General features: G+C 66.0%; 57 protein-coding genes and 1 pseudogene (2 of these 58 cut by a window edge). 24 read left to right on the top strand and 34 right to left on the bottom strand.

The features are described 5' to 3' along the window. From HRJ34_RS20205 to HRJ34_RS20185, 5 genes are all read right to left on the bottom strand, one after another. Window positions 1-999 carry the 5' portion of an aminotransferase class V-fold PLP-dependent enzyme gene (locus HRJ34_RS20205; protein WP_226948865.1) on the bottom strand. The gene continues 327 nt to the left of window position 1, outside the view, so only the first 999 of its 1,326 coding nucleotides appear in the window; the start codon lies at window positions 997-999; its stop codon lies beyond the left edge, outside the window. A gap of 117 nt (window positions 1,000-1,116) precedes the next feature. Further along, complete coding sequence (locus HRJ34_RS20200; protein ID WP_029995673.1) at window positions 1,117-1,653, bottom strand: hypothetical protein; 537 nt, start codon at window positions 1,651-1,653, stop codon at window positions 1,117-1,119. A 104-nt stretch (window positions 1,654-1,757) separates the two neighbouring features. Beyond that, a complete protein-coding gene (locus HRJ34_RS20195) occupies window positions 1,758-2,336 on the bottom strand; it encodes an RNA polymerase sigma factor (protein WP_208632223.1) in 579 nt (192 codons plus the stop codon). After that, window positions 2,333-2,767, bottom strand: a complete 435-nt coding sequence (locus HRJ34_RS20190; protein WP_208632222.1) for a Spy/CpxP family protein refolding chaperone — start codon at window positions 2,765-2,767, stop codon at window positions 2,333-2,335. Before HRJ34_RS20190 ends, HRJ34_RS20195 begins: the two co-directional genes overlap by 4 nt. Window position 2,768: 1 nt before the next feature. Then, complete coding sequence (locus tag HRJ34_RS20185) at window positions 2,769-3,050, bottom strand: hypothetical protein (RefSeq protein ID WP_012048826.1); 282 nt, start codon at window positions 3,048-3,050, stop codon at window positions 2,769-2,771. 118 nt (window positions 3,051-3,168) lie between these two features. On the opposite strand from HRJ34_RS20185, the gene copC reads away from it, so the two are divergent. From copC to HRJ34_RS20165, 4 genes are all read left to right on the top strand, one after another. Beyond that, a complete protein-coding gene (copC, locus tag HRJ34_RS20180) occupies window positions 3,169-3,561 on the top strand; it encodes a copper homeostasis periplasmic binding protein CopC (protein ID WP_016745624.1) in 393 nt (130 codons plus the stop codon). A 2-nt stretch (window positions 3,562-3,563) separates the two neighbouring features. Next, window positions 3,564-4,436 carry a copper homeostasis membrane protein CopD gene (gene copD / locus HRJ34_RS20175; protein WP_208632221.1) on the top strand — a complete coding sequence of 291 codons (873 nt, stop codon included), beginning with the start codon at window positions 3,564-3,566 and terminating at the stop codon, window positions 4,434-4,436. An 89-nt stretch (window positions 4,437-4,525) separates the two neighbouring features. Further along, window positions 4,526-5,737: an NAD(P)/FAD-dependent oxidoreductase gene (locus HRJ34_RS20170; protein ID WP_208632220.1), complete on the top strand. Its 1,212-nt coding sequence runs from the start codon at window positions 4,526-4,528 to the stop codon at window positions 5,735-5,737. A gap of 86 nt (window positions 5,738-5,823) precedes the next feature. Beyond that, a complete protein-coding gene (locus HRJ34_RS20165) occupies window positions 5,824-6,717 on the top strand; it encodes a LysR substrate-binding domain-containing protein (RefSeq protein ID WP_012048830.1) in 894 nt (297 codons plus the stop codon). Between the two features lie 5 nt (window positions 6,718-6,722). Here the strand turns inward: HRJ34_RS20165 and HRJ34_RS20160 are convergent, their stop codons facing one another. The 7 genes from HRJ34_RS20160 to HRJ34_RS20130 form a co-directional block, all read right to left on the bottom strand. Further along, window positions 6,723-8,264: an amidase gene (locus HRJ34_RS20160; RefSeq protein ID WP_226948864.1), complete on the bottom strand. Its 1,542-nt coding sequence runs from the start codon at window positions 8,262-8,264 to the stop codon at window positions 6,723-6,725. Window positions 8,265-8,278: 14 nt separating this feature from the next. Next, on the bottom strand, window positions 8,279-10,894 hold the full coding sequence (locus HRJ34_RS20155) for a TonB-dependent receptor plug domain-containing protein (protein WP_016745619.1): 2,616 nt from the start codon (window positions 10,892-10,894) through the stop codon (window positions 8,279-8,281). Window positions 10,895-11,087: 193 nt separating this feature from the next. Next, window positions 11,088-11,789: an amino acid ABC transporter ATP-binding protein gene (locus HRJ34_RS20150; protein WP_208632218.1), complete on the bottom strand. Its 702-nt coding sequence runs from the start codon at window positions 11,787-11,789 to the stop codon at window positions 11,088-11,090. After that, a complete protein-coding gene (locus tag HRJ34_RS29715) occupies window positions 11,684-12,898 on the bottom strand; it encodes an amino acid ABC transporter permease (RefSeq protein ID WP_226948863.1) in 1,215 nt (404 codons plus the stop codon). The genes HRJ34_RS20150 and HRJ34_RS29715 overlap by 106 nt, the downstream gene beginning before the upstream one ends. Further along, the gene (locus HRJ34_RS20140; protein ID WP_208632217.1) at window positions 12,895-14,022 is read right to left on the bottom strand and encodes an ABC transporter permease subunit; all 1,128 of its coding nucleotides are present in this window, start codon (window positions 14,020-14,022) and stop codon (window positions 12,895-12,897) included. Before HRJ34_RS20140 ends, HRJ34_RS29715 begins: the two co-directional genes overlap by 4 nt. Further along, window positions 14,022-15,065, bottom strand: a complete 1,044-nt coding sequence (locus HRJ34_RS20135) for an amino acid ABC transporter substrate-binding protein (protein ID WP_029995413.1) — start codon at window positions 15,063-15,065, stop codon at window positions 14,022-14,024. Before HRJ34_RS20135 ends, HRJ34_RS20140 begins: the two co-directional genes overlap by 1 nt. A 2-nt stretch (window positions 15,066-15,067) precedes the next feature. Next, on the bottom strand, window positions 15,068-16,246 hold the full coding sequence (locus HRJ34_RS20130; RefSeq protein WP_030092097.1) for a trans-sulfuration enzyme family protein: 1,179 nt from the start codon (window positions 16,244-16,246) through the stop codon (window positions 15,068-15,070). Between the two features lie 231 nt (window positions 16,247-16,477). Here HRJ34_RS20130 and HRJ34_RS20125 point away from each other — a divergent pair, with 231 nt between their 5' ends. From HRJ34_RS20125 to HRJ34_RS20110, 4 genes are read left to right on the top strand one after another with little or no spacing between them, the layout of a single operon-like run. Beyond that, window positions 16,478-18,526, top strand: coding sequence for a carbon starvation CstA family protein (locus HRJ34_RS20125; RefSeq protein WP_208632215.1), 2,049 nt, complete (start codon window positions 16,478-16,480; stop codon window positions 18,524-18,526). Then, window positions 18,523-18,708, top strand: a complete 186-nt coding sequence (locus HRJ34_RS20120) for a YbdD/YjiX family protein (RefSeq protein WP_016745612.1) — start codon at window positions 18,523-18,525, stop codon at window positions 18,706-18,708. Before HRJ34_RS20125 ends, HRJ34_RS20120 begins: the two co-directional genes overlap by 4 nt. Window positions 18,709-18,719: 11 nt before the next feature. After that, window positions 18,720-19,973 (top strand): dicarboxylate/amino acid:cation symporter, encoded by a 1,254-nt coding sequence (locus HRJ34_RS20115; protein WP_208632214.1) that lies wholly within the window; start codon window positions 18,720-18,722, stop codon window positions 19,971-19,973. Beyond that, the gene (locus HRJ34_RS20110; protein WP_208632213.1) at window positions 19,973-20,488 is read left to right on the top strand and encodes a RidA family protein; all 516 of its coding nucleotides are present in this window, start codon (window positions 19,973-19,975) and stop codon (window positions 20,486-20,488) included. Before HRJ34_RS20115 ends, HRJ34_RS20110 begins: the two co-directional genes overlap by 1 nt. 19 nt (window positions 20,489-20,507) lie before the next feature. Here HRJ34_RS20110 and HRJ34_RS20105 read toward each other — a convergent pair whose 3' ends face one another. After that, on the bottom strand, window positions 20,508-21,425 hold the full coding sequence (locus HRJ34_RS20105; RefSeq protein WP_208634401.1) for a LysR family transcriptional regulator: 918 nt from the start codon (window positions 21,423-21,425) through the stop codon (window positions 20,508-20,510). Window positions 21,426-21,589: 164 nt separating this feature from the next. Here HRJ34_RS20105 and HRJ34_RS20100 point away from each other — a divergent pair, with 164 nt between their 5' ends. From HRJ34_RS20100 to HRJ34_RS20090, 3 genes are read left to right on the top strand one after another with little or no spacing between them, the layout of a single operon-like run. Beyond that, complete coding sequence (locus HRJ34_RS20100; RefSeq protein ID WP_208632212.1) at window positions 21,590-22,942, top strand: Rieske 2Fe-2S domain-containing protein; 1,353 nt, start codon at window positions 21,590-21,592, stop codon at window positions 22,940-22,942. Continuing rightward, window positions 22,939-23,454 carry a benzoate 1,2-dioxygenase small subunit gene (benB, locus tag HRJ34_RS20095; RefSeq protein ID WP_208632211.1) on the top strand — a complete coding sequence of 172 codons (516 nt, stop codon included), beginning with the start codon at window positions 22,939-22,941 and terminating at the stop codon, window positions 23,452-23,454. The genes HRJ34_RS20100 and benB overlap by 4 nt, the downstream gene beginning before the upstream one ends. Window positions 23,455-23,467: 13 nt before the next feature. Further along, on the top strand, window positions 23,468-24,250 hold the full coding sequence (locus HRJ34_RS20090; protein ID WP_208632210.1) for a 1,6-dihydroxycyclohexa-2,4-diene-1-carboxylate dehydrogenase: 783 nt from the start codon (window positions 23,468-23,470) through the stop codon (window positions 24,248-24,250). 82 nt (window positions 24,251-24,332) lie between these two features. Here HRJ34_RS20090 and HRJ34_RS20085 read toward each other — a convergent pair whose 3' ends face one another. The 19 genes from HRJ34_RS20085 to ggt all read right to left on the bottom strand — a co-directional run bounded on the left by HRJ34_RS20085 (window position 24,333) and on the right by ggt (window position 43,218). Continuing rightward, window positions 24,333-24,776: a hypothetical protein gene (locus HRJ34_RS20085; protein WP_208632209.1), complete on the bottom strand. Its 444-nt coding sequence runs from the start codon at window positions 24,774-24,776 to the stop codon at window positions 24,333-24,335. A 62-nt stretch (window positions 24,777-24,838) separates the two neighbouring features. Beyond that, window positions 24,839-25,684, bottom strand: coding sequence for an AAA family ATPase (locus HRJ34_RS20080; protein WP_012048849.1), 846 nt, complete (start codon window positions 25,682-25,684; stop codon window positions 24,839-24,841). Between the two features lie 71 nt (window positions 25,685-25,755). After that, the gene (locus HRJ34_RS20075) at window positions 25,756-26,433 is read right to left on the bottom strand and encodes a DUF6975 family protein (RefSeq protein ID WP_012048850.1); all 678 of its coding nucleotides are present in this window, start codon (window positions 26,431-26,433) and stop codon (window positions 25,756-25,758) included. Window positions 26,434-26,527: 94 nt separating this feature from the next. Further along, entirely contained in the window at window positions 26,528-27,124 is a 597-nt protein-coding gene (locus HRJ34_RS20070; RefSeq protein WP_208632208.1) for a GNAT family N-acetyltransferase, read from the bottom strand. Continuing rightward, entirely contained in the window at window positions 27,117-27,800 is a 684-nt protein-coding gene (locus tag HRJ34_RS20065; RefSeq protein WP_208632207.1) for a sugar transferase, read from the bottom strand. Before HRJ34_RS20065 ends, HRJ34_RS20070 begins: the two co-directional genes overlap by 8 nt. Window position 27,801: 1 nt before the next feature. Next, window positions 27,802-28,989: a UDP-N-acetylglucosamine 4,6-dehydratase gene (locus tag HRJ34_RS20060; RefSeq protein WP_208632206.1), complete on the bottom strand. Its 1,188-nt coding sequence runs from the start codon at window positions 28,987-28,989 to the stop codon at window positions 27,802-27,804. Next, a complete protein-coding gene (locus tag HRJ34_RS20055; RefSeq protein WP_226948862.1) occupies window positions 28,986-30,170 on the bottom strand; it encodes a LegC family aminotransferase in 1,185 nt (394 codons plus the stop codon). Before HRJ34_RS20055 ends, HRJ34_RS20060 begins: the two co-directional genes overlap by 4 nt. After that, on the bottom strand, window positions 30,167-31,321 hold the full coding sequence (locus HRJ34_RS20050; RefSeq protein WP_208632204.1) for a glycosyltransferase family 4 protein: 1,155 nt from the start codon (window positions 31,319-31,321) through the stop codon (window positions 30,167-30,169). The genes HRJ34_RS20055 and HRJ34_RS20050 overlap by 4 nt, the downstream gene beginning before the upstream one ends. A 59-nt stretch (window positions 31,322-31,380) precedes the next feature. Then, window positions 31,381-32,547, bottom strand: a complete 1,167-nt coding sequence (locus HRJ34_RS20045) for a hypothetical protein (protein WP_208632203.1) — start codon at window positions 32,545-32,547, stop codon at window positions 31,381-31,383. A 22-nt stretch (window positions 32,548-32,569) separates the two neighbouring features. Then, entirely contained in the window at window positions 32,570-33,151 is a 582-nt protein-coding gene (locus HRJ34_RS20040; protein ID WP_208632202.1) for a class I SAM-dependent methyltransferase, read from the bottom strand. After that, window positions 33,136-34,290, bottom strand: coding sequence for a glycosyltransferase (locus HRJ34_RS20035; RefSeq protein ID WP_208632201.1), 1,155 nt, complete (start codon window positions 34,288-34,290; stop codon window positions 33,136-33,138). The genes HRJ34_RS20040 and HRJ34_RS20035 overlap by 16 nt, the downstream gene beginning before the upstream one ends. A gap of 5 nt (window positions 34,291-34,295) precedes the next feature. Next, entirely contained in the window at window positions 34,296-35,312 is a 1,017-nt protein-coding gene (locus HRJ34_RS20030; protein WP_208632200.1) for a polysaccharide deacetylase family protein, read from the bottom strand. Next, a complete protein-coding gene (locus HRJ34_RS20025) occupies window positions 35,309-36,271 on the bottom strand; it encodes a hypothetical protein (RefSeq protein ID WP_208632199.1) in 963 nt (320 codons plus the stop codon). The genes HRJ34_RS20030 and HRJ34_RS20025 overlap by 4 nt, the downstream gene beginning before the upstream one ends. Window positions 36,272-36,288: 17 nt before the next feature. Then, on the bottom strand, window positions 36,289-37,875 hold the full coding sequence (locus HRJ34_RS20020) for an amino acid adenylation domain-containing protein (protein WP_208632198.1): 1,587 nt from the start codon (window positions 37,873-37,875) through the stop codon (window positions 36,289-36,291). A gap of 210 nt (window positions 37,876-38,085) precedes the next feature. Then, the gene (locus HRJ34_RS20015) at window positions 38,086-38,307 is read right to left on the bottom strand and encodes an acyl carrier protein (RefSeq protein WP_016747087.1); all 222 of its coding nucleotides are present in this window, start codon (window positions 38,305-38,307) and stop codon (window positions 38,086-38,088) included. 69 nt (window positions 38,308-38,376) lie between these two features. After that, window positions 38,377-39,186 (bottom strand): class I SAM-dependent methyltransferase, encoded by an 810-nt coding sequence (locus tag HRJ34_RS20010; protein ID WP_208632197.1) that lies wholly within the window; start codon window positions 39,184-39,186, stop codon window positions 38,377-38,379. 19 nt (window positions 39,187-39,205) lie between these two features. Then, window positions 39,206-40,492 (bottom strand): oligosaccharide flippase family protein, encoded by a 1,287-nt coding sequence (locus HRJ34_RS20005; protein ID WP_208632196.1) that lies wholly within the window; start codon window positions 40,490-40,492, stop codon window positions 39,206-39,208. Window positions 40,493-40,631: 139 nt separating this feature from the next. After that, on the bottom strand, window positions 40,632-41,315 hold the full coding sequence (locus HRJ34_RS20000; RefSeq protein ID WP_208632195.1) for a sulfotransferase family 2 domain-containing protein: 684 nt from the start codon (window positions 41,313-41,315) through the stop codon (window positions 40,632-40,634). Window positions 41,316-41,472: 157 nt separating this feature from the next. Continuing rightward, window positions 41,473-43,218: a gamma-glutamyltransferase gene (gene ggt, locus HRJ34_RS19995; RefSeq protein ID WP_208632194.1), complete on the bottom strand. Its 1,746-nt coding sequence runs from the start codon at window positions 43,216-43,218 to the stop codon at window positions 41,473-41,475. A gap of 236 nt (window positions 43,219-43,454) precedes the next feature. Here ggt and ffh point away from each other — a divergent pair. The 13 genes and pseudogenes from ffh (at window position 43,455) to HRJ34_RS19930 (ending at window position 53,998) form a co-directional block, all read left to right on the top strand. Continuing rightward, window positions 43,455-44,928: pseudogene (gene ffh / locus HRJ34_RS19990) on the top strand (signal recognition particle protein). A gap of 38 nt (window positions 44,929-44,966) precedes the next feature. Then, a complete protein-coding gene (gene rpsP, locus HRJ34_RS19985) occupies window positions 44,967-45,431 on the top strand; it encodes a 30S ribosomal protein S16 (RefSeq protein ID WP_012048865.1) in 465 nt (154 codons plus the stop codon). 106 nt (window positions 45,432-45,537) lie between these two features. Continuing rightward, complete coding sequence (gene rimM / locus HRJ34_RS19980) at window positions 45,538-46,011, top strand: ribosome maturation factor RimM (RefSeq protein WP_208632193.1); 474 nt, start codon at window positions 45,538-45,540, stop codon at window positions 46,009-46,011. After that, window positions 46,008-46,286, top strand: a complete 279-nt coding sequence (locus tag HRJ34_RS19975; RefSeq protein WP_029994920.1) for a hypothetical protein — start codon at window positions 46,008-46,010, stop codon at window positions 46,284-46,286. Before rimM ends, HRJ34_RS19975 begins: the two co-directional genes overlap by 4 nt. Window positions 46,287-46,333: 47 nt before the next feature. Then, entirely contained in the window at window positions 46,334-46,609 is a 276-nt protein-coding gene (locus HRJ34_RS19970; RefSeq protein WP_030091968.1) for an AbrB/MazE/SpoVT family DNA-binding domain-containing protein, read from the top strand. Next, a complete protein-coding gene (locus HRJ34_RS19965; protein ID WP_012048869.1) occupies window positions 46,610-46,984 on the top strand; it encodes a type II toxin-antitoxin system VapC family toxin in 375 nt (124 codons plus the stop codon). It abuts the gene before it with no gap. Between the two features lie 10 nt (window positions 46,985-46,994). After that, window positions 46,995-47,735, top strand: coding sequence for a tRNA (guanosine(37)-N1)-methyltransferase TrmD (gene trmD, locus HRJ34_RS19960; protein WP_030091967.1), 741 nt, complete (start codon window positions 46,995-46,997; stop codon window positions 47,733-47,735). Window positions 47,736-47,737: 2 nt separating this feature from the next. After that, a complete protein-coding gene (gene rplS, locus HRJ34_RS19955; protein ID WP_012048871.1) occupies window positions 47,738-48,127 on the top strand; it encodes a 50S ribosomal protein L19 in 390 nt (129 codons plus the stop codon). A 108-nt stretch (window positions 48,128-48,235) separates the two neighbouring features. Then, window positions 48,236-49,261 (top strand): aspartate-semialdehyde dehydrogenase, encoded by a 1,026-nt coding sequence (locus HRJ34_RS19950; protein ID WP_030091966.1) that lies wholly within the window; start codon window positions 48,236-48,238, stop codon window positions 49,259-49,261. Between the two features lie 104 nt (window positions 49,262-49,365). Continuing rightward, window positions 49,366-49,809, top strand: a complete 444-nt coding sequence (locus HRJ34_RS19945) for a GFA family protein (RefSeq protein ID WP_012048873.1) — start codon at window positions 49,366-49,368, stop codon at window positions 49,807-49,809. Beyond that, on the top strand, window positions 49,790-50,563 hold the full coding sequence (locus HRJ34_RS19940; RefSeq protein ID WP_208632192.1) for an alpha/beta fold hydrolase: 774 nt from the start codon (window positions 49,790-49,792) through the stop codon (window positions 50,561-50,563). Before HRJ34_RS19945 ends, HRJ34_RS19940 begins: the two co-directional genes overlap by 20 nt. Window positions 50,564-50,667: 104 nt before the next feature. After that, on the top strand, window positions 50,668-52,530 hold the full coding sequence (locus HRJ34_RS19935; RefSeq protein ID WP_208632191.1) for a M2 family metallopeptidase: 1,863 nt from the start codon (window positions 50,668-50,670) through the stop codon (window positions 52,528-52,530). A 295-nt stretch (window positions 52,531-52,825) separates the two neighbouring features. Further along, window positions 52,826-53,998, top strand: coding sequence for a GGDEF domain-containing protein (locus HRJ34_RS19930; RefSeq protein ID WP_012048876.1), 1,173 nt, complete (start codon window positions 52,826-52,828; stop codon window positions 53,996-53,998). Window positions 53,999-54,130: 132 nt separating this feature from the next. Here the strand turns inward: HRJ34_RS19930 and HRJ34_RS19925 are convergent, their stop codons facing one another. Next, window positions 54,131-55,579, bottom strand: a complete 1,449-nt coding sequence (locus HRJ34_RS19925) for an AMP nucleosidase (protein WP_208632190.1) — start codon at window positions 55,577-55,579, stop codon at window positions 54,131-54,133. A 45-nt stretch (window positions 55,580-55,624) separates the two neighbouring features. Further along, window positions 55,625-55,898 carry the 3' portion of a peroxiredoxin gene (locus HRJ34_RS19920; protein ID WP_012048878.1) on the bottom strand. It continues 209 nt past the right edge of the window, so the window shows 274 of its 483 coding nt (coding positions 210-483); its start codon lies off the right edge, out of view; the stop codon is at window positions 55,625-55,627.

The raw sequence follows: 55,898 nt of genomic DNA, 5'->3' as shown, positions 1-55,898 counted from the left end.
GCCGATCGCGAAGTGGAAGTCGACCGCGAGCGGGATGGTCAGCATCGCCGCGAAGTTGACCGTCCCCGGCGGAATCCGCGCGTTGATGCTGTCGGCCGGAAGATTATGGTTCTCATAGGCGATGTCGATGTCGGCGAGCCGGCTCTTGCGGATGTACATCGCCCCGGTGCCGAGCGGCGCGGAAGTCCATTTGTGAACCGACCAGGCGACGAAGTCGGCGTCGAGGTCGGCGAGCTGGAAGTCGAGCAGCGCGATGCCGTGCGCGGCGTCGACGATCGTGTCGACGCCCCGCGCCCGCGCCATCGCCACGATCTCGCGCACCGGCGTCACCAGCCCGGTGCGGTTGGACACCTGGGTGACGAGCAGCAGCTTGGCGTCGGGGGTGCGCTTCAGCACCTCGTCATAGGCGGCGAGGATGTTGGCGGTGGTCGCCGGCTCGGGCATCGCGAACCTGACGACGCGCGCGCCGCGATGCGTGCCCAGCCACTCCATCGCGCCGATCGTCGCGTCATAGTCGAGGTCGCAATAGATCACCGCGTCGCCGGGCTTGAGGCCGCGATAATTGGCGATCAGCAGTTGCAGCGCGTCCGATCCGCTGCGCGCGACCGCGATCTCCTCGGGCGCGCAGCCGACCTGGCGGGCGATCGCCACCTGCGCCTCGCGGCTGCCATTGGCGAGGCAGGCCTCGCCCGGCAGCACGTTGCGCGCGAAGATCGAGTTCGACCGGTTGACCTCCTCGGTGTGGCGCGCATAGGCCTGCGCGACGACGCGCGGCATGACGCTCCAATAGCCCGCCTCGAGATTGCGGATCGTCGGGTCGACGTCGAAATGGCCCGGCAGCGCCGAGGGCGGGATCGAGTTCGGCGCCAGCACCGCCTTCGCCGCCGGCTTCGCGGGCCGGCCGGCCGCGGGCGCGGCCACGGCCTGCGCGGACAACAGCGCCGGGCCCGCCATCGCGGCGGATTTGAGAAGGTCCCGGCGGCTCGGCGTAACGCTCATCGTCATGGCTCCGTCTGGAGAGATATGGTGGTGATGTGGTCTGGGCCCGCCGACGCGGGCGAAGCCGCGACGTCCGTTCATGGGACGTCGCCGGCCGATGATGCTCCCCGGAGCGTCCTACTTCCCGCTCGGAAAGGCCAGCGCCTGCAGATTGGGATAGAAGCCGTAGAGCAGCGTGCTGCTCCCTTCGATCCGCTGGGCGACCAGCGCGATCTCGTGCCGGCCGGCCGGCAGGCTCAGCGCATAGGAGCCGTCGGCGGACTGGCGATCGGGCTGGTAGGCGTCGCCGATCCGGGTGACCATGGTGCCGAGATTGACCCGCTTGATCACGACCGGATCATGGTCGTCGATCTTGAGCGACACCCGCGCGGAGCAGGGGCAGCCGTCGGGCGTGACGGTCGCGAGCCCGCTGGTGAACTGGACGAGCACGTCGGACGGCGCCTTCAGGTCGACCGTGACCCTGGCGAGCGTCGTCGCCGCGTCGCCCTTGATCTCGAGATGCTCGCGGTTCGGGGTGGAGAAATAGGACAGCACCGGCCCGCTCTTCGAAAAGGCCGGTTCGACGGCATGCCCCGGATGCGCCATGGCAGCGCCCGCCGCCAGAACCGTAGCCAGCGCGAAACCCCCGAGCGACCATTTCCCACCGATCTTCATGCGACGTCATCCTGATAGAGCCGCCCCCATGGCAGGCCCCCGCATAGTCGCGGCCGACACCCATGCTTTCAATTGTCGATTCCTTGTTGGTCCATGCAGAACCATTATGGAGTCGGCGTAGGCCCCAGCATCTCGGACAATTTGAGGCGGGCGCGGTAGAGCCGCGTCTCGACGCTCTTCCCGCTGACGCCGAGCAGGGCCGCCACCTCGGCCTGGCTCATCCCCTCGACGGTGCGCAGCAACAGCACCGAGCGGAGCTTCTCCGGCAGGGCGTCGATCGCCTGCCGCGCCCGCCGCAATTCCTGCCGCCCGCCGATCTCGGCATCGGCGCCCGGCTCGGCCCCGGCGACGTGCAGTCCTTCGTCGAGCGGCCGGGCGCGCGCGAAGAAGCCGCGCACGATCTGGCGGCGGCGATGATCGCGGCACTTGTTGAGCGCGATCCGCATCAGCCAGTGGCGGAACGGCCGGTCGCGATCGTAGCGGTCGAGATGGGCAAAGGCGGCGATGAAGCTTTCCTGGACGATGTCGAGCGCCGCGTCGGCATCGGCGACCTGGGCGCGGACGAAGCAGTGGACCGGAACCCGGTGCCGCGCCATCAGCAGCCGATAGGCGTCCTCATGCCCCGCCAGCGCGCGGGCGGCGAGCGCGCCGTCGTCCGGCTCCTCCCCCTCGCCCGGGTTCACCGTTGCGGCGCTGTCAGCGCCTGAACCATCGCGTCGTCGAAGCGGCGCGCCTGATCCGGTTTGAGGACCGCGCGCATCGCGAACAAATGCTGCAAGGTCGCCTTCTGCAACGCGCCCATGGCGTGGTGCGACCGGTCGACCGCCGTCGCCACCGCCGGGCCATAGCCCTTCTCGGCGAGGATCGCCGTGGCCAGCCCGCGATTGTCGGTCAGCATCTCCTGCTCGTAGCGGCTCCGCTGCGCGGCGAATTCGCGCTCGAGCGCCTCGATCCGCGCGGCCTGCGCGGCGTCCAGCTTCAGCTCGCTGTGGAGGACGGCGTGGAACCGGGTCTCGATCGGCGGCTCGGGGGTGAACAGCATCCGGCCGAGGAACACCCCGGCGAACGCCGCGAGGAAGGCCGACAGGATGATCAGCACCGGATAGCGCGCCATTTCAGCGCACGCCCAGCAGCAGGTTCGACGGCGCGCTCGACGGCGCGGCCATCAGCAGCGGAACCGGCTCGGCCGAAGCGCGCGGCGGCAGGGCGAGGCTGCTCGCCAGCCCGATGCCGAGCGCCGCGACGCCGGACAGCGCCAGGCCGCGCCGCGCCGCCCGCCGCGCCCGGTGCGCGGCGAGCCCGGCGAGCACCGCGCCGTCCATCGCCGCCAGCCGCGCATCGCCGCCGTCGTCGCGCAGCCGCTCCAGAATATCGTCGATCCCGTCGATCCCGCTCATCTCGCCACCTCCGGCCATCGACTATACGCGCGCCGGACGAAAATCACTCATGCCGGCGAGGGGAAAGGTCGCGGGCCGCGTAATCGCCTTGTTCCCACCACGGAATCACAAAGGAACCATGATGCGCCACCTTACCTCGATCGTCGCCCCGGCCCTGGCCGCCGTCGCCCTGCTGTCCAGCGGCGCGGCGCTCGCCCACGCCAAGCTCGTCGCCGCCACGCCCGCGGCGGACGCCAGCGCGTCGAACGTGCGGACCGTCACCCTGACCTTCTCGGAATCGCCGGTCGAGAAGCTCTCGGGCGTCGAGATCGTCATGACCGCGATGCCGGGCATGGCCAAACATGCCCCGATGCCGGTGAAGGGCCTCAAGACCGCGCTCGGCAGCGACGGCAAGACGCTGGTCGTCAACCTGCCCCGCACCCTGCCGGCGGGCAGCTACGGCCTGACCTGGCACGTCGTGACCGGGGATACCCACCGCAGCGAGGGCGGCTACGCCTTCTCGGTGAAGTGACGATGGACGCGCCCGCGATCATCCTGCGGTTCGGCAACTACGCCGCCTTGTCGTTGATCGCGGGCGTGCCGCTGTTCCTGTGGCTCGCCTGCGGCGCGGCGCAGGGGCGGTCCCTGCTGGCGCGGCTTCGCGTCCCGTTCGCCGCGCTGCTGCTGTTGGCGATGCTGCTGGCGGTGCTCGGCTTCCTGGCGATGGTCGCAGGAATGACCGGCGGGCCGCTGTTCCCGGTCGATCGGGAGATCGCGTCGCTCGTGCTGTCGGCGACGGCGGCCGGCAAGGCGATGCTGGCGCGGCTCGTCCTGCTCGCCGTCGCCGTGCCGCTGGCGCTGCGCGCGGCGCTCCGGCCGCTGGCGATCGCCGGGGTGCTGGCGGCGATCACCGTCGCCTGGGTCGGGCATGCCGCCGGCGGCGAGGGCATGGCGGGACGGGTCCACATGCTCGCCGACATGATCCATGTCGTCGCCGCCGCGACCTGGATCGGCGGCATGGCCTGCCTGCTGCTCGCGCTCCGCCGGCCCGAGGCGGACGCCGTCCGCCCGATGCTGCGCGCCTTCGCGCCGATCGGCGGCGCGGCGGTCGGCCTGCTGGTCACGACCGGCCTGGTCAACGGGGCGATGATCGTCGGGGTCGAGCGCTTCCCGCTGCTGCTCGAAACCGCCTATGGCCGGCTGATGGCGCTCAAGCTGGCGGCGTTCGGGGCGATGCTGCTGCTCGCCGCCAACAACCGGTTCCGGCTCACCCCGCTGTTCGAGCAGCGCCCCGGCGACGCCCGGCCCGCGCTGCGCCGGGCGATCCGCGTCGAGCTGACGATCGGCCTCGCCATCCTGCTGCTGGTCGGCTGGCTCGGGATGATCGATCCGACCGCCGGGGTATAACATCCCGTTATCGAATCAGGATTGATCATGCTCTGACTCTGACAGGTTCACGGTGTAGGAATCCGTCGTCAGCCGGGGAGGATCATAGGATGAGATTGCATCGCCGCACGGTACTGGGCGGGATGGCGGCAGCGACCGCGCTGGCCCCGATGGGCGTCCTCGCCGCGGGCCGCCGCCTCAAGGTCGGCGTCGTCGGCGGCGGGATCATCGGCGCCTCGACCGCGCTCCAGCTCGCCAGGGCGGGCGCCGAGGTGATCCTGTTCGAGAAGGAGGCACCGGCGGCGGGCGCGACGAGCAAGTCGGTCGCCTGGATCAACCCCGTCGTCAACGACGCGCATTACATGCGGCTCCGCCTCGAAAGCATGAAGGCCTGGCTCGAGGACGACAGCCAGTGGCGGATGAACGCGATCTGGGGCGGATCGATCAGCTGGGCCTATGGCGAGAAGAAGCGCGACGAGCTGACCGTCAAGGCGAAGCTGCTCGCCGCGACCGACGATCCGCCACGCATCCTGACCAGCGCGGAGATCAGCAGGATCAGCCCCGGCGTGTTCGCTGGCGACGACGTCAGCTTCGCCTTCCAGACGGTGCGCGACGGCCATGTCGATCCGGTGGTCGCGACCCAGCGCTACCTGGCCGCCGCCAGGCGGTTCGGCGCGCGCGTCGTCTATCCGTGCGAGGTCACCGCGATCGAGATGACGGGCGGCAGCCTGACCGGCGTGCAGACCAGCAAGGGGCATTTCCCGCTCGACCGGCTCGTCACCGCCGGCGGCACCGACACGCCCCGCCTGATGGCGATGATCGACAAACCGCTGAAGCTCGCGCACAAGCCCGGCCTGGTCGTCCACACCACGCCGCAGCCGGTCGTCACCCGGATGGTCTATGAGGCGTCGAGCATCATCGAGTTCAAGCAATATGCCGACGGGCGCTTCCTGACCAGCTTCACCGGCGGGCCGCCGAACCTGCCCCAGCATGCCGAGATCCTCGACCACCAGATGCAATATCCGGACGAATATCTGCGCCAGCATCACGGGCAGATGCTGATCGACCGCACCGCCAAGTACATCCCGGCGATCGCCAAGGGCAAGCCAGCCAAGATCCTGCTCGGCTTCCGCCCCTATCCGCTCGACAACCGCCCGATCTGCGGGCCGGTGCCGGGCGCGAAGGGGGTCTATGCGATCGTCACCCACAGCGGCATCACCCTGGCGCCGATCCTCGGCCGCTACGCCGCGCGGGAGATCATGTCGGGCGAGGTGGCGCCGCTGCTGCAACCCTACCGGCCCGATCGCTACATCGCCGCCTGACCGATGCCGGAGCCCGGCACAGACGTTCGATTGACCACGATCCGGCTTCCTATAAGCTGTTTTTATAGGACATCGGGACCGTGCGGATGAATTTCAGGCAGCTCGAAATCTACCGCGCGCTGATGATCGGCGGATCGGCGTCGCGCGCCGCCGACCTGCTCAACATCACCCAGCCGGCGGTCAGCCGCGCGGTGTCGGAGCTCGAGCATCGCGTCGGCTTCTCGCTGTTCGACCGGGTCAAGGGGCGGCTCGTCCCCACCCCCGAGGGCCAGCTCTTCTTCCGCGACGTCGGCAACGCCTTCCAGGGGCTCGACAGCCTGCGCGCGTCGGCGGCGCGCATCCGCGACTTCGGATCGGGCAGCCTCAAGATCGCCAGCCTCGCGGCGCTGGGATCGACGCTGGTGCCGCGCGCCGTCCGCCGCTTCCGCGAGGTCAATCCGCACGTCTCGATCACGCTGCAGATCCTCTCCTCCTCGGCGGTGCGCGACCATGTCGCCACGCAGCAGTTCGACATCGGGCTCGCCGCCGACGAGGTCGACCTGTCGGGGGTCGACCACAGCCTGTTCTACAGCGTCCGGGCGGTGTGCGTGATGCCGGCCGATCATCCACTCGCCGGCAAGGACGTCATCCGCCCCGCCGACCTCGACAAGATGGCGTTCATCGCGCTGTCACCCGAGGACCGCGCGCGGGCGCGGATGACCGAGTCCTTCGAGGCGGAGGGCATCCACCCCCATATCGTCGTCGAGACCCCCGCCTCGCTGACCGTCTGCGCGCTGGCGCTGGAGGGCGTCGGCATCGGCCTGGTCAATCCGGCGGCGGCGGACGGGTTCGAGAAGCGCGGGCTGGTGATCAAGCCCTATGAGCCCGCGGTCTATTTCAAATCCTATATCCTGTTCCGGCCCGACGCGCAGCGCGCCCGACTCGTCCGCGAGTTCACAGCGGCGCTGAACGACGCGGCCCGCGCCGGCCCGCAGCCCTGAGCCGGTCAGTCCGGGTCCGCGAGACAGACCGCCGCTTCACCGTCTGCACAGTCATGCGCGCGGGGCAGGTCGAGCCGGGCCTGCCACGCCCCGACGATCGCCAGCAGCATCGCGTCGCTGCCCGGCCGCCCCATCAGCTCGACCGAGACGGGCCGCACGCCGTCGGCCGTGCGGACGACGCCGATCGGGAAGGCGATAGCGGGCCGGCCCGAATAGGCCGCCAGCCGGTGGGTGCCGCCGGTGTCGGGCCCGCGCTCCGCATCGGCCGCGACGTCGCGCACCGACGGATAGAGCAGCAGGTCGAGGCAATCGCCGCCGGGGGCGCAGGAGAAGGCCCGGGCGATGCGCTCCTCGACGAAGCCGTCGCGGAAGGCGCCGTTGACGGCATGGCGCTCGTCGCCCGCCGCACCGTCGCGATTGGCGATGAACCGGGCCACGTCCGCCACCACCTTCGGATCAGTCCGCCCGTCCCGTAGCGCCGCCAGCAGCGCCCGGGCGTCGGCCGGCACGCCCGTCCGGGACGGCAGGTAGCGATCCATCACATCGGGGAAATCGAAGGCCGACCGGCTGGCGAAGCTTGCCTTGTGCCCCGGCGGCGGCATCGCGCCTGTCAGCACCTGCTCATCGGCGAGCGCGGCGGGCGAGACGATGGCGCCGGCGGCGGACAGGCGCGCGACGGCGCGGTCGACCGCCACGCGCATCCGCCCAGCGGGGAAGAGATGGTCGAGAAGGCCGACCCGCAGCCCTTTCAGCGGCTCGGCGGGCGAGACATCGCGATGGCGGGTCAGGACGCGCAGCGCGGCGCGGCAGTCGTCGATCGCGCGGCACATCGGCCCGACCGCGTCCTGGCTGGGGCTGAGCGGCAGCACACCGTCGCGCGGTACGGTGCCGAAGGTCGGCCGCAGCCCGACCACGCCCGCCAGCGCGGCCGGCACCCGCAGCGATCCCGAGGTGTCGGTGCCGAGCGCGAGCACGCCGAAGCCGGCCGCCAGCGCCGCGCCGTTGCCCGACGACGATCCACCCGCGCTTTCCCTGACCGAGAAGGGGCTGGTCGTCTGGCCGCGGATCGACGAGCGGCCGCGATAGTTGAACGCGAATTCGGACATGTTGGTCTTGGCGACGACCACCGCCCCGGCCCCGCGGAGCGCCGCGACCGCCGCCGCGTCGCGGCGCGCGACATTGCCGGCGAGCGCGACCGAGCCGGCCGTGGTCGGCAACCCCGCGACGTCGATATTGTCCTTCACCAGCAGCGGCGCGCACAGCAGCGGCAGGCGGCGCTTGCGCGCGGCGGGCAGGCGGTCGATCCGCCGCGCCTGGGCGATCGCGGTCGGATCGGTCGCGATGACGCTGTGCAGGAGCTGGTCGCGCGCGGCGATCCGGTCGAGACGGTCGGCGATGACGGCGGCGCAGGAGGCCTGTCCCGCCTCCACCCGCGCCTTGATCGCGGCGACCTCGCCGGCGGACGCGGACGCCGCGCCGCCGACGAGGAACGCCAGACCGATCATCGCCAGCGGGCCGGCGCCGCCTGAAATGATCCGCAGGATCATTTCCAAACCGACTCTCAGAAGCGGACGCTCGCCGAGGCGAAGAAGGACATGCCGTTGAACCCGAAGGGCGAGATGGCATTGTAGGGGAAGGTGCCGCCATTGTCCGACCCGTTGGTCCCCGCCGCGACGCTGGCGACGGTCGAGCGGATGTTCTGCGACGGATAGATGTCGAACAGGTTGTTGACGCCGACCGTCAGCCGCACCTCCTTCGTCATGTCGTAGGAGAGCTGGAGGTCGGTGATCAGCTTGCCCTTGAAGTGCTGGATGACCTGCGAGTTGGGGCTGGTCGCGGAGACCGGCACCAGGGTCACGTCGTAATTCTGGGTCAGCACCGCGATCTGCGCCGGCGTCAGGGTGGTGAACGCGACCGCCGAGACCTTGCCGTAATAGGTGTTGGTCAGGCCGACGGTGAAGTCGCCCGACGACCAGTTGAGGTTAAGCAGCACCTTCGAGCGCGGCTGGCTGTCGGTGATCCGCACCTGCTGGGTGAGGTCGAACAGCGGCGTGGTGATGCCAAGCGCGGCGAGCGGCGCCGGCGTGCCCGCGACACGGTCGAGCTTGGTCTTGTTGTAGTTGCCGGCGAGCAGCACCGCGAGCTTGCCGAAATCGTCGAGGTCGATCGAGCCGCTGACGGTCAGGTCGACGCCGTGGGTGGTCGAGTCGACCGCATTGGTCAGATATTGCGCGCCGCCGATGCCGGGAAAGCCGTTGGCCGCGAGCAGGTTGGTCAGCCGGGCGTCCTGGAAGGTCGACGACTGGACGATGCGGTCCTTCAGCTTGATCCGGTAGCCGTCGAGCGTGATCGTCCAGCTCGACAGCTTGGCGACCGCGCCGATCGAGATGTTCCTCGACTTCTCGGGCTTGAGCGGCGTCGCGCCGATCAGCCGGCCCGCGGCGCTGTCGACCGGGAAGTTGCGGATCAGCACTGGCGCGCCGTTGATGAAGTTGGTGAGCGACGAGTTGAAGAAGCTCTGGGCGAGATGCGGCGCGCGGAAGCCGGTGCTGAACGATCCGCGCAGCGCCAGCGCCTCGACCAGCTTGAGCCGGCTCGACAGCTTGTAGTTGACGGTATCGCCGAAGTCCGAGAAGTCCTCGTAGCGGACCGCGCCGTTGAGCGTCAGGCGATCGAAGAACTCCTTCTCCAGCTCGCCATAGACCGCCTTGCTGTTGCGCTTTCCGGTCGTCGCGTCGGCGGGCGACACGCCCGGATTGGGCTGCGCGCCGACCGGGGCGACCGCGCCGTTGGCGGGTCCGCCGATGATCCCGACGCCGCCGTTGACGTAGCTGGCTGGATCGCCGGCGAGCAGGCGCCACACCTCCTTGCGATATTCGCCGCCGAACGCGAACTTGAGCGGAGTGCTGTCGCCGACGTCGAACTCGCGCGTCAGGTCGAGGTTGGTGGTCCATTGCGAGAAGCGGATGCGGCTGATGCGCATCTCGGTCGGGCTGGCATTGCCCAGCGACGGATTGTTCGAATTGCTGATGTCGGAGTTGATCAGGCTCTTGCCGAAGCCGGTCGACAGGTCCCAGCCGAAGCCGGCGAGGTCGTCGCCGCGCGCGCCGCCGAAGGCGGACAGGTTGCGCAGCCCGAACTCGCCATAGGGCGCATAGCCGTCGGGATGGAGCGAGCGCACCGTCTGGTCCTGCCCGGCGCGGCGGAAGAAATTGGCGGTCTTGCCGTCGAGGTCGCTATAGCCGCCGAAGCCGTAGAGGGTGACGGCATCGCCGACCGGCAGCTCGCTGTTGACGAAGATCGCCTTCATCGTGAACGGCGCCGTCCCCTCATAGGAGGTGTCGCGGTCGACCGTCGCCTCGCGCGGGTCGAGCGTGCCGTTCGACGGGGTCAGCCCGACGCCCGATCCGAAGAAGGACGAGATCGCGGTCGGCGCGCCGGCGGCGTTGGTCCCGAAATATTGCTGGCGCGTATCGGGATCGGCGCGGTTGCTGCCGCGGCGGTTCTGATATTGCACGGTGGTGCGGATGATGCCGCCGTCGCCGATCGCCAGGCCGAAGCCCGCGCCGACGTCGACATACTCGCCGTCGCCCTGCTTGGTGATGCCGGTGGTCACCTTGCCGCTGACGCCTTCGGACTTGTCGAGCGACAGGTTGATCACGCCGGCGATCGCGTCGGACCCATATTGGGCCGAGGCGCCGTCGCGCAGCACCTCGATATGGCCGATCGCGGCCGAGGGGATCGAGTTGAAGTCATAGGCGACGTCGCCGCGGCCGATGCCGTTGCTGGTGCTGAGGTCGCCCGAGGAATGGCGGCGCTTGCCGTTGACGAGGACGAGGAGCTGCCCGGTCGACAGGCCGCGCAGCGTCGGCGGCGTGGTGAAATCGCCGACGCCCGAGGCGTTCGGGCGCGGCGTGCTGAAGCTCGGCACCGCCGTCTTGAGCATCTCCTGGATCTCGACGCGGCCACCGCGATTGAGCTCCTCGGTGCCGATATGGTCGATCGGCGTCGGCGACTCGGCGATCGAGCGGCTGCCGAAACGCGATCCGGTCACGACGATGTCCGCGCCGCCTTCCGGATCGGGCCCGACGCCCTGGGCGGAGCCGGGGGCGACCCCGACGGCGCCGGCGAAGAGGATGGTGGTGGTGAGCGAGAGCGTGCGGATCTGTTTTTTCATGGAACCCCCCTTGTGACGGACGCCGTTGGTCGACGCGTCGTTTCGCGGACATCCCCGGTCGCTTTCCCGCGGGTGGAAGAGCTGCACCTCCCAAGGAGCCGGATCAGCCTTGCGGACACCAGCTTAGGGCGGCGCGGCACGAGAACAATTTGCATTGCCGCACGATTTTATAACCAATCCTTATGGGATGCGTTCAATAGAGCAGCCGGCTGAGGAAGGCGCGGGTGCGCTCGTGGCAGGGCGCGGTGAAGAAGTCGCGGGGGCTGCCGGTCTCGACGATCTGCCCGGCGTCCATGAAGATGATCCGGTCGGCGACCTCGCGGGCGAACCCCATCTCGTGGGTCACGCACAGCATCGTGATCCCCTCGGTGGCGAGCGCCTTCATGATGTCGAGCACCTCCTTGACCATCTCGGCGTCGAGCGCCGAGGTCGGCTCGTCGAACAGGATGATCTCCGGCTGCATCGCCAGCGCGCGCGCGATCGCGGTGCGCTGCTGCTGCCCGCCGGAGAGCTGCGCGGGATATTTGTCGGCCTGGTCGGCGATGCGCACCCGTTCGAGCAGCTCGCGCGCCAGCGCCTCGGCCGCGTCGCGCGCCAGGCCCCGGACCTTCATCGGCGCGAGCGCGCAATTCTCCAGGATCGTCAGGTGCGGGAAGAGGTTGAAGTCCTGGAACACCATGCCGACCCGCGCGCGGATGCGCTGGAGCACCCGGCGATCGGGGCGGACCTCGTCCTCGCCGATCCGGATCACCCCCTCGTCATGCGTCTCCAGCCCGTTGATGCAGCGGATCAGCGTCGACTTGCCCGACCCCGACGGGCCGCAGATGACGATGCGCTCGCCGCGCGCGACGTCCAGCGAGACGTTGCGCAGCGCGCGTGGTAGCCGCCATACCATTTGCCGACCCCCGCCATGTGGATCATGGCCGCCCTCCCGCCCTGCGTCGTCCGTTTGAGGTGCAACGCATAGCGCGCGAAGCCGTAGCAGATGACGAAATAGATCAGCGCGATCACGAGATAGGTTTCGGCATAGGGCGTCGGCCAGGCCGGATCGTTGAGCGACACCCGGCCCGCGCTCAGCAGGTCGAACAGCCCGACGACGAGGACCAGGCTGCTGTTCTTGATGATCACGACGACGGTGCTGGTCAGCGGGGCGAGCGCCTTGCGGATCGCCTGGGGCAGGATGATCGACAGCAGCACGGTCGACCGGCCGAGGCCGAGCGCGCGCGCCGATTCCCGCTGCCCCGGCGGGACGCCCTGCAAGCCGCCGCGCACCACCTCCGCGATATAGGCCGAGGAGCTGAGCACGAACGCCACCAGCGCGCGGGTCAGGTTGTCGGCGGTGACGCCGGCCGGGAGCAGCAGCGGCGCCATCACCGAGGCGACGAACAGCAGCGTCACCAGCGGCATCGCCCGCATCACCTCGATCAGGGCGGTCGCCGTCCAGCGATAGACCGGCATGTCCGACCGCCGCGCCAGCGCCAGCACGATGCCGAACGGGAAGCCCAGCGCCAGCGAGAAGATGGTGAGCAGCATGGTGATCGGCAGGCCGCCCCAGGCCGACGTCGGCACCGGCGACAGGCCGAGGCGCCCGCCCGCCATCAGCAGCAGCGACGCGACGATCGCGAAACCCCAGAAGGCGAGCGTCGCGCAGGTCCAGTGCGCGCGCGGCAGCGACCATAAGGTCGCGGCGCCGAGGATCAGGACGACCAGGATCGGCCGCCACCGCTCGGCCTCCGGATAGATGCCGAACAGGATGAACGGCATCTTCGCGCGCAGGAACGCCCAGCAGGCCCCGGCGTCGCGACAGGCGGCGCCGTCGCCGCTCCACACGCCATGGGTCACCGCCCAGGACAGCAGGTGCGGCACCGTGCGGATCGCGAACAGGACGATGATCGCCGTGGTCAGCAGATTGGCGCCGCCGGTGACGATCGAGCGCAGCGCCGGCCGCTTCGGCCGGGGCGGCGCGGGGCGGACCGGCTCCGGCGCGGTGCGGACATATCTCATGCCCCGCCCCGCTGGACGCGCGCGTTGAGCCGGTTCATCGCCAGCGAGATCGCGCTCGCCAGGGTGAAGAACACCAGCATCAGGATCGCCACGCCCTCCAGCCCCTGGCCGGTATGGTTGATCGCGGTGTTGGCGACGAAGTTGAGGTCGGGATAGCCGACCACCAGCGCGAGCGTCGAATTCTTGAGGATGGTGATGAACTGGCTGTTCATCGGCGGCACGATCATCCGCAGCGCCTGCGGCACGATCACCAGCCGCAGGCTCTGCCGCTTGCTCAGGCCGAGCGCGCGGCTCGCCTCCCACTGGCCGCGCGGGACGCCGTCGAGGCCGCCGCGCACGATCTCCGCCGCGAAGGCGCTCGCATAGATCACCGAGCCCCACAGCACCGCGACGAACTCCGGGGTCAGGGTCAGCCCGCCGGTGAAGTTGAAGCGGTCGAAATGCGGCACGTCGCGCGCGAGGCCGAGGTCGAGGACGATCCAGAGCGCCGAGCCGGCGACGATGGTGCCGAGCGTGCAGAGGCTGGCCTTGTGGAGATGCCCCCGCCAGGCGGTGATCAGCGTCAGGGTCAGCCCGCCCAGCACCGTGACGATCATCGGCAGCGCCGTTCCGGTGATGCCGACCGTGGTGACGGTGATGCCGCGATTGGTGAGGAACAGGCCCGGCAGGGGCTGCGCCGCCGCCCGCGCCGGCGGGAAGGCCATCAGGATCACCCCGTACCAGAACAGCAGCTGCACCACGAGGGGCACGTTGCGGACGAGGTCGACGAAGCCCCCGGCGAGGGTCCGCGCGAGCATGTGCCCCGAATGCCGCGCCAGCGCGATCGGCACCCCCGCCATGGTCGACAGGACGATGATCAGCAGCGTCAGCGCGATGCTGTTGCCGAGGCCGACGACGAACGCCCAGGCGATGGTGTCGCCCGGCGCATAGGCGAGGAAGGACTCGGCGATCGGGAACTCGGCGGTGCTGCGCAGGAAGCCCAGGCTGAGCACCATGTCCTGCCGTTCCATATTGTCGGACACGGTCCGGGCGACCACCAGCACCAGCCCCGCCAGCGCCAGCAGCAGCGCGACCTGGGGCAGCCACCAGCCCCATCCGCGCGCCGCGCGCGCCCGCCGCCGCATCAGTAGAAGCCGATCGGCAGCATCAGGCCGCCGTCGCGCTGGAGCCGGTTGAGCCCGCGCGGGATGTTCAGCCGGCTGCGGCTGCCGAGATTGTCGTCGTAGACCTCGCCGTAATTGCCGATCTGGCGGACGATCTGATAGGCGAAGTCGTCGCTGATCCCGAGCGCGCGGCCGTTGCCGGGCTCGACGCCCAGGAAGCGCCGGACGTTCGGATCGGCCGAGGCGCGGAGCCGGTCCGCATTGTCGCGGCCGATGCCGAGCTGCTCGCCGTCGATCATCGCCTCGATCGAGAATTTGACGATGTCGAACCACTGGTCGTCGCCATGGCGCACCGCCGGGGTGAGCGGCGCGACGTTGCTGTCCGCCGGAAGGATGACATAGTCGTCGGCGCGGCCGGGCAGCGTCGCCCGCAAGGCGGCGAGCGCCGAGGCGTCGGTGATCAGCGCGTCGCAGCGGCCCGACAGGAAGGCCTGCCGCGTGCTCTGGACATTGTCGAAGATGACCGGGCGCAGCGCCAGCCGGTACTTGCGCGAGACGTCGGCGAGGATCACCTCGGTCATCGAGCCGCTCTGCACGCAGGCGGACGCGCCGCGCAGCCCCGCCAGGTCGCGGACGCCGACCTTCCGCCGGACCATGAAGGCGGTATAGTCGTAATAGGTCGGTATGGTGAAGTTGATGCCGGCGGCGTCGCGGCGCAGCGTCCAGGTCGTGGTCCGGGGCAGCACGTCGATCTCGCCGGTCTGGAGCGCCGTGATCCGCTGCTGCCCGGTCAGCGGAACGAAGCGGACCTTCTCGCGGTCGCCCAGCGCGGCGACGGCGATCGCCCGGCAGGTGTCGACGTCGAGCCCGCGCCAGCGCCCGCTCTCGTCGGGCCCGCTGAAGCCGGGCGCCTCCTTGCTCGCGCCGCACCGGACATAGCCGCGCGAGCGGACCGCCTCCAGCGTGTGCGGCGTCAGCCGGCCATGGTTCTTGTGGCTCGCCCCGACGTCGCAGCCGCCCGCCAGCAGCGCGGCGAGCAGGGCGAGGGGGGCGAGCCGGCGCACGGTCAGCCGGCGGCGGCCGATCCGGCGAGCCTGTCGAGCAGGCCCTCCAGATCCGACCGGAGATCGTCCTGGTCCTCGAGCCCGATGCTGATCCGCAGCAGGCGCCGGCTGCGCCCGGGCGGCCCGCCGAGCCGGTCGGCGGGCATCGTCATCGGCGCGAGCAGGCTGCGCGTCCCGCCCCACGACGCGCCGATGACGAAGCTGCGCATATGCGTCAGCGCTTCGTCGAGCAGCGCCTCGCGCTCGGGCGCGAAGACCACGCTGAACACGCCGCTCGCGCCCTTGAAGTCGCGCTTCCAGAAGACATGCCCCGGGCAGTCGGGCAGCGCCGGATGCAGCACCCGCTCGACCGCCGGATGATCGGCGAGCCACCGGGCGAAATCGAGCGCGACCCGGCCGATATGACCGAGCCGGACGCCGAGCGTCTCGATCCCGCGCAGCGCGATCGTGCAGTCGTCGGGCGACACGCCGATGCCCAGCATGTGCGCCCGCTCGCGCAGCCGCGCGTCCCACGCCGGGTCGCGCACGCTGACCGATCCGAGCAGCAGGTCGGAATGGCCGCCGATATATTTGGTGATCGCCTCCATCGCGAAGTCCATCCCGATGGCGAGCGGCTTGAACAGCAGCGGCGTCGCCCAGCTATTGTCGCACCCGGTCAGCACGCCCCGGTCGCGGGCGGCCGCGACGATGGCGGGGAGGTCGCCGACCTCCATCGTCGCCGAGCCGGGCGATTCGGTCCAGATCAGCCGGCAGTCCGGGTCGATCAGCGCGGCGATGCCCGCGCCGATCGTCGGGTCGTAGACGCGGTGCCCGATCCCGAGCGGCGCCAGGATGTCGCGGCACAGATCGAGCGCAGGAGGATAGATGTTGGCCGGCACGAGGACGGTGTCGCCGGGCTGGAGCACGGTGAGGAAGATCAGCGCGATCCCCGCCTGGCCCGACGGCAGGATGATCGTGCCGGCGGCGCCTTCGAGCGCGCTGAGCTGGCTTTCGAGGGTGCGCGTGGTCGGCGTGCCGTGCAGCCCATAGGCATAGCCCGATGCGCCACGCCGCTTGCGCTGGGCATAGGCGTCGGCGCTGTCGAACACGATCGTCGAGGCGCGATAGGTCGGGACGGCGAGGCTGGTGAAGCCGTCCTGGTCGACCGGGGGATGATGCACGACCTTCGTGAGATCCTTCATGGCCGCGACAATGGCGCGGTCGCCGGGCGATCTCAATGCCCACGACTTTGGGGTCCATGCGCGAATCTTATAGGCTGCCGGCCCATAACATGCGCGCATCGAATCGTGCCGCATCATGACTTGTACTCGCCCCCGCACTCCTATTGGCTTGGGGGCGGGGCCTGCGATCGGAGGCCTTCGGGAGAGACATGGGCGCGCTCCGGCGAGCGCCCCCGGGGAAAGGTCGGATCGGTGCAGCGGCATGTCATTTGGATCGTCCTCGCGGCGCTGGGCGCCTATGCGACGGGGGTGATCGCCTTCACGCGCGGCGAACCGGTCAGCGCCCTGTGGATGGTGATCGCCGCCGCCTGCGTCTTCCTGGTCGCCTATCGCTATTATGCGCTCTACATCGCCCGCCATGTGATGCGGCTCGATCCGTCGCGGCCGACGCCCGCGCTCTACCGCACCGACGGGCTCGACTATGTCCCGACCGACCGGCGCGTCCTGTTCGGCCATCATTTCGCGGCGATCGCCGGGGCGGGGCCGCTGGTCGGGCCGGTGCTCGCGGCGCAGATGGGCTATCTGCCGGGGACGCTGTGGATTCTCGCCGGGGTGGTGCTGGCCGGCGCGGTGCAGGACTTCATGATCCTGTTCGTGTCGATGCGCCGCGACGGCCGATCGCTCGGCGAGCTGATCCGCATGGAGATGGGCACGGTGCCCGGCGCGATCGCGCTGGCCGGCACCTTCATGATCATCGTCATCATCCTGGCGGTGCTGGCGCTGGTCGTCGTCCGCGCGCTCGCCGACAGCCCGTGGGGCGTGTTCACCGTGGCGATGACGGTGCCGCTCGCGATCCTGATGGGCGTCTACACCCGCTGGATTCGTCCGGGGCGGATCGGCGAGGTGTCGATCCTCGGCTTCCTCGGCCTGATGATCGCGCTCGTCTACGGGCAGTCGGTGGCGGCCTCGCCCTTCTGGGGCCCGCTGTTCACCTTCACCCCCGAGCAGCTCTGCTGGATCCTGATCGGCTATGGCGCGGTCGCGTCGATCCTGCCGGTGTGGCTGCTGCTCGCGCCGCGCGACTATCTGTCGACCTTCCTCAAGATCGGCGCGATCGCCGCGCTCGCGATCGGCATCGTCATCATGGCGCCGCCGCTGCGCATGCCGCCGCTCACCCAGTTCGTCGCGGGCGGCGGGCCGGTCTGGTCGGGGGCGCTGTTCCCCTTCCTGTTCATCACCATCGCCTGCGGCGCGGTGTCGGGCTTCCACGCGCTGATCTCCAGCGGCACGACGCCCAAGCTGATCGCCAATGAATGCGACGCGCCGCTGCTCGGCTATGGCGCGATGCTGATGGAGGCATTCGTCGCGATCATGGCGCTGATCGGCGCCTCGATCCTCGATCCCGGCGTCTATTTCGCGATGAACAGCCCCGCTGCGGTGGTCGGCACCGATCCCGCCAGCGCCGCCGCGGCGGTGACGGCGATGGGCTTCCCGATCTCGGCCGACACGCTCCAGCAGGCCGCGCGCGACGTCGGCGAGGCGACGGTGATCTCGCGCACCGGCGGCGCGCCGACGCTGGCGGTGGCGATGGCGGAGATCTTCAGCCACGCGGTGGGCGGATCGGCGATGAAGGCCTTCTGGTATCATTTCGCGATCCTGTTCGAGGCGCTGTTCATCCTGACGGCGGTGGACGCCGGCACCCGCGCGGGCCGCTTCATGCTCCAGGACCTGATCGGCCTCGCCGCGCCGTCCTTCCGCCGCAACGACACGATGCTGCCCGGCGTGATCGCGACCGGCCTGTGCGTCGCCTCCTGGGGCTATTTCCTCTACCAGGGCGTCACCGATCCCTTGGGCGGGGTGAACACGCTGTGGCCGGTGTTCGGCATCTCCAACCAGATGCTGGCGACGGTCGCGCTGATGCTCGGCACCGTCGTCCTGTTCCGGATGAAGCAGGAGCGCTTCGCCTGGGTGACGCTGATCCCCACCGTCTGGCTGGTCATCTGCACGATCACCGCCGGGCTGATGAAGCTGTTCTCGCCCGATCCGGCGGTGGGCTTCATCGCCCACGCCACGCGCTTCTCCGCCGCGGCAGCACGGGGCGAGCTGCTCGCGCCGGCCAAATCGATGGAGGCGATGCGGCAGATCGTCCGCAACGACTGGATCGACGCCAGCCTGTGCGCGATCTTCCTCGCGGTGGTGCTGTCGCTGATGGTCTATGCGGTCCGCACCTGCCTGGCGGCACGGCGCAGCGCGGCGCCGACCGCGAACGAGATCCTGCCGAACGCGGTGCCGGCCGAATGAAGGCGCTGCTCCGCCGGCTGCGCGACACCGCCCGGCTGATGGTCGGCCAGCCGAGCTACGACGCCTATTGCGCGCACATGGCCGAGCATCATGCCGACCGGCCGCCGATGAGCCGCGCCGACTTCTTCCGCGAGCGCGAGCAGACGCGCTTCGGATCGGGCGGCAACGGCCGCTGCTGCTGAGAAAGGGCGACATGCGTCTCAAGCTGACGCCGCTGATCTTCGGCGGCATGGCGCTCGGCATCGCGGCCGGCGTCGGCGTGCATCTCTGGGCCGGCGGCGACGCGGCCGCCGGCGCGCGGATCGCCGACTATCTCCAGCTTCCGGCCGACGTCTTCCTGCGCCTGATCAAGATGATCGTCGCGCCGCTCGTCTTCGCGACGCTGGTGACGGGCATCGCGCATATGGGCGACGTCGCCAGCCTCGGCCGGATGGGCGCCCGCGCGATGGGCTGGTTCGTCACCGCCGGGCTCGTCTCGCTCTCGCTCGGGCTGCTGTTCGTCAACGCCTTCGCACCGGGCGAGGCGCTGCACCTCGTCCGCACCGCCGATCCCGGCGGCATGGCCGAGAAGGCGCTGAGCTTCCGCCAGTTCGTGCTCCACATCTTCCCCGAATCGGTCGTCCAGGCGATGGCCGAGAACCAGATCCTGCAGATCGTCGTCTTCTCGCTGTTCGTCGGCGTCGCGCTGTCGGCGGCGGGCGAGCGGGGCAAGCCGCTGCTGGCCGTGGTCGAGGCGACCGCCGAGCTGATGCTGACGATCACCGGCTATGTCATGCGCGCCGCGCCGCTGGCGGTGTTCGGCGCGATCGCGGCGACGGTCGCGACCCAGGGCGCGGGGATATTGCTGACCTTCGGCGCGCTGATCGGGGAGTTCTACGTCGCGCTCGCCGCCTTGTGTCTGGTCCTGCTCGGCGCCGGCGCGGCGTTCCTCGGCGGGGGCCTCGCGCCGCTGCTCCGCCATGTCCGCGAGCCGCTGCTGCTCGCCTTCTCGACCGCCTCCTCCGAAGCGGCCTATCCGCGCCTGATGGAAGCGCTCGACCGCGCCGGCGTCCCCCGCCGCGTCTACGGCTTCGTGCTGCCGCTCGGCTACAGCTTCAACCTCGACGGGTCGATGATGTACGCCACCTTCGCGGCGATCTTCATCGCCCAGGCCTATGGCGTCGACCTGCCGATCGCCACCCAGATCACCATGCTGCTGGTGCTGATGGTCACCAGCAAGGGGATTGCGGGCGTATCGCGCGCCAGCCTCGTCGTCGTCGCGGCGACGCTCGCCCAGTTCGACCTTCCCGTCGAAGGGGTGGCGTTGCTGCTGGCGATCGATCATTTCATGGACATGGGCCGCACCACGACCAATGTGCTGGGCAACGCGATCGCCACCGCGGTCGTCGCCAAGTGGGAAAGCGCGGACCGGCCTCGCCCCCTGATCACCGAAAGCGGGAGACTGTGATGAAGACCAAGCCGATGATCGCCGCCGTCGCGGCCGCCCTTCTCGCGACCGGCGCCGCCTCGGCCGCCCCCGCGCCGGTCGAGCGGATCGCCAGCCCGGGGCCCGACGGCAAGCCCGGCCTGATCCTGAAGGGCGTGATCGTGCCCGCCGGCTACGAGACCTTCTACCTGTCGGGCCAGCTCGCCGACCCGATCGACCCCGCCCGGACGGCGACGATCGACGATTATGGCGACACCCGCACCCAGACGCTGAGCGTCCTCGCGAAGATCAGGGCGCTGCTCGCCAGCAAGGGCTATGCAATGGCCGACGTCGTCAAGATGCAGGCCTTCCTCGCCGCCGACCCCAAGCTCGGCAAGATCGACTTCGCGGGCTTCAACGCCGGCTTCCGCGACTATTTCGGCTCGGCCGCGAACCCGAACACGGTCGCCCGCTCGACCTTCCAGGTCGCCAACCTCGTCCAGCCGATGTTCCTGGTCGAGATCGAGGTGACGGCGGTGAAGGCACCGGGGAAATAGGCCCCGGCCCGGATATCCCCTAGAATCTCAACGCCTCGGGGACCTTGTAGCCCCATTCGCCATATTTCCGGGCGATCACCCCCGCCATGATCCGCAGCTCGGGCGAGGAGTCGCCGATGCGGTGGCTCATGATGATCGGCGAGGTCGCGCCTTCGAGCAGCTCGCGATAGCGCACGTCGTGGCTGCGCGCACGGCGCACCGTCTCGGGGACGATCGCGATCCCCTCCTCGGCGGCGACGAGGCCGATCGCGGTCTGCAGCTCGCGCGCCTCCTGCACGACGCGCGGCTCGATCGAATGGTCGCGGAACAAGGAGAGCACCTGGTCGGCATAGCTGGGTCGCGGCTGGCGGGGGTAGATGATCAGCGGCAGGTCGGCCAGCGCGCGGATCGAGATCGGCCCCTCCTCGCGCGCCAGCGGGCTCGCGGCCGGCAGCGCGACGATCAGCGCCTCGTAGCGCAGCACGGTGCGCTGGAGCGACGGGTCCTCGAAGCGGATGCGGCCGAAGCCGACGTCGATCCGCCCCTCCTTGAGCGCGGCGATCTGGTCGAAGGTCACGCTCTCGACCAGGACCAGCTCGACGTCGGGCGCCTCGATCCGGAACTCGCGGATCAGCTCGGGCAGGCGCGCATACATGGTCGAGGCGGCGAACCCCATGGCGAAGCGCCGCCGTTCCGATCCGACCGCGGTGCGCACCATCGCGCGCATGTCCTCCATCCGGCCGAGCATCTGGAGCGCCTGTTCATGGACGAGATGGCCGACCGCGGTCAGCTTGAGCGGGCGGCTGGAGCGGTCGATCAGCTCGGCGCCGATCTCCTCCTCCAGCTGCCGGATCGTCCGGCTGAGCGGCGGCTGGGCGATGTGCAGCCGCTCGGCGGCGCGGTTGAAGTTGCGCTCGGCAACCACGGTGGCGAAGTAGCGAAGCTGGCGCAGATCCATAAAATACCTCAAGGGTATCTTATCGAGATCGGATTGATCTTTGCAACCTTCGCCCGAGCCCAATTATCATCGACCGATAGAAAGGATCGGGAGAGCGCATCGCAGCGACATGGCCTCCCCCGAAAATACCTTTCGGATCAAGATGACGGCAGAGGAGAGCTTCCATGACGATGTCCATCCGCGACCGCGTGGCGACCGCCGTCGTCGACGATCCGGCCAGCGGGGCGTTCCGTTGCCGGCGGGACATCTTCACCGATCCCGACATCTTCGACCTCGAGATGAAGCACATCTTCGAGGGCAATTGGGTCTATCTCGCCCATGAGAGCCAGGTCGCGGGCAAGAACGACTATTTCACCACGTCGATCGGCCGGGTCCCCGTCATCCTGACGCGGGGCAAGGACGGCGCGATCAACGCCTTCGTCAACGCCTGCTCGCATCGCGGCGCCCAGCTCTGCCGGCGCAAGCGCGGCAACCAGCCGCTGCTCGTCTGTCCCTTCCACGGCTGGAGCTTCCGCACCGACGGGTCGCTGCTCAAGGCGAAGGACGCGGCGACCGGCGCCTATCCGGACAGCTTCGACCGCGACGGATCGCACGACCTGACCCGCATCGCCCGCTTCGCCGACTATCGCGGCTTCCTGTTCGGCAGCCTCAACCCCGACGTCGCGCCGCTGGAGGACTATCTGGGCGAGACCCGGCTGATCATCGACCAGATCGTCGACCAGGCGCCCGAGGGCCTGGAGATCCTGACCGGCAATTCGACCTACATCTTCGACGGCAACTGGAAGCTGCAGATGGAGAATGGCTGCGACGGCTATCATGTCAGCTCGGTCCACGCCAACTACGCCTCGACCATGGCGCGGCGCGCGGAAGGCGGCACCCGGGCGGTCGACGCCAATGGCTGGTCGAAGGCGGTGAGCGGCGTCTACGGCTTCGAGAACGGCCATATCCTGTTGTGGACCCGCGTGCTCAACCCGGAGGTTCGCCCGGTCTGGACGCAGCGGGCGGCGCTCGCGGAGCGGCTCGGCGCGGACCGGGCCGAGATCATCGTCAGCCAGAGCCGCAATCTGGCGCTCTATCCCAACGTCTTCCTGATGGACCAGTTCTCCACCCAGATCCGGGTGGTGCGCCCGATCGACGTCCACCGGACCGAGGTGACGATCTACTGCTTCGCGCCGAAGGGCGAGAGCGCCGAGCTCCGCGCGACCCGCATCCGGCAATATGAGGATTTCTTCAACGTCTCCGGCATGGGCACGCCCGACGACCTGGAGGAGTTCCGCTCCTGCCAGTCGGCCTATGAGGGGGCGGGCGGGCTGTGGAACGACCTCAGCCGCGGGGCGACGCGCTGGATCGCCGGGCCCGACGACAATGCCCGCGCGATGGGGATGAATCCGCTGCTGTCGAGCGAGCGCAGCGAGGATGAAGGGCTGTTCGTTCGCCAGCACGAATATTGGGCGCGCGCGATGCTCGCCGGGATCGACCGGGAGAGCGATGCCGCCCTGCTGGAGGCGGCGGAATGACCGCCCTGCTCGAACCGGTCCGCGCCACCCTGTCCCATGCCGACATCCGCGCCTTCCTCTATCGCGAGGCCCGGCTGCTCGACGATCGCGACTGGGACGCCTGGCTCGAATGCTATGCGCCCGACGTCGAATATTGGATGCCGGCCTGGACCGACGACGACGATCTGACCCGCGATCCGCAGGCGGAGATATCGCTGATCTACTATGCCAACCGGCAGGGGCTGGAGGATCGCGTCTACCGGCTCAAGACGGGGCGCTCCTCGGCCAGCACGCCCGAGGCGCGCACCAGCCACGCGATCAACAATGTCGAGATCCTCGCCGAGCGGGACGGGCTGGTCGAGCTGCGCTACAACTGGCACACGCTCAGCCATCGCCTGCAGCAGACCAACCAGTTCTTCGGCACCGCCTTCTGCACGCTCGACACGCGCGGCGACGCGATCCGGATCGTCAGGAAGAAGATCGTCCTCAAGAACGACTATATCCACCAGGTCGTCGACATCTATCATCTCTGACCAGGAGCCGGACATGTTCGAAGGGCGTTTCGCGGGCAAGGTGATGGTCGTCACCGGCGCCGGGCAGGGCATCGGCGCGGGCGTCGCCGCTCGCGCCGCGGCGGAAGGGGCGAGCGTGCTCCTGGTCGACCGGGCGGAGATCGTCGCGACGGCGGCGGATCGCATCATCGCCGCCGGCGGCGTCGCGGCAACGGCGCTGTGCGACCTGGAGACCGCGGCGGGCGCGCAGGCGGCGATGGCGGCGGCGATCGCCGCCTTTGGGCGCATCGACATCCTCGTCAACAATGTCGGCGGCGCGATCCGGATGCGGCCCTTCGCCGAGTTCGAGCCCGACCAGATCGACGCCGAGATCCGGCGCTCGCTGATGCCGACGCTCTATTGCTGCCATGCGGTGCTGCCGGTGATGCTGGCGCAGCGATCGGGCACCATCGTCAACCTCTCGTCCAACGCGACGCGCGGCATCCGCCGGGCGCCCTATTCGGCGGCCAAGGGCGGGATCAACGGCCTGACCCAGAGCCTGGCCATGGAATATGCCGGTTCCGGCATCCGCGTCGTCGCGACCGCCCCCGGCGGGACCGAGGCCCCGCCCCGGCAGGTGCCGCGCAATGCGGCGGGCGACAGCGAGCAGGAGCGCGCCTGGATGGCCGAGGCGGTCGCCCAGGTGACCGAATCGAGCTTCCTCAAGCGCTACGGCACGCTCGACGAGCAGATCGCCCCGATCCTGTTCCTCGCCTCCGACGAAGCGAGCTACATCACCGGCAGCATCCTGCCGGTGGCCGGCGGCGACCTGGGGTAGAGTCTTTCACGCCGACTTCCTCATCTTTCCGTCATTACCGCGAAAGCGAGAATGACGACAGAGACGGAGGATATGGGGAGCCTCAGACGATCCGGCTGCGCTCGGTGATCGGGTCGAGGCGGCGCATCACGACGCGAACGTCGGGGCCAGTGGTGCGGCCGATGCGGCCCTCGAACAGGTCGGGGGTGATCGCCTCCGCCGCGACGTCGAGCCGGAACAGCGGGGCGAGCGAGCCGAACACGCCGCGATAGTCGCTGCCGAAGCCGTGGCGCACCACCTGCAACGAGGCGGCGAGCGTCGTCGGGCCGTCGATCGCGAACTGGCCGTGGAAGATGAGCTGACCGTCGCCGCCCGCCATGCGGTTGCCCTCGACATGGAGGACGCCGCCATGCGTCTCGTCGTCGCGGCATCCGAACGGACCGAAACGCAGGGTCCACAGCCCCGCCATCGCCGCCGGCGTCAGCGGCTGGGGAGCCGGGGCGGCGATCGGAGCGTCGGGGCGGGGCAGGGCGCGCGGCTTGGCCATGACCGGCCAACTAGCTGGTCTTCATGGAGAAAGGATGAATCCCTTCTCCGAAAAACCGACCCTCAGGCGCCCTGGCGGCGGGCGAGGAAGGCGAGCCGTTCGAACAGCATCACGTCCTGCTCGTTCTTGAGCAGCGCGCCGTGGAGCGGCGGGATCGCCTTCTTGGGATCGCGATTCTGCAGCACCTCGAGCGGCATGTCCTCGACCAGCAGCAGCTTGAGCCAGTCGAGCAGCTCGCTGGTCGACGGCTTCTTCTTGAGGCCGGGAACCTCGCGGATCTCGTAGAAGATCTCCATCGCCTTGGCGACGAGCGCCTTCTGGATGCCGGGGAAATGGACGTCGACGATCGCCTGCATCGTCTCCCGATCCGGGAATTTGATGTAGTGGAAGAAGCAGCGGCGCAGGAAGGCGTCGGGCAGCTCCTTCTCGTTGTTCGAGGTGATGACGACGATCGGCCGCTCCTTCGCCGCGATCGTCTCGCCCGTCTCATAGACGTCGAACGACATGCGATCGAGCTCCTGGAGCAGGTCGTTCGGGAATTCGATGTCGGCCTTGTCGATCTCGTCGATCAGCAGCACGGGGAGCTGCGGCGCGGTGAACGCCTCCCACAGCTTGCCGCGCTTGATGTAGTTGCGGATGTCGTGGACCCGCTCGTCGCCGAGCTGGCCGTCGCGCAGCCGCGCGACCGCGTCATATTCGTAGAGGCCCTGGTGCGCCTTGGTGGTCGACTTGATGTGCCACTGGATCAGCGGCGCGCCGGCGGCGGCGGCGATCTCATGCGCGAGGACGGTCTTGCCGGTGCCCGGCTCGCCCTTCACCAGCAGCGGGCGGCGCAGGGTGACGGCGGCGTTGACGGCGACCTTCAGGTCGTCGGTCGCCACATAGTTGCTCGTCCCTTCGAAACGCACCTGCGCACTCTCCTGCCAGAAACCGGTCGCCTAACGGCGATAGGGGGGAGAAGAGTCGTTTGTCCAGCCCTTCAAGGCCCGACGCCGTTCCGCGCCTCGGCCCGCGCCTCCAGCAGTCCCCACAGGCCGCGATGCTGGATCAGCAGCTGCTGTGCGCCGAACATCATCGCGCGGTCGACCGGGGCCTCGGCCACCGCGTCGGCGACCGCCGCCATCGTCCGGCGCGGGGAGGGGAGCGCGGGCGGGACGAGCGCGACGCCGAAGCGCTGGGCCGCCGCATCGATCACGGTGCGGATCGCACGCCAGTCGAGCACCAGCGCGACCGCCGCGCCGAGCGCGCAGCCGGCGCGATCCGACCGGCCGAGCATGTCGAGCGCGTGGCGCTGGCCCGCGACCGCCGCCTCGCAGCGGGCCTGGCCCGGCGTGCTCGGCAAGGGACCCGCCGCCACCACCACGCGCATCAGATAGGCGCGCTCCGCGGCGAAGCCCTCGGTCGCCGCGTCGAGCCAGCCGCGCACCGGGCCGGCGGCGGTACGGCCCCGCGCCTGGTCGATGACGCCGGCCCCGCCGCCATGGAGGCTGGACAACAGATGGACCGCATCGGCCAGGTCCCGCGACGCCTCCCGGCCCCGCGCGAAGATCTGACTGGCGATATAGGGGTGGCCCTTCGCGCCCTCCGCCTGGAGCAACGCGCCGACCGTCTCGACCGCGCCTGGACGCGCGGCCTCCTGCTCGTGAACATACGCCATACGCAACACATCCCGAATACAACCGGACAAGCATGGACGACAGGAACGCGCCGCCCACGCGAATCGGCATAGCGCGATCGGGGTAAATGGGCGGTTACGGCAGCGAAATTTTCCCGCGAGCGCGATCGACGAACAGGACCGACCCGGCATCGCCGTGCACCTGCACCCGGGCGATCGGCTCGGCGCCCATCTTGCGATAGAAGGCCTGAGCCGGCGCGAGCGCGTCGCCGACGACGATCGCGAACTCGGCGATGCCCCGTTCGACGAAGGCGGCGCGCAAGGCGGCGTAGAGTCGTTCGGCTACGCCCTGCCCCCGAAAATCGGGGGAAACCGCGATGCTGTACAGTTCGGCGACGGGACGGTCCGCCGGCGCCTGCTTGCCGGTGTGCAGCAGCACTTCCGCGATCCGCCGCAGCTTGCGCGGCGAGAAGATCACCGGCCAGAGCGCCCAGACCAAGGCCGGGAAGCGCTTGAGAAGATGCCGGTAGACGGGCCCCAATCCGGTCCCTCCGCTGACGAAGCCGCGCAGTTGCCCGGTCTCGACGTCGACGATCAGGATCGACGCCGGGCTGCGGTCGATCGCCTCGTAGAGCAGCGTCAGGAAGCGGGGGCCGAGCTCGGACAGGAAGCCCTGGTCTATGGCCGCCGCGTGCAGCACCGCGACCTGGCCATAGATGGCCTTGTCAGCCACGGCCGCTCAGGCCGAGCAGCCTGGCCAGATGCTCATCGGGAAAGGGCAGGCCGGGAAAGGCGCGCCAGACGATGTCGAGGCGCGGCACTGCGACCACCCAGGCGGTGAGGGCGATCAGCTTGAAATAGGTGCCGAGCGACCGGTTCCGCGCATACCATTCCTCGAGCCGCCCTTTGAACGGCATGATCGTCTCGTCATAGAGCCGGTCGGGATCGGCGTCGGCGTGCATCAGCTCCTCCTCGTCGCGGAAGACGATCGAGCCGATGCCCGAGAGCCCCGGCCGGACGCCGACGATCGCCGCCTGCGACGCCGCCGGGAAGGCGTCGAAGCAGCGGCGCGTCTGCGGGCGGGGGCCGATGATGCTCATCGTGCCGTTGAGGATGTTGAGGAGCTGCGGCAGCTCGTTGATCTTGGTCTTGCGCAGGAAGCGGCCGAACGGCAGCACCCGCGGATCGCCCTTCAGCGTGACCGTGCCGGTGCCGAGGTTCGGGCTGTCCTTGAGCATCGTCGCGAATTTCCAGACGCCGAACATCGCGCCGCCGCGCCCGACCCGCTGCTGGCAGTAGAAGACTTCGCCCTCGCCGGTGCAGCGCAGGACGATCATCACCGGGATCAGGATCGGGGACAGCGCCAGCAGCGCTAGGCCCGAGAAGAGGATGTCGAACGCGCGCTGCACGTCACATCCTGCCGTCGAGATAGCGGCCGGTGTCGAGATGATGGAACTCCGGGATCATGCGGTTGAACAGGTCGACGATCGGCCCCTTCTCCCAGACGTCGCGGGCGCGGCAGGCCGCGACCTCCCGCGTGAACAGGTCGAGCAGCGCCGGATCATAACCCATCCGGTTCTTGACGATGCCGACATTGGCGAAGCGATCGAGGTCGAGTTGCTCGCCCGCCATGAAGAATTCCTCGAAATCCTTCTCGCCGGTGGTGTCGCTGGCGAAGAAATAGCAGGGCCAGCGGCGCTGCGGGATCAGTTCGTCGACGCGGGCGCGGGCTTCGTCCTCCGATCCGCACGCTACCGCCTCATAGCCGAGCGCCGCGAGATAGCGCACTGCGATGTCGGAGAAGGTGGTGAGGTGGAGCTCCTCGCTGAGCTTCGGGAAGAAGATGTCGCGATTTTCGCCGAGCAGGCCCGACATCAGGCAGAGCTCGCCCGATTCCTGCGGCGTGACGAAATAGCGGCGCACGTCGTTGGGCGCGGAGATCGGCTGGCGCTTGGCGAAGCGCTGGTTGAAGCCGTGCAGCAGCGAGCCGTCGGAGAAGGCGACATTGGCGAAGCGCGCCGTCGACACCGGCATCGTCTCGCTCTCGCGCATCAGGAACATCTCCATGATGCGCTTGCTGGCCCCCATCATGTTGACCGGGTTGGCCGCCTTGTCGGTCGACACGCAGAAATAGCGCTGCGCCCCGCCGTCGCGCGCCTGGCCGAGCGTCTTCAGCGTGTTGAAGATGTTGACCTCGATCAGGCGCATCAGCGTGAAGGGGTCCTTCTCCGACCGGACATGCTTGAGCGCGCTCAGGTTGAAGACGAAGTCGTAGCCGCCCGACGCCTGCATCAGCGCCTCGAACTCGCGGCCGCCGCAGTCGATCGCGAAGGTGCTGAAATCGCCGTCGATATAGCCGAGCGTGCTGCGGATGTCGCGAACCAGCTCGACCATGTTGTTCTCGCTGACGTCGACGACGTGGAGCGCCCTGGGGCCGCGCTTGAAGATCTCGCGCGCGACGGCCTGGCCGATCGACCCGGCGCCGCCGATGACGAGGAAGCGGGACGCGCGGACGGTTTCCGACAATTGCGCTTCGTGCGCCGCGACGTCGGCGCCGAACAAAGGGCTCTCGCGGCCGACCAGATCGAGGATGTTCATGCTTTCAACCTGCCGAATTCGCTGTCGGGGACGCTGGAGGGGAGGTTGACGACGCGCTCGGCCAGCCAGCGCGCATTACCTAGCCCATCATTCTGACAATCGGCGTACATCGGCAGCTCGCTCATCAATTGCCAGATCGGCCGGGTCATCACGCCGGCCGCGTTGCTCGCCTCGAGGAAGGCGTCGCGCGCCGCCCGGTCGTCGAGGATGATCGCGTTGAGCCAGTGGTTGGGTACCGTCCCCTCCGGCGCCTCGACGAAGCGCAGGCCGTGGGCGGCGCAGAAGGCCCGATAGCGTTCGGCGACCTCGGCCTTGATCGCCAGCATCGCGGGGAGCGCCTCCATCTGGGCGACGCCGAGCGCCGCGTTGAGATTGGGCAGGCGATAGTTGAAGCCGATCTCGTCGTGGAAGAACTCATAGGGATGCGGGCGCTTGGCCGTGGTGGTGAGGTGCTTGGCGCGGCGGGCGAGTTCGGCATCGTCGGTCACGATCACACCGCCGCCGCCGGTGGTGACGATCTTGTTGCCGTTGAAGCTGAACGCCGCGATCCGCCCGAAGGTGCCGGTGTGGCGCGAGCCGACGAAGCTGCCGAGCGATTCGGCGCTGTCCTCGACCAGGACGATGCCGAACTCCTCGCACAGCGCGGCGATCTCGGCGATGCGGCAGGGGATGCCGAAGCTGTGCATCGGCATGCAGGCGGCGATCCGCGCGCCGGTCGCTGCGTTGACGGTGCGGCCGCCCTCGCGCCGCGTGTTCGCCTCCAGCCAGCGGCGCAGCGCCGCCGGGCTCATCCCCAGCGTGTCGGGATCGACGTCGACGAAGACCGGGCGGGCGCCGGCATAGCTGATCGCGTTGCAGGTGGCGATGAAGGTGAGCGCCTGGGTGACGACCTCGTCGCCGCGCTCGACCCCGGCGACGACCAGCGCGGCGTGGAGCGCGGCGCTGCCGTTGACGGTGGCGATGCCGTGCGCGGCGCCGGCGAAGGCCGCGACCGTCGCCTCGAACTCGGCGACGCGGGCACCGACCGAGGAGACGAAGTTCGAATCGATGCAGTCGACCGTATAGGCCCGCTCATTGCCTTCGAAGACCGGGCGGTGGAGCGGGATCGGGCCGGGGCCGTAGATATCCCGGATCGTGTCGACGAGGGCAGCGAGCGCGACGGGGGAAGAAGCTGGATTCATGAGCGGCATCCCGGTTCGATAGCGGCATCCGGTGCCCGGGTCAGCCCGAGATGGTGCATGAGGGTCTGGTTCACCTTGTGGACGTCATATTTCTCGCGCGCGATGCGCAGGCTCTGCTCGCCCATCGCGGCGACGGCTCCGGGGTTCTCGATCATCCACGCCATCCTGTCGGCCAGCGCGTCGGCATCGCGCGCCGGGACGAGGAAGCCATTGACGCCGTCGACCACGGTTTCGCGACAGCCGGGCACGTCGGTGGTGAGGATCGCCCGTCCGCTGGCCATCGCCTCGAGCACCGAGCGGGGCGTGCCCTCGCGATAGGAGGGCAGGACATAGGCCGAGGCGGCCGCGAGCGCCGGGCGCACGTCGCCGAGGCCGCCGAGATGGTCGAGCCCCTGCGCCTGCCATTCGGCGACCGCCGCCGGCGCGACGCCGTCGGGGCCTTCGTCGAAATAGCCGACGAGCGAGAAGCGCGCCGCGGGGTGGCGCGCCTTGAGCCGGATCGCCGCCTCCGCATATTCGCGCACGCCCTTGCTCTTCAGCAGGCGCGCGATCATCAGGAAATGCGGCGCGTCGGGCCGCGGCGACGGCGCGAAATGATCGAGGTCGACGCCCGAGCCGTTGACCATCCGCACCTTGCCGGGATCGGCGAGACAGCCGGCAGCGATGAAGTCGTCGCGGTCGTCGGGATTCTGGAACACCACCACCGCGTTGCGATCGGTCGCGCGGCGATAGAGCCAGGTCTGGACCTTCTGCACCAGCGCGCGCTTCCAGTTGCGCTCGCCGGCATCGGTGAAGGCGAAGCCGAGCCCGGTGACCATCGCCGCCGACCGAACCCCGGCGGCGCTCGCGGCGATCGCGCCCCAGATGTTCGGCTTGGCGGTATAGCTCAGCACCAGATCGGGCCGGAGGCGGCGCATCGCCCGGTAGAGGCGCCAGCCATAGAGCAGGTCGTGGACCGGGTTCATGCCGGTGCGGCTGAGCGGCAGATCGAGCGGCGTGGCACCGAGCCGGCGCAACTCGCCGAGAAGCGGCACATCGATATCCGGCCCGACCGCGACGACCTCATGCCCGGCCGCAACCAGCGCCGCAATCAACGGCCCGCGAAAGAGCACCAGCGACGGCGCGAAGGACGCCAGGACGAGGACCTTCAATGTTCCCAACGCTCCTGTCTGTTAGGAGACATCGGAGCAGTACGATATGATCCGCAAATTCAGCATTTGAACGAGATTGCCGCCTGTTCGCGTCGATTGACGGAATTGGAATACTTCAGCGCAAGATAAAGCATGATCGGCATGAACATCCATTTCTGCCGTGCGGCAAGACCACTGTTGTACATCAGCGAGCCCAGCATAATCCAGATACCCAGCATCAGAAGCACAAGGTGCAAATCTTCTCGCTGGAAGCGGGTCATGAAGCGAGTGCGCCAAAGCAAGAAGCCAAAAAATCCCATCAAAACGATATTTTCAAGCGCCACTCCGAATTCCATAAACCCGCTCGCACTCAGGATCGTTGGATAAAAGGCGGTCATCATCCAGCGAACCGGCAAAGGTTGTGAATACCAGAATGCACCGTCGTCGCGATTCAATACGGAGCCGCCTTGGCGGCTTACATAATCGGTGAGAGAATCGTTGGACAAGTCCACAAGGCCAAGCCGTTGGGTCAATATGGGCAGCATGACCAGCAATATGACCGCCACAACCGCTGGTCCGATCACGCCACTGACTGCAGTCCTCCCTCCTTTGCTCGTCATGATCGCCATCGACAGCGCCATCGGGATGCCGATATGTGGCCGCACTAGGAACATGAGAAAAACGGCCAATCCCAACATGGGCAAGGACCGTGGACTCATCGAACCCTTCAAAAACAGGCCGATCGCGAGGATTGAGAAGGCATCCTTTCCAATGGATGTGGTCCAGATGCTCAATCCAGGCAGTGCGACACATGCCCAGATCCAGGCTCGATCGTAAAAATAGCCAGATCTTTGAAGATCTGAAATCACGCCTCCAAAGATAACAACCCCTACAGAACCAATAAAATTAAAAATCATAAATGTTGAAATAAATCCAAAATCAAAAAAATCGATGACCACATGAGTAATCCAATATATAAACATCGTTCCAACCCCGATATCTATATATTTTCCTGAAAACGTTATTCCTGATATTGCACCTTCATAATACGCAATCTCGTCCCCTCCAATATTTAAGACTATTGAAATCATCAAAAATGAGCACAACGTGTGCCATAGATAAACGAATATAGTTATCGCCCTACTTAGATGACAAGCCCTTCCAACAAGGAGGACTGGAACGAATAAAAATATCCAAACTATACCAGCAACAATCAGCTCATAAATGTCAAAAACGCCGCGCAGCATGGCATGTCCTAAATAATAATATCTACTTAATTATGATTGCATATTCCCGATCAATTCCTCTTATTTTACTTTTAATTGTCCTTAATTTTATGAAATTAATTTCATTACAATATTTTTCTATAGTATCTAAATGGACAGGGACGGCGTATATAATGGTAAAACTCGGTAAATTGTTGAGAATTTTTTCACAAAATTCCCTCATAATTTCCGCATAAAAAGGATTGAACATATAAAAAACGTTTGCAGTATCTGGACATACTTCCAATATATTTCCTGCAATAACTTCGCATTTCGAGGGAACCACCATAGCAGCTATCGCTGCGACTTGCTGATTAAGTTCAATTCCAGTCAGTCTAGCATGAGGGAAACGCCTGGCTAGATAGGCAAGCACCCGGCCGGTACCGCAACCGACATCGACGATGTTATCACCTTCCCGGAAATCAAATTCAGACATCATATGATGGAGAAAATACCAATCCGTCGGAACTGTGTCCTTCGCCTCCTGCGTAACGGCCAACGTCTTTCGAGTCAGCAGCCTGCCTGTCATAACCACGTCCAGCACGCGGTTTTCAATGGCGGCATACAATCTCAGCAGGCTGGACATGAACCACTCGCCTTGTCGATAAGGGCAGACTTCCCGCTTTCCGCCAAAACATCGCGAATAAGATCTCGATATCTATCAATAACGTTCGAAGGTGCGAAATCGGCCGCACGTGGACGTGGATCGGGGCCACCAGAGCGCAAAACGTCCACGATTGCCTGTGCCAGCGCACTGGGAACAGCCTCGGCAACGAGCCGTCCCCATTTTCCACCTTCCAGAATTTCGAAGGGTCCATGCCTGCAGTCTGTGGACACCACAGGAATCCCTGTGGTCATGGCTTCGATCAACACGGTAGGAAGCCCCTCCCAACTCGAGGAAAGGACGAACATATCCGATTGCGCCATCCGGTCACGAATGTCGGACGCATATCCTTCGAGAGTGACGATATCTTGCAGCCCTAAAACGTCGATCTGCTGCTGCAAGCTGTCGCGGAGGGGGCCTTGGCCGTAGACGCTCAGCCTTACGTCTTCCTGCTGCCGGACGAGGTCGATCGCGTCGATCAATAGCGCAAAATTCTTCTGCCGTTCCAAGCGACCTACAGCAATGAGACGCGCAGGACGCACGACTTCGCTACGATCGATATCGATGCCGACATAGGGTGGAATGGGGTTGTGCAGAACACTTGTCTTGACGGAAAATTCCTTTCCGCAAAAATCAACGAAAGATCGACAGACACCCTCCGATACTCCGATGATGCGGGTCGGAATCTTCGCCAGCCATGCCACTGCCCTGGTTACTATGGCAGCGATGGGTGGCGAATAAAGATCGTGCTTCGTGCTATATGGATTGTGCAGGCACCAAATGATGTGCGGCCGATGCCTCCCCAGCAACCAAGCCAGGGCGGACTGGACACTCATGCGGGTACCTTGCGCGAATACAATGTCCGGCTTCTCTCTGTCGAAGAAAGCACGCAAACGCCAGATAACCTTACCAATATGATAGCTGTCGACGCTTTGGAGCGTTATGTCGGGGCCCACATTCTCGACAAATTCCCCTACGCTCTCATTGGTCACGATATCGATGGCACGGACATGCGGCCGGAGTCCACGTGCGATATCTATGGTCACACGTTCGGCACCGCCAGCACCAAGCATCGGTATGAGAAATGCAAGCTTGGCCTGCGAGGGATCGGTTGCGCGCATATAGATTAGCGTAGGGCAGCCAAGCCTACTTCACGCATCGTCAGATTTTGCCATCCGTACTTTTCGCGTAAATGGACAAAGTGATCGACGATGATACGAAGGGTATTGAGGTTATTGTCGAGATTGATGCCGAAGTTATGTGGGTGGAACCATAAGTGAAAAACTCCTCCATTCTCGACGGCTGCATCCATGGCACTTAAAATCCTCGTGCGCCGCAAACCCTCGATGACAGCCAGTCGGTTGCTGTAGGGGCGCAGAAAGCGGCTCGATGCGACGTTTACTGACTTACGTTCACAATCTCGCGCGGGATGCTGCACATGCGCACCAGTCAGATTGAGATAAGCATCGGTCAGGCGCATAGCACGCTGCCACTTGGCCTGCTCCGCCTTTGCCGATGTCGCGTAGATCGGGTGGCTTTCATTACCGCGATAAGCAAAGATGTCACGCACCGCACATTCTTGGATAAAAGGATCGGCATATTGGTTGCGCGGAAAGACAATGCTGTCGGGCTTCAACCCGTTGCGCGCCATGATCGCAGTTGCAGCGTCTAGGTCGGAACCAAAAGCTTGGGGCGTAGCCCCCTTTTCAAGACAATAGAAATGACCGAAGGTATGCGTTGCGATTTCCTGTCGATCGATGGCTTGTATCATGTCCAAAAGATCTGGGGCAAAATGATAGGGGTCGTCTCTTTGGTCATGGCCCAGTTGGTCGATATCGCGATAAGGATCTAATGCCGGATTGGCATATTGAGGTCGTATTTCCGGTATATATTTTTTCAGATCATCGCGGTTCCGCGCAAACAGAACGCCCAATGTTGCCCATGTGCAAGCAATTTCGCGTTCGCGAAAAACCTCCAACATAGCAGGAATCGCCTGACGCTCCCCAAGGATGTTAGCACCATAACGATTGATGGTGCTGTGGTCGCGCACACCCCAGAATAGTTCGAAATCGAGAGAAATGACAAATGCGGACACACGCTTATCAAGCACGGCGCAACGACCTTCCTTTTTGAGAGCCTTCACTCGATACGGGTCAATATGGCTTCGAGGCCGAGGTCGGAAAAACTCGCGGACAGTGTCATTCTCGGTTCGCCTATAGACCGTGTAACAAATGCCCGCAATTGCGGGTTATAAGGCTGCATCCCTGCCTGAGAGAAGGTGGACCAGTCCGCTTCCTTCCTCGAATTAACGAGCAGGATCACGACACCCAGCCTGGCCAGTATAGGTATTATCTGCTTGTTGAGAAACGTCGGATCGATCCGGCTGTCTCCGATCCTTGCGACGATCAGGCGCTTGCGCAGGCCGATGGTGACAAACGCGAACCGGGCACTCCCATCGTGAATGACCAGAGTGAGCGGACCATTTGCCGCAAAATGCCGCCATCGAAGAAAGGTCGGATCGAGCGCCTCGTTCGCTTCCAGCTCCTTAAAATAGAATTGCGATCCATCGCCCTTCCAATCGATAGCGACACCATGCTTGTTGGCCAGGCTGCCTAACAAGGACGCGCTATAGCGCAGTCCCTGGCCCTCACCGAACTGGACGCGGCCCCAGAATAACGGAAAATAGGGGGAGGCGATCTTACGAATGAAGCTGCGGATCGGTACCTCGGTAAAACGCGCGGCCTTGTAAGCATTCGAAAGCGGCGGAACGGCGCCGGGCACGACCATGGGCAAGCGACTATATCGCATGACCAAGGCCCCACCCACGCCACTGGTCCGTTCCGGATAGGTGAAGAGATTATGCGCCACGATGAATTCCGACTGATCGCCGGCCCAGCCCAGAAATTCGTGCGAAACAGCGGTTAACTGGCCTCGTTCGTCATAACCAAGCATTCCGCGCCCAGCCGCCTTCGGATGGTCGCAATAGAGCCAGGTGAAAAATCGCTCGCTAGATTGATAGCTTTTGACACCAAATTGCAGTGCACATAGCGAGCGCGCCTCAGCAAAGCGATCCGGCGTGATGGAATGAAAGGTGAGCGCCATGACGAGCTATCCTATTATTAGCCGTTCACTTGCTGAGTGAGCAATTGGCGCACGGCCTTCCGGTCAACCTTGCCGTTGGCATTCTTGGGAAGCTCGTCCATGTGGTGAAAGTGGGACGGAACCATATAATGTGGCACCGTTGCACGGCAATGTTCGATCAATTCATCCTCTGACAATGGTGCGGGGGCCATATAGGCCATTGCCAAGATGTCATCGGCTCCCCGCTTGATCATCACCGTATTGGCGCGGTCAACATTGGCCAGTCTCTCGACACACGCGTCGATCTCCTCCAATTCGATACGGTAGCCGCGCAGTTTCACCTGGTTGTCCGCACGCCCCGAAAACCAGAGGAAACCATCCTCGTCCTCGGAAACCAAGTCGCCAGCTTTGTACCAGATGTCACGGTAATCCTCATGGAACGGCGATTGACGGAACGCACGCTCACTGAGTTCGGGGTTGGCGAAATATCCGAGGCCGACATTCTCACCGCCGATCCAGAGTTCGCCCACCTCGCCGCAGGGAACAGGTTTACCGTTTTCGTCGAGGATCGCATATTGAAAGGTGGTATGCATCCGGCCGATCGAAGGGAATAGAATGCCCGGCCTGGCCAGAGCCTCCTCGTCGATTTCCTTGCTCGAGCAGATGCAGCTCGTTTCAGTAGGGCCATAAACGTTGAGCAGCTTTGCCTTGCCCAGGAAGGTCGAATGGAATTTCTTGAGTGACTCGACAGGAAAACCCTCACCACCGAACATAAACAGGCGCACCGATGGAAAGCGTTGCGGGTTCAGCATCTGGATCTTTGCAAAGGTTTGGAAGAGGGTCGGGACCCCAAAGATCAGTTCCGCCCTCCCGCGCGCGAGCACGCCGATCCAATGAACCGGATTGGCATTGTTAACGGTTTCCACCGGGACCAGCGTATTACCACCGAGCAGCCCGCAAAACAGGTCGAAGACCGAATTGTCGAAGTGTAGCGGATTGACATTTGAAACGCGGATCGGTCCGTTATCAGCAGTCGCCGAGCGGGCGAGAGGCATTACTTCGTGTTGTGCCCATTGCATTAGGTTCGCAACGCCACAGACAGGAATGACGGCACCCTTCGGTTCGCCGGTAGAGCCCGAAGTGAACATGACATAGGCGGGTTCGCCATCGGCAACAAAGGCAATCGGCGGAGTTTCCGAAGATGGGGCATCAAGGGCGTCAACGGCGTCCAGAGCACCCACCTGCACCGCTTCGCCAAACGGATTGCGACACGGTTGATCGGCGATCACCAGCGCTGGACGCAATCGGTTCACGATTGCATCGGTACGACTTGGTGGGCTTTTCGGATCGATGAAAGTGTAGGTCGCGCCTTGCCGCAAGCAAGTCAGCCAAAGCGCATAGGTCAACGGAGCCTTGGGCAGTTGGAGTACAATGCGCTTCTTTGCCGCCTTGCCTGCATTCAACTGCGCCTTTTCCACAAGCCATGATGCGCACCGGCGAACCATCCACTCCAACTCGCCGAAAGCGATTGTCCGATCCGGGAAATGCAGTGCCACATCTTCCGGCCGGTCAGCTACGATTGAGAGGAACTGATCGAACAGTCTATTATAAGGCTGTTGCGACATGATTTCACTCCAATAATGATTGCGTCAGCTATGATACAGAAACCGCGATAGCCGAATGCGATGAACCCACTGAAAACTTATAGGCCTTTTCGCTGGTGCCAACGATAGTTATTACGTCAAAGCCGCAGCACCGCGCTCCAACACCAATCATTAGCCATCGATGCTTCGGACGACCAATCGCTACCGATGCGGATTCGGTGTTTCCCTACTTCAGCTCGTACCATCCATCAGCAGTTGCCGCACGTCAGCGACTGTTACCAAACCATCTATCTCCTCGAATTCGAGCATCCGCCCCATGTGTTCTTCCAAAGCCACGACAAGATTGACCATCGCTACGGAATCCCAACCCGGTGGTAGATCCAGCCGCGCATCATTGGTCACGCCGGTAAAATCGACTCCGGTTTTCTGCTTCAAAAATTCTGTCGTATTCATGGCAGACTTTCTCTGCTCAGGGGGATCATCTCGCTACTCGATTCTGAATAAGGGGCCACAGCATACACTTCAGCCCGCTTTCCGGAACAGCACGATTTTCGGTGCCATTGACCGGAATTCGTGACGCAGCAAGCCTTTGCCGCCGCGACCGATGGCCATGCGCACCAGTTCGCGTATATGATCGCGCGTTTGCTGCATCACCGGGAAGCTGTGAAACGCCAGATATGTGATCTCGTCCAGGAAATCGAAATTGGCGAAATTGTTATTAGGGTTAATCGCGCCACTCTGCTGATAATTCTGGAACCATATGCGTGTCGATTCGCAATTCTGCGGCGCGTGCTTGGTGTGACGGGTTTCGCCAGAACGTAAGTCATTGAGGTCTTCGATGACATAATAGCCGCCGGGCTTCAGCCGTTCCCAAAGCAGGCTCAGCGTCAACTGTTGGTGATCGGCGATGTGACTACCATCATCAATGATGATATCGAACATCGTCTTCCCGATCTGCTTCTTGAAGCCGTTCAGGCTTTCTACAGAGCTTTGGTCTACGACGAACGTCTTTATGCGATCGTTCTCAAGATGGTCAGCCGGATTGATATCGAGACCGTAGAACGCGGCGTTGGGGAAAAATTCATACCACATGCGCATCGAGCCGCCGCCGGAGCGATTGTCGCCGTGAGCGATATCAGACTCCCAATTCTTGCCGGGTACGCCAAGGCCGATCTCGCACAGATTGAGCGCCTCATCACACCTTTCCCCGAAATAGGCTTGATAGATGTCGGTATAATTGTTGCTCGACCATTTTTTGCTGGGCCCCTTGTGCCCTTTGTCCGTGCCGACACGGTTGGCGATCTCGAACAGTTGAGGGAATTTTTGCTTCATCTGAAAAATCCCGTTTCCTTTATGGCAATGGTTGGGGTCGCGAAGATGGAAGAAGGCGCGTAACCAGCGGCAGCGAAAGCACGCCCGTCGCGCGATATAGACGCAGCAGCATGCAGCCATTCCAGCAAGCGAGTGATGCCGTAGCCGACCAGGCACCACCGATCGCACCATATTTCGGGACGAGCAGGATGCAGCCTGATATATTGGTCGCCAGCGCCAACCCAAGAGCGAGATACATTGTATTTTCCAGTCGACACGCAATTAGCAGGATACCGACTGATCCAGTCAGGGCGTTGATCGAGGTACCGATTAGGATGACGAAAAGAACTGTCTCGACGCCATTGTAGGATTTACCAAGCAACGTTGTGGCGATCAGCTCACCAAAAAGCGCAAAGAAGATCGCCGATCCAAAGGCGAAGACAACACTGATCTCACAAGCGTGCGAAGCCATGCGCTGCAAACGGACGACGTCACCTATTGCATGCGCGCGCGACATAGCCGGCGCTTGCAACGTGTTGAGGATCACTACCATCAGCGAAGCTAAGAAGGCAAATTGTGATGCAATCTGGTAATGGGCGACCTCAGCATCGCCGCCGATCACGCCAACGAGGATTGGCGTCGCCTGCACATTCACAATGCTGAGCCAGCCCACTGCGCTAATGGCAACGGAATCGCGCAACCACTGCCTGTCATGGAATTGCGGTTCAGCCTGACGGAGCGCTTGCAGTGGCCCGCGCGGACGAACCATCCATGCCACGGCAAATCCGCACAATCCCGATAGCACAAAAGCGCCGACAGCGGACTGGCGGTTGAGATCAAAGCCGATAGGCAACCATAGCAATACGACGAAGAGAAGGTGGCTGATTGGACGGACGAAAAACTCACCCAATTGTCCGGACACGGTTTTGCCGAATCCCTTGGTGATAGCTTCTGTCGTACTCATCAAGGAAAGGAATAACAGCAAAGGAAGACCAATAAGAAACAACCGCGACTGCCCCGGAGACAATCGGCTATCCAGAACTATCGCGGCGCCGGCTATGGACACTCCCGCGCCAATCGTGGCGATTACCGCGAACTGGTAGGCTCGTATGATAATCCCGCGCAAATTAGCCCTTTCATTGCGCTCGTCATACGATGCCACTTCGCGGGTAAGCTGATTGTTAAGGCCCGTGCGCATCAGCCCCACCACGAGCAACAGCCAGGCCATTACAAAGGCGACCTGACCATAATAGTCCGGGCCAAGTTGTCGCGCGAGCAGGATGTTAAGGACCAGAGTCGATCCGCTTGCGACCAGCCGCATCGCCATGCTGCGGCTCGACCGACTCTTTGCAAGCGGCAACATGCGGTCGATCGACAGTGTGGATCGGATAGACAAAATAGTTCGCCCTACAGTCGCCCTTCGCCACGTTCGGCCGAGCCTCAGCAGAATAGATAAAAATATTTCATTAGAAATCGTAGCCGAATAGCGAAAGATCATCTGCATAAATGCGCGCAATGGAATCACGCATTTCGGCGGTATAAAAACTTCGATAATCGATCTTTTCGCCGCTGCGATTGACATGTGGTATTTGGAGCGTACGCCCCAAAATCCCCTCCAGCCAGTCCTCAGTGGCTGCCATATTCTCAACCCTACCGAGATGGTCGACGATAAGCTTGCCCTCGCGGCCGCAAACATAATGGCTCTGGGGTTTGAACACGCCATCCTCACGCTTCAGATCGGCAGAGGGAAGCCAATCCAGCACGAAGCGTTCAAAGCTTGCAAATTCGCTCGATTGATAGCGCTCAGCATTCAGTATGCCAGCGCGCAAGCCCTCGCCACTGCCTACACCAGCGCGTGCGAAGCGCCAGGCTGACACCGACCGCGACCACGGATTACGTGCAAGCGCAAATCGCGGCAAAGCCAGCAACGCGTCGCCCCCTACCTGCTCAAGCGCACATGCCGAAATATGACCGATGAATCTACCATAAATTTCTTGGCTGATACTTGATCCAGCCGCTTTGGGGATGTGTATGAATACAATTCCATTTTTTATAAATATACTCTTCCGCCGCCTCACTAGAGCACATTCACGAATATGATTAGGAACATGAGCCTTATAGACATGTCTAATCCTATTGGAAATGCTCATATTTTTTCATGACCCATTGTTCATTACTAAAGTTAAAATAATTAACTCTATATCTTCTATATTCTTATTGTATACTGCCATGTAATTTTGGGAAATTATTCCGAATATATTACTATATATCATATTCAGCGATTATATGCACCGCGTCAATGGAGTGTTACTTTGCGGCATTTACCAACACTACCCCCGGACTCCGCGGATCGGCCGCACCGGTCCACCCTCCCGGCGTGCGCTGCAGGATCGTCAGCTTCGACGGGATGTCGCCCGGCACCGCCGTCTCGCCGAGGCGCGCCAGCGCGGGGATCATCGGCTCCAGCGGGCTGTTGCGCTCGACGATCAGCGCCGGGCCGCGGAAGAAGATGTTGGGGAGGGCGATCGCGTCGGCCGCCGGCAGGCCCCAGTCGATCGTGCCGATCAGCGCCTTCAGGCTGTGCATGATAATCGTCCGCCCGCCCGCCGATCCCAGCGCCATCACCGGCCGCCCGTCGGGGCGGTAGACGATCGTCGGCGCCATCGACGACAGCGGCCGCTTGCCGGGCTGGACATGGTTGGGCACCAGCCGGCCATCCTCGCGCGGCTGTTCGTTGAAGTCGGTCAGCTCGTTGTTGAGGAAGAAGCCGCCCGCGATCAGCGAGCTGCCGAACGGCCCCTCGACCGTCGAGGTCATGCTGGCGATGTTGCCCCAGGCGTCGACCGTGACGAAATGGGTGGTGCCCTGCTCGGCCGGCGCCGGCGTCGCCGCCAGCGGCCCCGCGCCCGGCGGGGTGCCGGGCCGGTATTCGCCCAGCGTCCGATCGGGCGCGATCAGCTTCGATCGCTCGGCCAGATAGGCAGGGTCGAGCAGCCCGGCGACCGGCGCCGCGACGAAATCGGTGTCGCCCAGCCAGGCGTCGCGATCGGCATAAGCGAGGCGCATCGCCTCCCCGATCAGGTGCCAGGCGACCGGCGAATCCTTGCCCAGCGCCTTGAGGTCGAAGCGTTCGAGCATCCCCAGCATCATCAGGTCGGTGATCGCGCCCGAGGAAGGCGGCCCCATCCCGCAGATCCGATAGCCGCGATAGGCGCCGCAGATCGCCGGGCGCGGCTTGGCGCGATAGCCGGCGAGGTCGGCGGCGGTCATCACCGTCGGGTTGCGCTTCGCCCCGGCGATCGCGGCGCGTATCTCGTCCGCGATCTCGCCCTTGTAGAAGGCATCGGGGCCCTTGGCGGCGATCGCGCGCAGCGTCGCGGCGAGCGCGGGATTGCGCACCGTCTCGCCGCTCTCCAGCGGGCGGCCGTCCTTCCAGTAGATCGCCCGCGCCTCGGGGAAGTCGGCCCACAGCTTTTCGGCCTGCTTCAGCCGGAAGGCGAGCGTGCCCTGCACCGCATAAGGGCCGGGCGGGTTGTCGGGCAGCAGCGTATAGCCCTGCTCGGCCAGCCGGATCGCCGGCTCGAACAGCTTCGCCCAGGGCAACCGGCCCCAGCGCGCATGCGCCTCCGCCATCAGCGCGATGTTGCCGGGCACGCCGACCGAATAGCCGCCCGGCACCGCCCGCATATAGGGCAGCGGCCGGCCGTCGGCGTCGAGGAAGCGATCGGGCCCGGCCGAGGCGGGGGCGGTCTCGCGCCCGTCGATGGTCAGGATCGCGCCGGTCTTCGCGTCGTGATGGACCAGGAAGCCGCCGCCGCCGATCCCCGACGACATCGGCTCGGTGACGGTCAGCGCCAGCATGATCGCCATCGCCGCGTCGGCGGCGCTGCCGCCCTCGCGCAATATCTCCTGCCCTGCCGCCGCGGCGCGAGGCTCGGCGGCGGCGACGACTCCGCGGGTGGTCGGGGCCGGGCTGGCTGGCGCCGCGGCCGCAACGACGCTCGACAGGCCGAGGGCCAGAGCGGAGAGGACGGTTACAGCGCGACGCAACATGGCGCGCAACTTATTGGATTGCGCCGCCGCGACAAGCCCCGATTCGCCCCCGTCGCCCCCCCGTCCTTGCCTTTCGCGGGCTTTGCGGCTAGGAACTGCCCCGTCGTTCCGACACGAAAGCATTGGCAAGCGTCCATGGACGCCCGCTGGCCGGCGAGGTTTCGCCCGCCGGCGCGCTTTGCGTTTCGGCCCGGAAAGGCAGCAATTTCGGCGCTTCGGCGCAGAGGAGTGAACGCATGTTCGAAAGTCTGAGCGAAAGGCTGGGCGGGGTCTTCGACCGCCTGCGCGGCCGTGGCGCGCTGAACGAATCGGACGTGCGCGAGGCGATGCGCGAAGTCCGCGTCGCGCTGCTCGAGGCCGACGTCGCCCTGCCCGTCGTCCGCCAGTTCGTCGAGAAGGTCACCGAGCAGGCCGTCGGCCAGCAGGTGCTCCGCTCGGTCACGCCGGGGCAGCAGGTCGTCAAGATCGTCAACGACGCGCTGGTCGAGATGCTCGGCTCGGAGGCGTCGGACCTCAACCTCGACGTCACCCCGCCCGCGATCGTGATGATGGTCGGCCTGCAGGGCTCGGGCAAGACGACGACCACCGCCAAGATCGCCAAGCGGCTCAGCGAGAAGGGCCGCAAGAAGGTGATGATGGCGTCACTCGACGTCAATCGTCCGGCGGCGCAGGAACAGCTCGCCGTGCTCGGCACCCAGGCATCGGTCGCGACCCTGCCGATCGTCGCCGGCCAGCAGCCGGTCGACATCGCCCGCCGCGCGCTCCAGGCCGCGAAGCTCCAGGGCTTCGACGTGCTGATGCTCGACACCGCCGGCCGCCTGCACGTCGACCAGGCGCTGATGGAGGAGATGAAGGCGGTCGCCACGGTCGCCGAGCCGGAGGAGATCCTGCTCGTCGTCGACGCGCTGACCGGCCAGGACGCGGTCAACGTCGCCAAGAGCTTCTCCGAACAGGTCGCGCTGACCGGCGTGGTGCTGACCCGGATGGACGGCGACGCGCGCGGCGGCGCCGCGCTGTCGATGCGCGCCGTCACCGGCAAGCCGATCAAGTTCGTCGGCACCGGCGAGAAGCTGGACGGGATCGAACTGTTCCAGCCGGCCCGCGTCGCCGGCCGCATCCTCGGCATGGGCGACGTCGTCAGCCTGGTCGAGAAGGCCGCCGAGACGATCAAGGTCGAGGAGGCCGAGGCGCTCGCCGCGCGGATGGCCAAGGGCCTGTTCGACCTCAACGACCTGCGCAACCAGCTGCGCCAGATGTCGCGGATGGGCGGGCTGTCGGGCCTGGCGGCGATGCTGCCCGGCATCAAGCAGGTCAAGCAGGCGATGGCCTCCGGCGCCGCCGACGACAAGGTGCTGGTGCGGATGGACGCGATCATCGGATCGATGACGCCCAAGGAGCGCGCCAAGCCCGAACTGCTCAACGCCAAGCGCAAGATCCGCGTGGCCAAGGGCTCCGGCACCACGGTGCAGGACGTCAACAAGCTCCTGAAGATGCATCAGGACATGTCGACGGTGATGAAGAAGATGAAGAAGATGGGCGGGCGAAGGCCTTGCCGGCCTGCTCGGCGGCGGTGGGGGCGGTGGCCTCGGCGGCCTGCTCGGCGGTGGCGGCGCCCGCCGGCGGGCGGCGGGGCTTCCGGGGCTTCCCGGCCTGCCGGGCAATCCGCAGGGCCTGCCCCCCGGCTTCCAGAATTTCCTGAAGAAACGCTGATTTTTTGAACTGATCCGAATACCAGAAAGGACTGAATAATGGCCGTTTCCATTCGTCTCGCCCGTGGCGGCGCCAAGAAGCGCCCCTATTACCGCATCGTCGTCGCCGACGCGCGCAGCCCGCGCGACGGCGCCTTCATCGAGAAGATCGGCGCCTACAACCCGCTGCTCGCCAAGGACGATCCCAAGCGCGTCGTCCTCGACACCGACCGCGCCAAGCATTGGCTGTCGGTCGGCGCGCAGCCGACCGACCGCGTCGCCCGCTTCCTGGACGCCGCCGGCGTCCAGGAGCGCGCCGCCCGCAGCAACCCGAAGAAGGCCGAGCCGGGCGAGAAGGCCAAGGAGCGCGCCGAGGAGCGCGCGGCCAAGCTCGCCGCCGCCGAGGAAGCTGCCAACGCCCCGGCCGAAGAGCCGGCCGCCGAGCCGGCCGCTGAGGAAGTGACCGAGGTCGCCGCCGAGGCCCCGGCCGAGGAAGCCGCCGCCGAGGAATCGACCGAGGCTTGACCGTGGTGAGAACCCTCCTTCCAAGGGAGGGGCAGGTGGGTGCGAGCGACGCAGTCGCGAGCCCTGCCCTCTTTCCCCACCCCCGCCCTCTTCCCTTGGAGGGGCGATGAGCAGCGACCGTCCCATCGTCCTCGCGGCGATCATCGGCGCGCACGGGTTGCAGGGCGAGGTGCGCCTCAAGCTCTTCACCGAGGATATGGGCGCCTACAGGACGCTCAATGGCGCCGGGCGCAGCTTCACGCTGAAGACGATCCGCCCCGGCCCGAACGGCGCGGTGGCGCGCTTCGCCGAGATCGGCGACCGCAACGCCGCCGAGGCGCTGCGCGGGACCGAGCTGAGCGTGCCGCGCTCGGCGCTGCCGCCGCTCGCCCCGGGCGAATATTATCATGCCGACCTGATCGGCCTGCCCTGCCTGGTCGACGGCGCGCCGGTCGGCGTCGCCGCGATGATCGAGGATTTCGGCGCGGGCGACGTGCTCGAGATAGAGAAGCCCGACGGCAAGCGCTTCATGGTGCCCGTCGCCAAGGCGGTGACGATCGAGCCCGATCGCCTGCTGATCGACCCGGAGTTCGTCGAATGAATGCCGTCACCGCCTTCCTGCTGATCGGATCGGTCTACCTCGTCATCATCGCCTATGGCGTGGTCCGCACCCGCAAGCGCGGCCTGCCGCCGCGCGTCCGCCTCATCGCCGCCGCGATCCAGGTGGTGGTGCCCCCGGCGGTCCTGATCGGCGCGCTGCTGCTGACCGGCGACCATCGCATGATCGCCACCTGGGGCACGCTGCTGGCCATGTTGATGGTCGCCGGCGTCTTCCTGGCCATGTGCACCGAGATCGTCGCGCGGCGGACGTTGTAACCGTCGCTCAATGCATGTATATACATGGCGTATATACGGAGACGCATATGAGTGCCCCCATCAAATCCCGCACCTTCAAGTCGGGCAATTCGGTCGCCCTGCGCCTGCCCAAGGCGCTGGGTGTCGAGGCGGGCACCGAGATGACCGTGCGCGAGGAAGCCGGCCGCTATATCGTCGAGCCGGTGAAGCAAGCCGGCAAGAAGATCGACCTGACGGGCATCTACGGATCCATCCCTGGCCTCAAGGCGCGGATCGATGCGGAGCGGGAGTTCGATGATCCCCCGCGTCCCTGGCATCTGCTCGGCCGGTCGAACGAAGCCTGAGTGCGCTATCTCATCGACACCAATTGCTGCATCTTCCTGTTCGCCGGCGTCCATCCGGTGCTGGCGGACAGGGTCGGCGCGTTGGGTGAGGGCACGGTCGGCCTTTCGACGATCGTGCTCGCCGAACTGGCGCTCGGCAGTGCCAACGGCAAGGAACCCTCTCCCGCGGCGCTCGACCGACTCGTCGGAATATTCCCGGTGCTGCCTTTCGATGAAGCGGCCGCTCGCGCCTATGCGCGCCTTCCGTTCAAGCGCGGCCGCTTCGATCGCCTGCTGGCGGCCCACGCGCTTTCGCTCGATCTGACCGTCATCACCAACAACGAACGCGACTTCAGCGATATCGCGGGCCTGAGGGTCGAGAACTGGACGATCTGACAGCACCGCCATGACCTTCGCCGCCACCATCCTGACCCTCTACCCCGAGATGTTCCCCGGGCCGCTCGGCGTCTCGCTCGCCGGCCGCGCGCTGGCCGAGGGGAAGTGGGCCTGCGATCCCGTCCAGATTCGCGACTTCGCCACCGACCGGCACCGCTCGGTCGACGACACCCCGGCCGGCGGCGGCGCTGGCATGGTGATGCGCGCCGACGTTCTCGCCCGCGCGGTCGACCATGCGCTGGAGACGCGGCCTGCTTCGCCGCTGCTGGCGATGACGCCGCGCGGGGCGCCGCTCACCCAGGCGCGGGTGCGCCAACTCGCCGCCGGACCCGGCGTCACGATCCTCTGCGGCCGGTTCGAGGGAATCGACGAGCGGCTGTTCGAGGCGCGGCCGATCGAGCCGGTGTCGATCGGCGACTATATATTGTCGGGCGGCGAGATGGGCGCGCTGGTGCTGCTCGATGCTTGCATCAGGCTGCTTCCTGGCGTAATGGGCGCGCCCGACAGCGGGGACGAGGAAAGCTTCGAAAGCGGCCTCCTCGAATATCCGCATTATACCCGACCTGCCGAGTGGGAAGGGCGCACGATCCCCGAAGTGCTGCGATCTGGGGATCATGCGAGGATCGAGGCTTGGCGCAACGCCATGGCCGAGACCGATACAAGGCTAAGGAGGCCGGACCTTTGGGAGCGCCATGAGGGCGCTCGGGCCCAGTCTCCCTCTGGCGCGCGGCGACAGAAGAAGGAGCGATGAGCATGAACCTCATCCAGCAGCTCGAAGCCGAGCAGATTGCCAAGTTCAAGGAATCGAAGTCGATTCCCGATTTCCGTCCGGGCGACACGCTGCGCGTCGGCGTGAAGGTCGTCGAAGGCGAGCGCACCCGCGTCCAGGCCTATGAGGGCGTCTGCATCGCCCGCGCCAACAAGGGCATGGGTTCGTCGTTCACCGTCCGCAAGATTTCGTTCGGCGAAGGCGTCGAGCGCGTCTTCCCGCTCTATTCGCCGAACGTCGAGTCGATCGAGGTCGTCCGCAAGGGCGTCGTCCGTCGCGCGAAACTCTACTATCTGCGTGGCCGTCGCGGTAAATCCGCGCGTATTGCAGAGCGTCGCGACAATAAACCGGCCGCCGAGGCCCAGGAAGCCTGAAGCCAGGATTTCCATAACAAACCTCGCAGGCGGCCGGCTCCCTCGGGAGACCGGCCGTTTGCTTGTCTGGACGTAGCAACGTCCCCGTCAGAGAGCAGGAAGCAAGAAATGGGTTATCGTGTCGTCGTCGCGGGTGCCACCGGCAATGTGGGCCGCGAAATGCTGAACATCCTGGCCGAGCGCGAATTCCCGATCGCCGAGCTGGCGGCGGTGGCCTCGGCCCGCAGCCAGGGCGACCAGATCGAGTTCGGCGAGACCGGCAAGATGCTCAAGGTCCAGAACATCGAGCATTTCGACTGGTCGGGCTGGGACATCGCGCTGTTCGCGATCGGCTCCGACGCCACCAAGATCTACGCGCCGATCGCCGCGGCGGCGGGCTGCACCGTGATCGACAACAGCTCGCTCTACCGGATGGACCCGGACGTCCCGCTGATCGTGCCCGAGGTGAACCCCGAGGCGATCGACGGCTACAAGGTGCGCAACATCATCGCCAACCCGAACTGCTCGACCGCGCAGATGGTCGTCGCGCTCAAGCCGCTGCACGACGCGGCGACGATCAAGCGCGTCGTCGTCTCGACCTACCAGTCGGTGTCGGGCGCCGGCAAGGCGGGCATGGACGAGCTGTTCGAGCAGAGCCGCAACATCTTCGTCGGCGACCCCGCCGAGCCGAAGAAGTTCACCAAGCAGATCGCGTTCAACGTGATCCCGCACATCGACAAGTTCCTCGACGACGGCTTCACCAAGGAAGAGTGGAAGATGGTCGTCGAGACCAAGAAGATCATGGACCCGAAGGTGAAGGTCGTCGCGACCTGCGTCCGCGTCCCCGTCTTCGTCGGCCATTCGGAAGCGATCAACATCGAGTTCGAGAAGGAGCTGTCGGCCGAGGACGCGCAGAAGATCCTGCGCGAGGCGCCGGGCGTGATGCTCGTCGACAAGCGCGAGGACGGCGGTTACGTCACCCCGGTCGAGTGCGTCGGCGAGTTCGCGACCTATGTCAGCCGCGTCCGCGAGGACCCGACCGTCGAGAACGGCCTCGTCCTGTGGTGCGTCTCGGACAACCTCCGCAAGGGCGCCGCGCTCAACGCCGTCCAGATCGCCGAGCTGCTCGGCCGTCGCCACCTCAAGAAGGCTTGAGTCCCTCCTCCTTCCCGTCATTCCAGCGAAAGCTGGAATCTCCCTGTCTTGTCCATAGAATGGAAGGGAGATCCCGGCTTTCGCCGGGATGACGGGAGAGAGCGATGGTGGAGACCATGACCGGCGGCTGCCAGTGTGGCCGCATCCGCTATGCGGCCGGGGTCGCATCGGACGAGGCCTATCTCTGCCATTGCCGGATGTGCCAGCGCGCCACCGGCGGGGTTTCGATCGCCTTCGTCAACCTGAAGAAGAGCGCCGTGCGCTGGGCGCGCGAGCCCGATTATTACGCCAGCTCGCCGATCGCGCGGCGGCCTTTCTGCTCGGCCTGCGGGACGCCGCTCGGCTTCGAATATCCCGACGGCGACAATATCGACCTGACGGTCGGCAGCTTCGACGATCCGTCGCGCTTCCGCCCCGCGCATCATTTCGGCGCGGAGAGCCTGCACGAGGCCTGGATCGACACGCGCGAGCTGCCGCGCTACCGGACCGACGAGCACAAGCCGCTCGTCGATCGCTGGATGAAGACCGTTGGCAAACTTCCCGACTGAGACCGCCCTCCACCATTTCGACGGCGCCGACGGCGCGCGCATGGCCTGGCACGGCATGGGGCCCGAGGATGGGCGGCCCGTCATCCTGATCCACGGGCTGTTCTCCAACGCCTTCACCAACTGGGTGCGCTACGGCCATGCCGCCAAGCTCGCCGCCAAGGGCCGGCGGGTGATCATGCCCGACCTGCGCGCGCATGGCGACAGCGCCAAGCCGCACGATCCGTCAGGCTACAGCGAAGACATATTGGCCGACGACAATCTCGCGCTGATCGAGCAGCTCGGCCTGGCTCCCGGCGGCTACGACCTGGGCGGCTATTCGCTGGGCGGGCGGACGACCGCGCGGATGCTGGTGCGCGGCGCGAAGCCGGGCAAGGCGCTGCTCGCCGGCATGGGCCTCGAAGGGCTGCTCGACCTGGGCGGTCGCGTCGCCTTCTTCCGCAAGGTGCTCGAAGGCGTCGGCACCCACCCCAAATTCTCGCCCGAATGGATGGCGGAGGGTTTCCTGAAGACGACCGGCGGCGACGCCCGGGCGCTGCTCCTGCTGCTCGACAATTTCCCGAAGATCGCGCGCGCCTCGCTCGCCGACCTCGCCATGCCGATCCTGGTGCTGACCGGGTCGGAGGACAACGACAACGGCTCCGCCCGCGCGCTCGCCGCGGCGCTGCCCAATGCCGGCTTCGTCGAGGTGCCGGGCAACCATATGAGCGCGGTGACCCTGCCCCAGTTCGGCGACGCGATCGCCGACTGGTTCTGAGGCCACCATCACGAGCGTCCCACTGCGCTAATACACGGGCTTGACGGCCCTCGGTGGCGTGATGACAGTGCTGTCAGCACAAAAGATACCGAGGAACCATCCCCATGAAACTCTCGATCAAGGCGGCGACGTCCGCGCTGGCGCTCGCCGCGCTGCTCGCCACCGCCCCGGCCCTCGCCGAGGAACAGCAGCCCGTCGCCGCCACGGCCGCCAACGCGTCGGCCGCCGCGCCCACGACCGCGGAGGCCGATGCCTTCGTCGCCGATGCGGAGAAGCAGCTCGCCGATCTCGGCATCTACGGCGCGCAGGTGGCGTGGATCAACGCGACCTACATCACCGACGACACCGACGCGGTGAACGCCCGCGTCGGCGCCGAGTTCACCGAGATGCAGGTCCGCTACGCCAGCGGAGCGGCGCGCTTCGACGGGCTGAAGGGACTGAGCTACGACACCCGCCGCAAGCTCGACATCCTCAAGCAGAGCATCGTCCTGCCCGCCCCCGCCACGCCGGGCGCCGCCAAGGAGCTCAACGACCTCGCGACCCGGCTCCAGTCGGCCTATGGCAAGGGCAAGGGGACGCTGCGCGGCGAGGAGATCAACGGCTCCGACATCGAGGCGGCGATGGGCACCAACCGCAACCCCGCCGAGCTGAAGGAGATGTGGGTCAGCTGGCACGACAATGTCGGCAAGCCGATGCGCGGCGACTATGCCAAGCTGGTCGAGATCGCCAACAAGGGCGCGGTCGACCTCGGCTACAAGGATCTCGGCGCGATGTGGCGCGCGGGCTACGACATGCCCGCCGACGATTTCGCGAAGATGATGGACCGGCTGTGGACGCAGGTGAAGCCGCTCTACGACGCGCTCCACTGCTACACCCGCACGAAGCTCAACGAGAAATATGGCGACGCCGTCCAGGCGAAGACCGGCCCGATCCGCGCCGACCTGCTCGGCAATATGTGGGCGCAGGAATGGGGCAATATCTACGACATCGTCGCGCCGAAGGGCGCGGGCGACCTGGGCTTCGACATCGGCGACCTGCTCGTCGCCAAGCAGTACGACCCGGTCAAGATGGTCAAGGCGGGCGAGGGCTTCTACACCTCGCTCGGCTTCGACAAGCTGCCCGACAGCTTCTGGGCCCGCTCGCAGATCACCAAGCCGCGCGACCGCGAGGTGGTGTGCCACGCCTCCGCCTGGGACATCGACAATGTCGACGACCTGCGGATCAAGATGTGCACCAAGGTGAACTCGGACGACTTCGTCACGATCCACCACGAGCTGGGCCATAATTTCTACCAGCGCGCCTACAACAAGCAGCCCTATCTCTACCTCAACGGCGCCAATGACGGCTTCCACGAGGCGATCGGCGACTTCATCGCGCTGTCGGTGACCCCCGACTATCTGGTGCGGATCGGCCTGCTCGACCCGACGAAGGTACCGAGCGCGGACAAGGACATCGGGCTGCTGCTGCGCCAGGCGATGGACAAGGTCGCCTTCCTGCCCTTCGGCCTGCTGATGGACAAATGGCGCTGGGGCGTGTTCAGCGGCCAGATCAGCCCGGCCAGCTACAACAAGGCATGGACCGACCTGCGCCTGCAATATCAGGGCATCGTCCCGCCCGAGGCGCGCGACGAGGGCGATTTCGATCCGGGCGCCAAATACCACATCCCCGGCAACACGCCCTATGCGCGCTACTTCCTCGCCCGCATCCTCCAGTTCCAGTTCTACAAGGCGGCGTGCGAGCAGGCCGGCTGGAAGGGGCCGCTCCACCGCTGCTCCTTCTACGGCAACAAGGAGGTCGGGGCGAAGCTCGACGCGATGCTGAAGATGGGTGCATCCAAGCCCTGGCCCGACGCGCTGCAGGCCTTCACCGGCAGCCGCGAGATCGACGGCTCGGCGATGATCGCCTATTTCAAGCCGCTGATGACCTGGCTCGAAAAGCAGAACAAGGGCCAGCGCTGCGGCTGGTGAGTCGAGGCATGGGGATGGCTGCGAATCGATTCGCCGTCATCCCCGGCTCCGGCCGAATCGGTGCAGTAATGAACATGATTGACAATAAGCCGGAACGGCTTTCGCGCCGCGATCATCGACGAAAGGCGCATCAATAGTATCCAAAATGGAGCCAGTGCCCGAAAACGGCACGGCTCGACCCTTTTGACTATTGCTTTTTACCACGTCGCATCGCAGTGGCCCGGCCCTATCATAACGGGATCGACCGGTCGGCGGGCGCAAGAGGGCCTCCGCCGCCCTTCGCGTTCGGGGGACCATGGCCGCAGCGGTGATCATCATCATCATTGCGCTGATCTTCAGCGCCGCGATGCTGACGGGGGTGATGCTGATCGCCTGGCGCAGCTTCGGCCGGCCGCGCCATGCCCTGCTGTGGGCGGCGGCCTTCGCGGTGGCGACGGTCGAATGGATCGCCAACCTCGCCTTCCGGATCGCCCAGGCCGAGGACAATGGCGCGTTCTACGCGGCGATCGCCGGGCTGAGCTGCCTGTCCAACGCGCTGATCGCGGCGGGCTTCGTCCAGCGCAGCCGGCCGCAGGCGGGGCCGGCGCCCTTCCTGATCGCCGCCGCCGGCGCCGCGCTGCTGATCGCGGGCGCCGCGATCGTCGTCCCGCATGACGGGGTGCGCGACGCGACCGGGCTGCTGTTCGGCGGGGCGATGATGGCGATCAGCGCCGCGCATGTCGGCCGCGGCTTCCGTACCGCGTCGCTGCCCGAACGATCGGTCACGCTGATGTTGATGCTGTTCGCGCTGCTCGACGGAGCGATGGCGGTCATCGCGCTGCGCCAGGGCATCGTCGGACAGGGCGAGGCGTTCGCGCTGTTCCGCACCATCCTCCTGCTGCTCTATCCGCCGGCCTTCATCGGCGTCGGGCTGTTCTCGGTCTTCCTCGTCGCAGCGGACCTGGCGGAGACGATGCGGACGCTGGCGACGTCGGACATGCTGACCGGCGTCTACAACCGGCGCGGCTTCGAGGACGCCGCCGAGCGCGCGATCCGCAACGCCCATCGCCAGCGCCAGCCGCTGTCGGTGGTGGTTGCCGACATCGACGGCTTCAAGGCGATCAACGACCGCTACGGCCACGGCGTCGGCGATCGCGCGCTGCGCCACTTCGCCAGCCGGATCGAGCGGCTGGTCCGGCGCGGCGACCTGATCGGCCGGATCGGCGGCGAGGAATTCGCGCTGCTCCTCGTCAACACCCGCCCGCAGGACGCCGTCGAGGTGGTCGAGCGCATCCGCCGCGACATCGCCGCGATGCCAGTCAGCGGCCCCGACCGCGTCGTCATGACCGCCAGCTTCGGCCTCACCGGGCTCCGGCCCGGCGACATCTCGCTCGCCTCGCTCCTCGCCCGCGCCGACCGCGCGCTCTATCGCTCGAAGCTCGACGGCCGCGACCGGGTGACGAGCGCCGAGGAATTGGAAGAGGCGTGATGTCCGGTTTCAGCTTGCGCTGAAACGAGCGGCACCGGCCCGCACCCCCACCCGACCTCCCAGTGATTCTACCCTATGGGAGGTCGGGTGGGGGTGCGGGCCGGTGCCGTATCCGGCGTCAGCCGGATCAATTCAACGAAACGGCGGCTCGTCGAAGGCGCGCAGCTTGCGGCTGTGGAGGCGGGCGCCCTCGCCGCGGAGCTGGTCGACCGCGGCGATGCCAATCTGGAGATGCTCGGCGATCGCCCGCTCGTAGAAGCGGTTGGCCTGGCCGGGCAGCTTGATCTCGCCGTGGATCGGCTTGTCCGACACGCACAGCAGCGTGCCGTAGGGAACGCGGAAGCGATAACCCTGCGCGGCCAGCGTCGCCGACTCCATGTCGATCGCGACCGCGCGACTCTGGCTGAAGCGCAGCGCCGAGGCGGTGTAGCGCAGCTCCCAGTTGCGGTCGTCGGAGGTGACGACGGTGCCGGTGCGCATCCGGAGCTTGAGCTGCTCCATGCTCTGGCCCGAGACGATCTCGGCGGCGCGGGTCAGCGCCTGCTGCACCTCGGCGATCGCCGGGATCGGGATTTCGGGCGGCAGCACGCTGTCGAGGACATGGTCGTCGCGCAGATAGGCGTGGGCCAGCACATAGTCGCCGATCCGCTGGCTCGGGCGCAGCCCGCCGCAATGGCCGATCATCAACCAGGCCGCCGGCCGCATCACCGCGAGATGGTCGGTGATCGTCTTGGCGTTGGACGGGCCGACGCCGATATTGACCAGGGTGATGCCCGACCGGTCGGGCGCGACCAGATGATAGGCGGGCATCTGGTGCTTGCGCCACGCGCTGTCGGCGATCGCCTGGCGCGGATCGGGATCGCCGCGCCGTATCTCGACCCCGCCGGCGCCGCTCAGCATCGTGTAGCGGCCGTCCTTGTCGAGCTGGTCGATCGCCCAATGGACGAACTCGTCGACATAGCGGTGATAGTTGGTGAACAGGATATAGTCCTGAACATGGCCGGGCGGGGTGCCGGTGTAGTGGCGCAGCCGGGCGAGGCTGAAGTCGACCCTCGGCGCGTCGAACAGCGCCAGCGGCCGGGGGGCGCCGTCGGCCTGCATCCACAACCCGTCGGCCAGTTCGTCGCCGATCTGCGACAATATCGTCGAGGGGAAGATGCGCGACAGCTCGACCGGCGAAGCGCCGGTCAGGTCGAGGTCGTCGCCCGCGTCGAGCACGTAGTTATAGGGGATCTCGGTGGTGCCGACGCCGGCCTCCACCCGCACGCCGTAATCCGCGATCAGCAGGTCGATCTGCTGGGCGAGATAAGGCGCGAACAAGGCGGGATGGGTGACCGCGATCGCATAGTCGCCGGGCTGCTGGAGCCGGCCGAAGGAACGGCCGAGCGGCCCCGGATCGCGGCCGCCCTCATAGCGCAGCCGGATCTCGGGATAGGCGAAGGCGCCGTCGCGGCGCATCGCCGGATCGGGCCGTTCGCCGGTCCGGATATAATGGGTCAGCGCGGCGCGCAGCCGCGCGACCGACTCGCGGTAGAGCGTATCGAGCTGCTCGACCAGTTGCAGGCTTTGCGTGGACGGCAATCTGTTCTCCTTGTTGTCTTGTGCCAGATATGGATGACAATGATGTTAGAGCTGGCCGAGCAGATGCTCCGCGCTGCTCACCTTATATTCGCGGGGCTCCTCGACGTTGAGGCGGGTGACGACGCCGTCCTCGACGAGCATCGAGAAACGCTGGCCGCGCACCCCCATGCCGGCGCCGCGCGCGTCCATCTCCAGCCCCAGCGCCCGGACGAAGTCGCCATTGCCGTCGGCGAGCATGCTGACCTTGCCGTCGGCGCCGGCCGAGACGCCCCAGGCGCCCATCACGAAGGCGTCGTTGACCGCGGTGCAGACGATCTCG

Source organism: Rhizorhabdus wittichii (assembly GCF_017607425.1).
GTDB lineage: Bacteria > Pseudomonadota > Alphaproteobacteria > Sphingomonadales > Sphingomonadaceae > Rhizorhabdus > Rhizorhabdus wittichii.
Note: the sequence above shows the minus strand (reverse complement) of the source record. Positions and strands in the feature narration are given on the sequence as shown.

What these genes read in the sequence shown, in the direction of transcription:
- HRJ34_RS20115 (WP_208632214.1), top strand. Translation starts at nt 18,720, where the DNA reads ATGCGTCTCAAGCTGACGCCGCTGATCTTCGGCGGCATGGCGCTCGGC.
- HRJ34_RS20140 (WP_208632217.1), bottom strand. Translation starts at nt 14,022, where the DNA reads ATGCGGCGGCGGGCGCGCGCGGCGCGCGGATGGGGCTGGTGGCTGCCC.
- HRJ34_RS20060 (WP_208632206.1), bottom strand. Translation starts at nt 28,989, where the DNA reads ATGAACATCCTCGATCTGGTCGGCCGCGAGAGCCCTTTGTTCGGCGCC.
- HRJ34_RS20010 (WP_208632197.1), bottom strand. Translation starts at nt 39,186, where the DNA reads ATGAAGCAAAAATTCCCTCAACTGTTCGAGATCGCCAACCGTGTCGGC.
- HRJ34_RS20100 (WP_208632212.1), top strand. Translation starts at nt 21,590, where the DNA reads ATGACGATGTCCATCCGCGACCGCGTGGCGACCGCCGTCGTCGACGAT.
- HRJ34_RS29715 (WP_226948863.1), bottom strand. Translation starts at nt 12,898, where the DNA reads ATGAGATATGTCCGCACCGCGCCGGAGCCGGTCCGCCCCGCGCCGCCC.
- HRJ34_RS20055 (WP_226948862.1), bottom strand. Translation starts at nt 30,170, where the DNA reads ATGAATCCAGCTTCTTCCCCCGTCGCGCTCGCTGCCCTCGTCGACACG.
- HRJ34_RS20040 (WP_208632202.1), bottom strand. Translation starts at nt 33,151, where the DNA reads ATGTCCAGCCTGCTGAGATTGTATGCCGCCATTGAAAACCGCGTGCTG.
- copD (WP_208632221.1), top strand. Translation starts at nt 3,564, where the DNA reads ATGGACGCGCCCGCGATCATCCTGCGGTTCGGCAACTACGCCGCCTTG.
- HRJ34_RS20025 (WP_208632199.1), bottom strand. Translation starts at nt 36,271, where the DNA reads ATGGCGCTCACCTTTCATTCCATCACGCCGGATCGCTTTGCTGAGGCG.
- HRJ34_RS20130 (WP_030092097.1), bottom strand. Translation starts at nt 16,246, where the DNA reads ATGAAGGATCTCACGAAGGTCGTGCATCATCCCCCGGTCGACCAGGAC.
- HRJ34_RS19975 (WP_029994920.1), top strand. Translation starts at nt 46,008, where the DNA reads ATGAATGCCGTCACCGCCTTCCTGCTGATCGGATCGGTCTACCTCGTC.
- HRJ34_RS20170 (WP_208632220.1), top strand. Translation starts at nt 4,526, where the DNA reads ATGAGATTGCATCGCCGCACGGTACTGGGCGGGATGGCGGCAGCGACC.
- HRJ34_RS20155 (WP_016745619.1), bottom strand. Translation starts at nt 10,894, where the DNA reads ATGAAAAAACAGATCCGCACGCTCTCGCTCACCACCACCATCCTCTTC.
- HRJ34_RS20085 (WP_208632209.1), bottom strand. Translation starts at nt 24,776, where the DNA reads ATGGCCAAGCCGCGCGCCCTGCCCCGCCCCGACGCTCCGATCGCCGCC.
- HRJ34_RS20000 (WP_208632195.1), bottom strand. Translation starts at nt 41,315, where the DNA reads ATGAGCATTTCCAATAGGATTAGACATGTCTATAAGGCTCATGTTCCT.
- rimM (WP_208632193.1), top strand. Translation starts at nt 45,538, where the DNA reads ATGAGCAGCGACCGTCCCATCGTCCTCGCGGCGATCATCGGCGCGCAC.
- HRJ34_RS19950 (WP_030091966.1), top strand. Translation starts at nt 48,236, where the DNA reads ATGGGTTATCGTGTCGTCGTCGCGGGTGCCACCGGCAATGTGGGCCGC.
- HRJ34_RS20045 (WP_208632203.1), bottom strand. Translation starts at nt 32,547, where the DNA reads ATGCTGCGCGGCGTTTTTGACATTTATGAGCTGATTGTTGCTGGTATA.
- HRJ34_RS20020 (WP_208632198.1), bottom strand. Translation starts at nt 37,875, where the DNA reads ATGTCGCAACAGCCTTATAATAGACTGTTCGATCAGTTCCTCTCAATC.
- HRJ34_RS20035 (WP_208632201.1), bottom strand. Translation starts at nt 34,290, where the DNA reads ATGCGCGCAACCGATCCCTCGCAGGCCAAGCTTGCATTTCTCATACCG.
- rpsP (WP_012048865.1), top strand. Translation starts at nt 44,967, where the DNA reads ATGGCCGTTTCCATTCGTCTCGCCCGTGGCGGCGCCAAGAAGCGCCCC.
- HRJ34_RS19945 (WP_012048873.1), top strand. Translation starts at nt 49,366, where the DNA reads ATGGTGGAGACCATGACCGGCGGCTGCCAGTGTGGCCGCATCCGCTAT.
- HRJ34_RS20200 (WP_029995673.1), bottom strand. Translation starts at nt 1,653, where the DNA reads ATGAAGATCGGTGGGAAATGGTCGCTCGGGGGTTTCGCGCTGGCTACG.
- HRJ34_RS20160 (WP_226948864.1), bottom strand. Translation starts at nt 8,264, where the DNA reads ATGATCCTGCGGATCATTTCAGGCGGCGCCGGCCCGCTGGCGATGATC.
- trmD (WP_030091967.1), top strand. Translation starts at nt 46,995, where the DNA reads ATGACCTTCGCCGCCACCATCCTGACCCTCTACCCCGAGATGTTCCCC.
- HRJ34_RS20190 (WP_208632222.1), bottom strand. Translation starts at nt 2,767, where the DNA reads ATGGCGCGCTATCCGGTGCTGATCATCCTGTCGGCCTTCCTCGCGGCG.
- HRJ34_RS20150 (WP_208632218.1), bottom strand. Translation starts at nt 11,789, where the DNA reads ATGGTATGGCGGCTACCACGCGCGCTGCGCAACGTCTCGCTGGACGTC.
- HRJ34_RS19970 (WP_030091968.1), top strand. Translation starts at nt 46,334, where the DNA reads ATGAGTGCCCCCATCAAATCCCGCACCTTCAAGTCGGGCAATTCGGTC.
- ggt (WP_208632194.1), bottom strand. Translation starts at nt 43,218, where the DNA reads ATGTTGCGTCGCGCTGTAACCGTCCTCTCCGCTCTGGCCCTCGGCCTG.
- HRJ34_RS20120 (WP_016745612.1), top strand. Translation starts at nt 18,523, where the DNA reads ATGAAGGCGCTGCTCCGCCGGCTGCGCGACACCGCCCGGCTGATGGTC.
- rplS (WP_012048871.1), top strand. Translation starts at nt 47,738, where the DNA reads ATGAACCTCATCCAGCAGCTCGAAGCCGAGCAGATTGCCAAGTTCAAG.
- HRJ34_RS19930 (WP_012048876.1), top strand. Translation starts at nt 52,826, where the DNA reads ATGGCCGCAGCGGTGATCATCATCATCATTGCGCTGATCTTCAGCGCC.
- copC (WP_016745624.1), top strand. Translation starts at nt 3,169, where the DNA reads ATGATGCGCCACCTTACCTCGATCGTCGCCCCGGCCCTGGCCGCCGTC.
- HRJ34_RS20005 (WP_208632196.1), bottom strand. Translation starts at nt 40,492, where the DNA reads ATGGCGATGCGGCTGGTCGCAAGCGGATCGACTCTGGTCCTTAACATC.
- HRJ34_RS20075 (WP_012048850.1), bottom strand. Translation starts at nt 26,433, where the DNA reads ATGGCGTATGTTCACGAGCAGGAGGCCGCGCGTCCAGGCGCGGTCGAG.
- benB (WP_208632211.1), top strand. Translation starts at nt 22,939, where the DNA reads ATGACCGCCCTGCTCGAACCGGTCCGCGCCACCCTGTCCCATGCCGAC.
- HRJ34_RS20165 (WP_012048830.1), top strand. Translation starts at nt 5,824, where the DNA reads ATGAATTTCAGGCAGCTCGAAATCTACCGCGCGCTGATGATCGGCGGA.
- HRJ34_RS19935 (WP_208632191.1), top strand. Translation starts at nt 50,668, where the DNA reads ATGAAACTCTCGATCAAGGCGGCGACGTCCGCGCTGGCGCTCGCCGCG.
- HRJ34_RS20015 (WP_016747087.1), bottom strand. Translation starts at nt 38,307, where the DNA reads ATGAATACGACAGAATTTTTGAAGCAGAAAACCGGAGTCGATTTTACC.
- HRJ34_RS20090 (WP_208632210.1), top strand. Translation starts at nt 23,468, where the DNA reads ATGTTCGAAGGGCGTTTCGCGGGCAAGGTGATGGTCGTCACCGGCGCC.
- HRJ34_RS20105 (WP_208634401.1), bottom strand. Translation starts at nt 21,425, where the DNA reads ATGGATCTGCGCCAGCTTCGCTACTTCGCCACCGTGGTTGCCGAGCGC.
- HRJ34_RS20185 (WP_012048826.1), bottom strand. Translation starts at nt 3,050, where the DNA reads ATGAGCGGGATCGACGGGATCGACGATATTCTGGAGCGGCTGCGCGAC.
- HRJ34_RS20110 (WP_208632213.1), top strand. Translation starts at nt 19,973, where the DNA reads ATGAAGACCAAGCCGATGATCGCCGCCGTCGCGGCCGCCCTTCTCGCG.